The 47,517-nt window shown below is 34.0% G+C and carries 52 protein-coding genes, 1 tRNA gene and 2 pseudogenes; 20 read left to right on the plus strand and 35 right to left on the minus strand.

The window, feature by feature from the left end:
• Positions 1 to 474, plus strand: a 474-nt coding sequence (locus BHU68_RS17325; protein ID WP_216115528.1) for a hypothetical protein, incomplete at its 5' end; no start/stop codon positions are given.
• A gap of 46 nt (positions 475 to 520) precedes the next feature.
• Here BHU68_RS17325 and BHU68_RS11090 read toward each other — a convergent pair.
• The 7 genes from BHU68_RS11090 to thrC form a co-directional block, all read right to left on the minus strand.
• Positions 521 to 1,783: a 6-phosphofructokinase gene (locus BHU68_RS11090; RefSeq protein WP_069470270.1), complete on the minus strand. Its 1,263-nt coding sequence runs from the start codon at positions 1,781 to 1,783 to the stop codon at positions 521 to 523.
• Between the two features lie 82 nt (positions 1,784 to 1,865).
• A complete protein-coding gene (gene infA, locus BHU68_RS11095) occupies positions 1,866 to 2,084 on the minus strand; it encodes a translation initiation factor IF-1 (RefSeq protein ID WP_069470269.1) in 219 nt (72 codons plus the stop codon).
• Between the two features lie 33 nt (positions 2,085 to 2,117).
• Positions 2,118 to 2,888 carry a TatD family hydrolase gene (locus BHU68_RS11100; RefSeq protein WP_069470268.1) on the minus strand — a complete coding sequence of 257 codons (771 nt, stop codon included), beginning with the start codon at positions 2,886 to 2,888 and terminating at the stop codon, positions 2,118 to 2,120.
• A gap of 4 nt (positions 2,889 to 2,892) precedes the next feature.
• Positions 2,893 to 3,273, minus strand: coding sequence for a DUF4189 domain-containing protein (locus BHU68_RS11105; protein ID WP_069470267.1), 381 nt, complete (start codon positions 3,271 to 3,273; stop codon positions 2,893 to 2,895).
• 35 nt (positions 3,274 to 3,308) lie between these two features.
• Positions 3,309 to 5,768 (minus strand): glycogen/starch/alpha-glucan phosphorylase, encoded by a 2,460-nt coding sequence (locus tag BHU68_RS11110; RefSeq protein WP_069470266.1) that lies wholly within the window; start codon positions 5,766 to 5,768, stop codon positions 3,309 to 3,311.
• A 60-nt stretch (positions 5,769 to 5,828) separates the two neighbouring features.
• The gene (locus BHU68_RS11115) at positions 5,829 to 6,809 is read right to left on the minus strand and encodes an SH3 domain-containing protein (protein WP_069470265.1); all 981 of its coding nucleotides are present in this window, start codon (positions 6,807 to 6,809) and stop codon (positions 5,829 to 5,831) included.
• A 26-nt stretch (positions 6,810 to 6,835) separates the two neighbouring features.
• Entirely contained in the window at positions 6,836 to 7,900 is a 1,065-nt protein-coding gene (thrC, locus tag BHU68_RS11120; protein WP_069470264.1) for a threonine synthase, read from the minus strand.
• 109 nt (positions 7,901 to 8,009) lie between these two features.
• Between thrC and BHU68_RS11125 the strand changes: the two genes are divergently transcribed.
• Positions 8,010 to 8,086 (plus strand) — tRNA-Ile (locus BHU68_RS11125).
• Between the two features lie 44 nt (positions 8,087 to 8,130).
• On the opposite strand, the gene glmS is transcribed toward BHU68_RS11125, so the two are convergent.
• The 9 genes from glmS to BHU68_RS11170 form a co-directional block, all read right to left on the minus strand.
• A complete protein-coding gene (glmS, locus tag BHU68_RS11130) occupies positions 8,131 to 9,963 on the minus strand; it encodes a glutamine--fructose-6-phosphate transaminase (isomerizing) (protein ID WP_069470263.1) in 1,833 nt (610 codons plus the stop codon).
• Positions 9,964 to 10,008: 45 nt separating this feature from the next.
• Positions 10,009 to 10,338, minus strand: a complete 330-nt coding sequence (locus BHU68_RS11135) for a hypothetical protein (protein ID WP_069470262.1) — start codon at positions 10,336 to 10,338, stop codon at positions 10,009 to 10,011.
• A complete protein-coding gene (locus tag BHU68_RS11140; RefSeq protein WP_069470261.1) occupies positions 10,328 to 10,837 on the minus strand; it encodes a hypothetical protein in 510 nt (169 codons plus the stop codon). The genes BHU68_RS11135 and BHU68_RS11140 overlap by 11 nt, the downstream gene beginning before the upstream one ends.
• A 294-nt stretch (positions 10,838 to 11,131) precedes the next feature.
• Positions 11,132 to 12,430 carry a formylglycine-generating enzyme family protein gene (locus BHU68_RS11145; RefSeq protein ID WP_069470260.1) on the minus strand — a complete coding sequence of 433 codons (1,299 nt, stop codon included), beginning with the start codon at positions 12,428 to 12,430 and terminating at the stop codon, positions 11,132 to 11,134.
• A gap of 32 nt (positions 12,431 to 12,462) precedes the next feature.
• Entirely contained in the window at positions 12,463 to 12,948 is a 486-nt protein-coding gene (locus BHU68_RS11150) for a DUF3368 domain-containing protein (RefSeq protein ID WP_083234136.1), read from the minus strand.
• Positions 12,945 to 13,217 carry a UPF0175 family protein gene (locus BHU68_RS11155; protein ID WP_069470259.1) on the minus strand — a complete coding sequence of 91 codons (273 nt, stop codon included), beginning with the start codon at positions 13,215 to 13,217 and terminating at the stop codon, positions 12,945 to 12,947. Before BHU68_RS11155 ends, BHU68_RS11150 begins: the two co-directional genes overlap by 4 nt.
• A 33-nt stretch (positions 13,218 to 13,250) precedes the next feature.
• Positions 13,251 to 13,988, minus strand: a complete 738-nt coding sequence (locus BHU68_RS11160; RefSeq protein WP_069470258.1) for a heme ABC transporter permease — start codon at positions 13,986 to 13,988, stop codon at positions 13,251 to 13,253.
• A 67-nt stretch (positions 13,989 to 14,055) separates the two neighbouring features.
• Positions 14,056 to 15,738: a DUF262 domain-containing protein gene (locus tag BHU68_RS11165; RefSeq protein ID WP_216092577.1), complete on the minus strand. Its 1,683-nt coding sequence runs from the start codon at positions 15,736 to 15,738 to the stop codon at positions 14,056 to 14,058.
• Positions 15,739 to 15,753: 15 nt separating this feature from the next.
• Positions 15,754 to 18,387 carry a DEAD/DEAH box helicase gene (locus tag BHU68_RS11170; RefSeq protein WP_069470257.1) on the minus strand — a complete coding sequence of 878 codons (2,634 nt, stop codon included), beginning with the start codon at positions 18,385 to 18,387 and terminating at the stop codon, positions 15,754 to 15,756.
• 105 nt (positions 18,388 to 18,492) lie between these two features.
• Between BHU68_RS11170 and groES the strand changes: the two genes are divergently transcribed.
• The 3 genes from groES (at position 18,493) to BHU68_RS11185 (ending at position 21,466) form a co-directional block, all read left to right on the plus strand.
• Positions 18,493 to 18,783, plus strand: coding sequence for a co-chaperone GroES (gene groES / locus BHU68_RS11175; protein ID WP_069470256.1), 291 nt, complete (start codon positions 18,493 to 18,495; stop codon positions 18,781 to 18,783).
• Between the two features lie 23 nt (positions 18,784 to 18,806).
• Positions 18,807 to 20,465, plus strand: a complete 1,659-nt coding sequence (gene groL / locus BHU68_RS11180) for a chaperonin GroEL (RefSeq protein WP_069470255.1) — start codon at positions 18,807 to 18,809, stop codon at positions 20,463 to 20,465.
• A 77-nt stretch (positions 20,466 to 20,542) separates the two neighbouring features.
• Positions 20,543 to 21,466, plus strand: a complete 924-nt coding sequence (locus BHU68_RS11185) for a LysR substrate-binding domain-containing protein (RefSeq protein ID WP_069470254.1) — start codon at positions 20,543 to 20,545, stop codon at positions 21,464 to 21,466.
• On the opposite strand, the gene BHU68_RS11190 is transcribed toward BHU68_RS11185, so the two are convergent.
• On the minus strand, positions 21,463 to 21,885 hold the full coding sequence (locus BHU68_RS11190) for an HI0074 family nucleotidyltransferase substrate-binding subunit (RefSeq protein ID WP_069470253.1): 423 nt from the start codon (positions 21,883 to 21,885) through the stop codon (positions 21,463 to 21,465). The two genes, BHU68_RS11185 and BHU68_RS11190, sit on opposite strands and share 4 nt — an antisense overlap.
• Positions 21,876 to 22,181 carry a nucleotidyltransferase family protein gene (locus BHU68_RS11195; protein ID WP_069470252.1) on the minus strand — a complete coding sequence of 102 codons (306 nt, stop codon included), beginning with the start codon at positions 22,179 to 22,181 and terminating at the stop codon, positions 21,876 to 21,878. Before BHU68_RS11195 ends, BHU68_RS11190 begins: the two co-directional genes overlap by 10 nt.
• Before the next feature lie 52 nt (positions 22,182 to 22,233).
• On the opposite strand from BHU68_RS11195, the gene BHU68_RS11200 reads away from it, so the two are divergent.
• The gene (locus BHU68_RS11200) at positions 22,234 to 22,833 is read left to right on the plus strand and encodes an aminotransferase class IV (RefSeq protein ID WP_069470354.1); all 600 of its coding nucleotides are present in this window, start codon (positions 22,234 to 22,236) and stop codon (positions 22,831 to 22,833) included.
• Here BHU68_RS11200 and BHU68_RS11205 read toward each other — a convergent pair.
• From BHU68_RS11205 to ruvB, 8 genes are read right to left on the minus strand one after another with little or no spacing between them, the layout of a single operon-like run.
• The gene (locus BHU68_RS11205) at positions 22,794 to 23,348 is read right to left on the minus strand and encodes a hypothetical protein (RefSeq protein WP_141699463.1); all 555 of its coding nucleotides are present in this window, start codon (positions 23,346 to 23,348) and stop codon (positions 22,794 to 22,796) included. The genes BHU68_RS11200 and BHU68_RS11205 overlap by 40 nt on opposite strands.
• A 3-nt stretch (positions 23,349 to 23,351) precedes the next feature.
• Entirely contained in the window at positions 23,352 to 23,942 is a 591-nt protein-coding gene (gene pal, locus BHU68_RS11210) for a peptidoglycan-associated lipoprotein Pal (RefSeq protein ID WP_069470250.1), read from the minus strand.
• A 13-nt stretch (positions 23,943 to 23,955) separates the two neighbouring features.
• Positions 23,956 to 25,260 (minus strand): Tol-Pal system beta propeller repeat protein TolB, encoded by a 1,305-nt coding sequence (tolB, locus tag BHU68_RS11215; RefSeq protein ID WP_069470249.1) that lies wholly within the window; start codon positions 25,258 to 25,260, stop codon positions 23,956 to 23,958.
• A gap of 3 nt (positions 25,261 to 25,263) precedes the next feature.
• A complete protein-coding gene (gene tolA / locus BHU68_RS11220) occupies positions 25,264 to 26,358 on the minus strand; it encodes a cell envelope integrity protein TolA (protein ID WP_069470248.1) in 1,095 nt (364 codons plus the stop codon).
• Positions 26,359 to 26,362: 4 nt separating this feature from the next.
• On the minus strand, positions 26,363 to 26,731 hold the full coding sequence (locus BHU68_RS11225; protein WP_069470247.1) for a cell envelope integrity protein TolA: 369 nt from the start codon (positions 26,729 to 26,731) through the stop codon (positions 26,363 to 26,365).
• Positions 26,732 to 26,735: 4 nt separating this feature from the next.
• Complete coding sequence (gene tolR / locus BHU68_RS11230; RefSeq protein ID WP_069470246.1) at positions 26,736 to 27,155, minus strand: protein TolR; 420 nt, start codon at positions 27,153 to 27,155, stop codon at positions 26,736 to 26,738.
• 2 nt (positions 27,156 to 27,157) lie between these two features.
• Complete coding sequence (gene tolQ, locus BHU68_RS11235; RefSeq protein WP_069470245.1) at positions 27,158 to 27,835, minus strand: protein TolQ; 678 nt, start codon at positions 27,833 to 27,835, stop codon at positions 27,158 to 27,160.
• 10 nt (positions 27,836 to 27,845) lie between these two features.
• Positions 27,846 to 28,856 (minus strand): Holliday junction branch migration DNA helicase RuvB, encoded by a 1,011-nt coding sequence (gene ruvB / locus BHU68_RS11240; protein WP_083234134.1) that lies wholly within the window; start codon positions 28,854 to 28,856, stop codon positions 27,846 to 27,848.
• 245 nt (positions 28,857 to 29,101) lie between these two features.
• On the opposite strand from ruvB, the gene BHU68_RS11245 reads away from it, so the two are divergent.
• The 3 genes from BHU68_RS11245 to BHU68_RS11255 all read left to right on the plus strand — a co-directional run bounded on the left by BHU68_RS11245 (position 29,102) and on the right by BHU68_RS11255 (position 31,545).
• Positions 29,102 to 29,464, plus strand: coding sequence for a hypothetical protein (locus BHU68_RS11245; RefSeq protein WP_069470244.1), 363 nt, complete (start codon positions 29,102 to 29,104; stop codon positions 29,462 to 29,464).
• Between the two features lie 139 nt (positions 29,465 to 29,603).
• A complete protein-coding gene (locus BHU68_RS11250) occupies positions 29,604 to 30,203 on the plus strand; it encodes an ankyrin repeat domain-containing protein (RefSeq protein WP_141699462.1) in 600 nt (199 codons plus the stop codon).
• Between the two features lie 31 nt (positions 30,204 to 30,234).
• A complete protein-coding gene (locus BHU68_RS11255) occupies positions 30,235 to 31,545 on the plus strand; it encodes an Mbeg1-like protein (protein ID WP_069470242.1) in 1,311 nt (436 codons plus the stop codon).
• Between the two features lie 41 nt (positions 31,546 to 31,586).
• On the opposite strand, the pseudogene BHU68_RS11260 reads toward BHU68_RS11255, so the two are convergent.
• Positions 31,587 to 31,781 (minus strand): annotated as a pseudogene (locus BHU68_RS11260) (Holliday junction branch migration DNA helicase RuvB); the annotation flags it as partial.
• 183 nt (positions 31,782 to 31,964) lie between these two features.
• Here BHU68_RS11260 and BHU68_RS11265 point away from each other — a divergent pair.
• Positions 31,965 to 32,687, plus strand: a complete 723-nt coding sequence (locus BHU68_RS11265) for a DUF6588 family protein (protein ID WP_069470240.1) — start codon at positions 31,965 to 31,967, stop codon at positions 32,685 to 32,687.
• A gap of 36 nt (positions 32,688 to 32,723) precedes the next feature.
• Here BHU68_RS11265 and BHU68_RS11270 read toward each other — a convergent pair whose 3' ends face one another.
• The 3 genes from BHU68_RS11270 to BHU68_RS11280 are packed head-to-tail and all read right to left on the minus strand — an operon-like array spanning position 32,724 to position 34,882.
• Positions 32,724 to 33,353 carry a lysophospholipid acyltransferase family protein gene (locus BHU68_RS11270; RefSeq protein WP_171899606.1) on the minus strand — a complete coding sequence of 210 codons (630 nt, stop codon included), beginning with the start codon at positions 33,351 to 33,353 and terminating at the stop codon, positions 32,724 to 32,726.
• A 1-nt stretch (position 33,354) separates the two neighbouring features.
• Entirely contained in the window at positions 33,355 to 34,278 is a 924-nt protein-coding gene (locus tag BHU68_RS11275) for a phosphatidate cytidylyltransferase (protein WP_069470238.1), read from the minus strand.
• The gene (locus tag BHU68_RS11280) at positions 34,271 to 34,882 is read right to left on the minus strand and encodes a CDP-alcohol phosphatidyltransferase family protein (RefSeq protein WP_069470237.1); all 612 of its coding nucleotides are present in this window, start codon (positions 34,880 to 34,882) and stop codon (positions 34,271 to 34,273) included. The genes BHU68_RS11275 and BHU68_RS11280 overlap by 8 nt, the downstream gene beginning before the upstream one ends.
• 225 nt (positions 34,883 to 35,107) lie before the next feature.
• Here BHU68_RS11280 and BHU68_RS11285 point away from each other — a divergent pair, with 225 nt between their 5' ends.
• The 8 genes and pseudogenes from BHU68_RS11285 (at position 35,108) to BHU68_RS11315 (ending at position 42,432) form a co-directional block, all read left to right on the plus strand.
• On the plus strand, positions 35,108 to 35,470 hold the full coding sequence (locus BHU68_RS11285; protein ID WP_069470236.1) for a putative quinol monooxygenase: 363 nt from the start codon (positions 35,108 to 35,110) through the stop codon (positions 35,468 to 35,470).
• A 280-nt stretch (positions 35,471 to 35,750) separates the two neighbouring features.
• Positions 35,751 to 35,834, plus strand: a pseudogene (locus BHU68_RS18095) (hypothetical protein); the annotation flags it as partial.
• The gene (locus BHU68_RS11290; protein ID WP_069470235.1) at positions 35,808 to 36,581 is read left to right on the plus strand and encodes a PKD domain-containing protein; all 774 of its coding nucleotides are present in this window, start codon (positions 35,808 to 35,810) and stop codon (positions 36,579 to 36,581) included. The pseudogene BHU68_RS18095 and the gene BHU68_RS11290, both read left to right, overlap by 27 nt.
• 328 nt (positions 36,582 to 36,909) lie before the next feature.
• Positions 36,910 to 38,439, plus strand: a complete 1,530-nt coding sequence (locus BHU68_RS11295) for a SulP family inorganic anion transporter (protein ID WP_069470352.1) — start codon at positions 36,910 to 36,912, stop codon at positions 38,437 to 38,439.
• 75 nt (positions 38,440 to 38,514) lie between these two features.
• Positions 38,515 to 39,891 (plus strand): YcjX family protein, encoded by a 1,377-nt coding sequence (locus BHU68_RS11300; RefSeq protein ID WP_069470234.1) that lies wholly within the window; start codon positions 38,515 to 38,517, stop codon positions 39,889 to 39,891.
• 202 nt (positions 39,892 to 40,093) lie between these two features.
• Complete coding sequence (locus BHU68_RS11305; RefSeq protein ID WP_069470233.1) at positions 40,094 to 40,465, plus strand: hypothetical protein; 372 nt, start codon at positions 40,094 to 40,096, stop codon at positions 40,463 to 40,465.
• 6 nt (positions 40,466 to 40,471) lie between these two features.
• Positions 40,472 to 40,852: a hypothetical protein gene (locus BHU68_RS11310; RefSeq protein WP_069470232.1), complete on the plus strand. Its 381-nt coding sequence runs from the start codon at positions 40,472 to 40,474 to the stop codon at positions 40,850 to 40,852.
• A complete protein-coding gene (locus BHU68_RS11315) occupies positions 40,831 to 42,432 on the plus strand; it encodes an nSTAND1 domain-containing NTPase (protein ID WP_069470231.1) in 1,602 nt (533 codons plus the stop codon). Before BHU68_RS11310 ends, BHU68_RS11315 begins: the two co-directional genes overlap by 22 nt.
• Positions 42,433 to 42,480: 48 nt before the next feature.
• Here the strand turns inward: BHU68_RS11315 and BHU68_RS11320 are convergent, their stop codons facing one another.
• From BHU68_RS11320 to BHU68_RS17330, 4 genes are read right to left on the minus strand one after another with little or no spacing between them, the layout of a single operon-like run.
• Positions 42,481 to 43,176, minus strand: coding sequence for a hypothetical protein (locus BHU68_RS11320; protein ID WP_069470230.1), 696 nt, complete (start codon positions 43,174 to 43,176; stop codon positions 42,481 to 42,483).
• Entirely contained in the window at positions 43,173 to 44,201 is a 1,029-nt protein-coding gene (locus BHU68_RS11325; protein ID WP_069470229.1) for an AAA family ATPase, read from the minus strand. Before BHU68_RS11325 ends, BHU68_RS11320 begins: the two co-directional genes overlap by 4 nt.
• Entirely contained in the window at positions 44,191 to 45,276 is a 1,086-nt protein-coding gene (locus tag BHU68_RS11330) for a DUF262 domain-containing protein (RefSeq protein WP_069470228.1), read from the minus strand. The genes BHU68_RS11325 and BHU68_RS11330 overlap by 11 nt, the downstream gene beginning before the upstream one ends.
• Before the next feature lie 25 nt (positions 45,277 to 45,301).
• Positions 45,302 to 45,448 (minus strand): hypothetical protein, encoded by a 147-nt coding sequence (locus BHU68_RS17330; protein WP_171899541.1) that lies wholly within the window; start codon positions 45,446 to 45,448, stop codon positions 45,302 to 45,304.
• A gap of 116 nt (positions 45,449 to 45,564) precedes the next feature.
• Here BHU68_RS17330 and BHU68_RS18375 point away from each other — a divergent pair, with 116 nt between their 5' ends.
• Positions 45,565 to 45,675, plus strand: coding sequence for an AAA family ATPase (locus tag BHU68_RS18375; RefSeq protein WP_083234931.1), 111 nt, complete (start codon positions 45,565 to 45,567; stop codon positions 45,673 to 45,675).
• Between the two features lie 175 nt (positions 45,676 to 45,850).
• On the plus strand, positions 45,851 to 47,071 hold the full coding sequence (locus BHU68_RS11335) for a hypothetical protein (RefSeq protein ID WP_069470227.1): 1,221 nt from the start codon (positions 45,851 to 45,853) through the stop codon (positions 47,069 to 47,071).
• 276 nt (positions 47,072 to 47,347) lie between these two features.
• On the opposite strand, the gene BHU68_RS18380 is transcribed toward BHU68_RS11335, so the two are convergent.
• Complete coding sequence (locus tag BHU68_RS18380; protein ID WP_083234930.1) at positions 47,348 to 47,503, minus strand: alpha amylase C-terminal domain-containing protein; 156 nt, start codon at positions 47,501 to 47,503, stop codon at positions 47,348 to 47,350.
• Positions 47,504 to 47,517: the final 14 nt, after the last annotated feature.

Genomic DNA, 47,517 nt, shown 5'->3' on the forward strand with positions numbered 1-47,517 from the left:
GAAGAAGATCTAACAATAAATGTTATTGCACCAATTATAAATAAAGTAGATTTCTTTTTATTTGATGAAGAAATAAGAAACTTTTACGAACAAAGTCTAATTTATAAAACCGAGAAATTTATATTTAATGGGATAACTGACTTTTTAGTATCAAGTGGTCTTAAATATAGTAAAAAACCTTATTTTTTTATTCAAGAATTTAAAAAATCAAAAAAAAATGACGATCCACAACCACAACTTTTAGCAGAACTGATAAGTGCAGTAGAGCTAAATAATTGGAATACTATAAAGGGTGCTTATATTATAGGAGAAAATTGGAATTTTGTTATTTTAGAAAGGTTTGAAAAACATAAATACCAATATTTTGTCAGTAGAACTTTTAATTGTACAAATATAGAAGATTTGAAAGGGATTTATAAGAATTTACTGTTTGTGAAAAATGAAATCATTGAGATGGTTAAAAGTGATGGTTAAATCTGTCAGGTTTTGAAAACCTGACAGGTTTTGCTACGATTTAGACTTATTTCAATTCATAAGTACTAGCTAATTTTTTCGCTATGCCGACATTTTTCAATTCGACATATTGTGGTAAACCATCTTTATATGGAGGATAGTCTTCTCCTAAAATCAATGGTTGTAAATATTCACGGCAAGCTTCAGTAATACCAAAACCATCTTCAGAAATATATTCTGTTGGCATCATTTTTTCAACATTAGCCACATCAGCTAAATCTGCTGAGCCAATTTCCCAAGTATATGGATTATTAGATGTACGTACTACTGTTGGCATTACTGCATTTTTACCAGCTACTGCTAATTCTACAGCGGCTTTACCTAAAGCATATGCTTGTTCAACATCTGTTTTAGATGCAATGTGACGAGCAGCGCGTTGTAAATAATCAGCTACTGCCCAATGATATTTATATCCTAAATTATCTTTAATCATTTGGGCAACTACTGGAGCTACACCGCCTAATTGAGCATGTCCAAACGCATCTTTACCGCCAGCTTCAGCTAAAAATGTACCTTCAGCATTTTTAACACCTTCTGAAACTACAATCGAACAATAACCGTAAGTTTTAACAGCATGATCTACTTTTGCTAAGAATTTTTCTTGATCAAAAGTAATTTCAGGGAATAAAATAATATGTGGTGCATCACCTTCTTTTTCTGCGGCTATACCACCAGCAGCAGCAATCCAACCAGCATGTCTGCCCATTACTTCCATGACAAAAATCTTGGTTGAAGTTTTTGCCATTGAGGCTACATCAAAACTAGCTTCACGAATAGAAACTGCTACATATTTAGCTACTGAACCAAAACCCGGGCAGTTATCAGTAATTGGCAAATCATTATCAACAGTCTTTGGTACACCAACACAAGTGATTGGATAACCCATTTTTTCGCCAATTTGTGATATTTTATGTGAAGTATCTTGAGAATCCCCACCACCATTATAGAAAAAATAACCAATATCATGTGCCTTAAACACTTCAATTAAACGCTCATATTCAGCCTTGCTTTCTTCTAAACCTTTTAATTTAAAACGGCAAGAGCCAAAAGCTCCAGATGGTGTATGACGTAAAGCAGCAATATCAGCATCAGATTCTTGACTAGTATCAATTAAATCTTCTGTTAAAGCTCCAATAATACCATTACGCCCAGCATAGACTTTTCCGATTTTATCTGGATGTTGACGCGCGGTTTCAATAACACCACAAGCACTAGCATTAATAACGGCTGTAACACCACCGGATTGGGCATAAAAAGCATTTTTTGGCATAAGCTTCTCCTTTTTTAGGTTAAAAGCTTATGATTATACTAAATTCTGTAAAGATTATGTGAAAGTGAGGTGAAATAAATAATTAGCGAGCGCGATAAGTTATACGCCCTTTAGTGAGATCATAAGGTGTTAATTGTACTGTGACTTTATCACCTGTTAATATGCGGATATAATGTTTACGCATTCTTCCTGAAATATGCGCAGTAACAATATGGTCATTTTCTAATTTGACACGGAATGTAGTATTAGGCAAAGTTTCTACAACTGTACCATCCATTTCAATGTTATCTTCTTTAGGCATAAATTCTTTATTAGTACTTAATAATATTTAATATTACACTTTAATATATTTGCTATTTAATTGCAAGAAATTATTTGTGGTTGCTTGTGCAATATTATCAAAACTATCTTGCCTTAAATTAGCAATATATTCAGCTACATGTCGTACATAAGCTGGTTGATTGGTTTTGCCACGATATGGCACTGGAGCTAAATAAGGTGAATCTGTTTCTACCAACATACGATCTAAAGGCATTTTTTTGGCGACATCTTGTATCTGTTTGGCACTTTTAAAAGTGACAATGCCGGAAAAAGAAATATAAAATCCCATATCCATAGCTTTTTGAGCCACTTCCCAATTTTCAACAAAACAGTGCATGATGCCACCAACTGCAGCTGCATTTTCCTCACTTAAAATTCGCAAAGTATCTTCTGCTGCATCACGAGTATGAATAATCAAGGGTTTATCAATTTCTTTAGCTGCTTGAATATGTCTGCGAAAACGCTGTTGTTGCCAACTTAAATCACCTTCATTACGAAAATAATCTAAACCAGTTTCGCCTATGGCAATAACCTTGGCATCATCAGCTAAATTGATAAGTGTATCAACATCAACAGTCAAATCTGGATCAGTAGTTGGATGAATACCTACTGATGTATAGACATTATCCATACGTTGGGTAATATCTAATAAAGTAGGAACATGATCCAAATTAATAGCAACAGTTAAAAAATAGCTCACACCTTGAGCTTGAGCATCAGCAACCAGAGTTTCTGGATTACTATTTTTAATTAAATCTAAATGGCAATGTGAATCAACTAACATAAAATTATCTATTAGTACATACTGTACGAATAACACGGCAACGATTCGTATAGCGGCTACATACATTTAAAGCATGACGTTTAGCTGTTGTTCTTTGAACACCCGAACCGAAGCCAAATTTACCATTATAGCCTTTAGCGAGTGCGCCGCAACCATTTTTAAATCCAACGATTACTTTGCAATCTTTTTTGCTTGCGCGTATTCGACATAAACGTATTGCTCGTCTCTTTGCAGAATATTGATTCTTATAATTATAAGAATAACCATGTGCGCCAGTTGAGCTAGAATAAGCAATTGCACCATATTTATTTGCTGCAAAAGCTGATTGATGACTTAAAACTAGTACTATGCTTAATACTAAGTTAATATTAAATGTGCGTGACATAAAGGGTCTCCGATTAATAACCCCTATTGATAATATCACATATTATCAATAGGGGTTGGTTTTAATCCCCAAATTTCATCGGAATATTCTTTAATAGTACGATCAGAGGAGAATTTACCCATATTTGCTACATTTAATATTGTTTTACGTGTCCATTCTTGTTGATTTTTATACAAATCATCAACTCGTTGTTGGCATTTGATATAGTCTTCATAGTCTGCTAATAACATAAAATTATCATTGTCATATGTCAGCGCGTCAACAATTGATTGAAAAATTGACGGTTCACTTGGCAAGAAATATCCTGAACTTATCATATCTAATACTTGTTTCAGTTCTTTATTTGCATGATAATAATCCCAAGAATGATAGCCTTGTTGCCGCAATGATGCTACACCTTCAGTGGTTAAACCAAAAATGAAAAAATTATCTGCACCAACTTCTTCACGAATTTCTATATTAGCACCATCTAATGTACCAATGGTTAAAGCACCATTTAAAGCCAGTTTCATATTGCCAGTGCCTGATGCTTCTAAACCGGCGGTAGAAATTTGTTCTGATAAATCAGCGGCTGGAATAATTTTTAAGGCATTGGAAACATCATAATTAGGAATAAATACTACTTTTAAACGCCCAGCTACGATTAGATCATTATTAACAACATCGGCGACACTATTAATTAATTTAATGATTAATTTTGCCATCATATAACCAGCAGCTGCTTTACCAGCAAAAATCACAGTGCGTGGCACTATATCAATTTCAGGATTTGCACGAATACGATTATACAAAGTAATAACATGCAAGATATTCAGCAATTGCCGCTTATATTCGTGCATACGCTTGATTTGCACATCAAACATGGAATTAGGATTAATTTCAATACCTAATTTTTGTTGAATAAAATCTGCGAGTTTTTGCTTATTGTTGTGCTTAATTTGTTTAAATTCAGCGCAAAAATTCTCATCATTTGCTAATGGTATTAAGTTTTTCAGCTCAGCAAGATCTTTTCTCCAACCACTACCAATGCGATTATTAATTAACTGTGTTAATTCTGTATTCGCCTCTTCAAGCCAGCGACGTGGAGTAATACCGTTAGTCTTGTTGATAATTTTATCGGGATATAAACGGTCAAAGTCATTAAATAATGTAGTTTTCATTAAATGGGTGTGCAATTCTGCTACCCCATTGACTTTATGACTACCAATAATAGCCAAATGACTCATACGAATATGTCTTTCACCATCTTCACCAATAATAGACATACGTCTTAATATATCTATATCATCGGGATAACGCGAACGAACTTGTTGTAAAAACTCATGATTTATTTGATAAATAATTACTAAATGGCGGGGTAATAATTTTTCTAATAAATTAACTGACCATGTTTCTAAGGCTTCAGGTAATAGAGTGTGATTGGTATATCCAAAAATATTGCGACTAATATTCCATGCTTCATTCCAAGAAAGATGATAATTATCTAATAATAAGCGTAATAATTCAGGTATAGCTAATACTGGATGAGTATCATTAAGTTGAATCGCAATATGATCTGCTAAATTGCGAATATCATCATTATTTAATAAATAGCGGCGAATAATGTCTTGTATTGAGGCTGAGATAAAGAAATATTCTTGGCGTAATCGTAATTCACGCCCCATTTGTGTGCTATCATCAGGATATAAGACTTTAGACAAATTCTCAGAATCATTTTTATCTTCAACAGCTTTAACATATTCACCGACATTAAAGCAGTCTAAATCAAATTCGCGTGAAGATTTAGCCGCCCAAAGACGCATATAATTAACATTAGAAGTGCCATAACCTTGCATTGGCGTATCATAAGCCATAGCCATTACGTCATCAGTATTTTTCCAATGATAACTTTTATATCCTTGATCATTATCATACTCAACAATATTGCCACCAAAACGAATATGATATAATAATTCAGGGCGTGGAAATTCCCAAGGATTGTTATAGCGCAACCAATTATCAGGTTGTTCTAATTGAAATCCATCATGAATACGTTGATAAAACATACCATACTCATAACGAATACCATAACCATATCCGGGTAAATTTAAACTCGCCATTGAATCTAGGAAACAAGCGGCTAAACGTCCTAAACCACCATTACCAAGAGCTGGATCAGGTTCTAAATCAGACAATTTTTCTAATGAAAGCCCTAATTCCTTTAAGACTTGATCACACTGATCATAAATACCTAAATTTAATAAATTTTTTACTAAAAATCGTCCAGTTAAAAATTCTAATGACAAATAATATACTCTTTTAGCATTTTGCTTACGATATTCATCAATAGTAGTCATCCAATGTTCAGTTAGATAATCATTTAGAGTATAAGCAAGAGCATTAAACCAATCTAATTCAGTTGCCGTTTGCGATGGTTTGGCAACTGTATGACGTAAATGCTTTAAAATATCTTCCTTAATATGAGCTGCATTTAGTTTATTTATATTGTTATTCATTGTGAAATGTGGTTTTAAATATGTTTTAGATGAGCAAAAAATATGCTCATCTATATATTTTTATTCTGGCTTAATTAAAGCTGCTATTTGACTGATTTGATTTAACAGTTTCTGTTTTTGTTGATAATTGGTTTTTTTAATTACCTGCTGTAACATTGAAATTTGCATTTGCAAATATTCAAAATCTTCTTGTGGTAATCGTACAGGAGTTTTAGATGAACCAATAAACTTAGTGATATTGTCTAATGCTTGATTAGCATATTTACCAGTAGGATGAAATTTCAAATATTTACCGCTAGTATCATAAACTCGTTGAAATTCACATTCAAAAAAACCTTCACATTCTCCACCAAAACCATTTTCTATAGCAGCCCATGCAATTTCATCTGAAATTGGTAATTGATAATATTTATCATGCAAATCCCAATATGTCTGAGAATTAATAAGCCATGTATCTTGAACTTCATCAAAATAAATCAAGTATCTTTGTTGCTGTCTTTCTACCCAACGGCGATAAGGAGCTAAATAGGATTTATTAACATCAAGTTTATGAATTGCGGTTTGTAGAGATGATAAATGTAATAATGCTAATTCAGCGGCAATATCAGCGGGATATTTGATCTGATTCTGAGCTGTAAACAGAAAATCTGTCAATTCCATCTGTTTAGAGACAGTTAAATTAGCTTGTAATTGTTTTTGTACTAGTTCAAGGTATGCTTGAGCGCGTTGTGAAGTATCAAAATTACTAAATTTTTTACCAAAAATCCAGCCTTTTTTACCATCTGAAGTTTTAATTTTATACCAATAATCTAAAACTGAACGAATCTTTGCAGGTGCTGCGGAACGTTTAATTTCTTTAATAATAGTACCAATTCGCAACTTTTTAGTCAAACGAGCATAACGATATGGGCTAATACGTACATGTACCCTATAATCGCTAATGATTCTATAATCGCTTGCCGCCACAGCGGTATTGAGAAATGGAACAGATAAAAATAACAATAAGAAACTGCTGATGAAACTCTTACTAAAATAATTCATTGTTAATGCCTTATATTGAGTTGAAATTAATCCATATTCTGCAAAATCGCCGCTTTAACTTCTTCAAGTTGAGCTTTGATCTTAATTAAAGGAGCTGTGCTTTGACTAATTGCAGTGTCAGGATCTTTTAAACCATGCCCAGTCAGTGTACAAGTTATAACACTTCCTTCTGGAATTCTACCACTTTTTATATCTTTTATCGCACCTGCGATTGAAATTGCTGATGCAGGTTCACAAAAAATACCTTCTTTTTCTGCTAATAATTTTTGTGCTGCTAAAATTTCTTCATCAGAAAATTCATCAAACCAACCACCAGAATCTTGTTGAGCGGTTACTGCTTTATCCCAACTTTGTGGATTACCAATACGAATAGCAGTTGCGATAGTTTCAGGATTTTCTACTGGTTTACCACGTAAAAATGGCGCGGCACCACTGGCTTGATAACCACACATTTTCGGCTGTTTATTTGAAAATTCACTAAATCCCATCCAATAAGCACTGATATTACCAGCATTACCCACAGGCAGGCAATGGTAATCAGGTGCTCTACCAAGTGCTTCAATAATTTCAAAAGCGGCGGTTTTTTGACCTTGTAAACGATATGGGTTAATAGAATTAACAATAGTAATAGGTGCATGATCTGCAACTTCTTTTACTAATCGCATACCATCATCAAAATTACCTTTAATTTGAAGTATAATGGCACCGTGCATCATAGCCTGCGCCAATTTACCTTGAGCAATTTTACCTTCAGGAATAAGTACAAATGAAGTAATACCGGCTCTAGCACTATAAGCAGCGGCACTAGCAGAGGTATTACCAGTAGAGGCGCAAACGGTAGCTTTACTACCTGCTTCAACAGCCTTAGTAATAGCCATAGTCATACCACGGTCTTTAAAGGAACCGGTAGGATTTAAGCCTTCATATTTTACGTAAATATCAACATCTATCCCTAAAATTTTAGGGATATTATGAAGACGTATAAGGGGCGTATTACCTTCGGTTAAACTAATAATACGAGTATCGTCTTTTATGGGTAAATAATCACGATATTTATCAATAAGTCCAATATAACGAGAAGCTTTTAACATAAAAATCTTAAAATTTGTAAATAAAAAAGAATTATATTAACAAATTTTGAAATTAAGACTTGTATTATTTTAAACGACGTGATAGAATGCGTTCGATTTTTAAAATTTAGGGCCTGTAGCTCAGTTGGTTAGAGCAATCGACTCATAATCGATTGGTCGTAGGTTCGAGTCCTACCAGGCCCACCATCTTTTTTAAGACCTGACAGGTTTTTAAAACCTGTCAGGTCTTTTTATTCCACAGTAACAGACTTAGCTAAATTGCGAGGCTGATCAACATCTGTACCTTTAATTAAAGCTACATGATATGATAATAATTGTAAAGGAATTGTGTAAATTATTGGTGAAATAATTTCTTCAATTTCTCCTAGTTGAAGTACTTGAATATATTCTGAATTTTTCATGATTGCTTGATGGTTGGCAAAAATTAATAATTGCCCTCCTCTAGCTTCCACTTCTTGTAAGTTTGATTTCAGTTTTTCTTGTAAGGAATTATTTGGTGCCACTGCTATTACTGGCATGTCTGCATCTACTAATGCTAAAGGTCCATGTTTTAGTTCACCTGCTGGATAGGCTTCGGCATGAATGTAAGAAATTTCTTTGAGTTTTAAAGCTCCTTCCATTGCTATTGGGTATTGAATCCCTCTACCTAAAAATAGACTATGTCGTTTATCTGCGAATTGTTCTGCTATTTCTTCTATTGGATCATTTAGTTCTAAGACTTTTTCAATCTGTTTTGGTATAGATAGCATCGCTTTAACAATTTCTTGTTCTTGTTCACTACTTATACTGCCGCGACGACGACCTAATATAACTGTCAACATTAACAATGCAACTAATTGAGTTGTAAAAGCTTTTGTTGAAGCAACACCAATTTCTGGACCAGCATAAGTCATTAACACCATATCAGATGCTCGTACTAATGAACTTTCTGCGACATTACAAATACTCAGACTTGGACCAAAACCTAAACGTTTAGTTTCTTCTAAAGCGGCTAAAGTGTCAGCAGTTTCACCAGATTGAGATAAAGTAACTACTAAAGTATTAGGTGTTGGTAAAGGTTGACGATAGCGGAATTCACTTGCAATTTCAACTGTACATTGTATTTTAGCTACACTTTCCAACCAATAACTAGCTACTAATCCAGCATGATAACTAGTACCACAAGCAATAATTCTAACAGAATCAATATTTTCTAATAAAGTCTCAGCATTGGGTCCCAAAGCGGCTTCTGCAACATGTCCATTATGAATACGACCTTCTAATGTATCAATAATAGCTTGAGGTTGTTCAAACATTTCCTTTTGCATGTAGTGGCGATATTCACCACGATCTGTCGAACCACCTCGTAATTGACTTAATTGTTCTGCACGTGTTACAGGATTACCAGAGGCATCAGTAATATTGATCTTATCGCGCTGTAATTCAACTAAATCACCATCTTCTAAGTAAATAATTCGCTGTGTTACAGAAGTTAAAGCTTGTACATCAGATGCAACAAAGCATTCACCGATTCCAAGTCCAATAATTAATGGGCTACCATGTCGTGCCGCTATCAGATGATCTGGTTCATCAGAACTAATTACTGCAATACCATAACTACCTTCCAATATTTTTAAAGTATCAGAAACAGCGGCATACAAATTTTTACCTTGATCAATATAATAATGAATTTGATGAGCTATAACCTCAGTATCAGTATCTGATTCAAATTCATAACCTTTTTCTTCTAATTGCTTACGTAATTCGGCATGATTTTCAATAATACCATTATGAACAACCGCTATTTTATCCTTAGAAGTATGTGGATGCGAATTGATTTCACTAGGCTTGCCATGAGTTGCCCAGCGAGTATGAGCTATACCTATAGGTGAAGATAAATTAGTATTATTAACTTTTGTTTCTAATTCATTTACTTTGCCTAAAACTTTTAGAGTTTCAAGCTGTTGCTCATTAATTGTAGCGAAGCCGGCAGAATCGTAACCACGATATTCTAAACGCTTTAAGCCTTCAATCAGAATTGGAACAACATTACGTTGTGCTATTGCAGCAATAATACCGCACATATTAACTCCTTTATGTTTTTTTAATGATTTTTATTTTAATACAATTTAAATGCCAGTGCCATTAAAATTTATTATGGCTGCTTTGTCAGTACCTAAAAAGGAGCCACTGTAACAACTATCTAGGATTAAAATTTGTTGTATATCAGTTGGTAACATGTCTAGCAATTGTTTTAGGTATGTGGCTGATAGTTGAGAATTGTTCATTATCAAGAAGTTGTTGGGGCTTGCATGTCCATGTAGAAAAAAGATAAATTGTTGTCCAGTTGTTAATTTAGTTGCCGCTTGCTCAAAAGCAGCTTTTAATTCTGTTTCAGGATCAAAAAAATTATAGTCTAGTAATTCATCTTCTTGATAAAGATCAAGATTAATATCCATTGCTTAATTTATATAAACTATTATTGTCAGAACCTCCAGCGGCTATTATTATGGCTTGTCCAACACTATCTAATCGTTCTGCTGGTAAGACCATTTGAACTTTATAAGATTCGCCATTGAATCTGATCCAACCAGTTAATTCTGACCATGCTTCACCAGAAAATTCACCAGTTTCTAAGTTAATTTTAACTTGAGAATGATCGGATTTAAACATTACCCAACCAAAATTTTGATTCCACGCATAACCAGACAAATTACCTTGCCCATCATGACTTACTTTCCAAGTGTCACCGTTTAATTGTAACCAACCAATATTTTCAGCCCAAGCATAACCTTCTAAGTGATCAGGAAATACCTGAACTTTAGCATGATTTGAATTAAAATCAATCCAACCACTATTAGTTGACCAAGCATATTTATTGTTGCTATCAATGTTATTTGCTGCTGATAATATGGTGGGTGATATTAATAATATTAGGTATATTATGTATATTTTCATTTTTTGAATCCTGTTTGGGTTTATTGGCTATTATATATCTTCATCACTCTGTAATTTAGCTGCTTCAAATAATTCATCAACACTTTTATTTAAAATTGTCTGAATCAGGATTTACAGGATTTTAGAATTTTCAGAATATCACGAGTTCAAAGCTTTGCTTTGAACTCCAGTAATCAAGCTAATCAAGAAAATCAAAAAAATCAAGGTACAGACAATTAGTACCTTGATTTTCTTGATTATTGCCTTATTATTAAAAATAATTTAAAAAGGGTAAAAGGGATAAAGTAAAAAGGGTTATAGCCTGGAGACCCGGAAGCCCACGTCGTTGCCGCGGTTCGCCGGCTTGCCCCCGTTGCGGAAAGCCGAGCGCACGTTCCTCGCGCCGTCGTTCCACGAGCCGCCGCGAAGGGACAAACTGCTATCATTATTGGCATTATTTTTGCTTAAATAAACAGCTTCTTTACCATTATATGGATTTGCCCATTCTGAGCAAGTCCACTCCCATAAATTACCTACAGTATCATATAAACCAAATTGATTAGCTGCAAAAGACCCTACTGGTGATGTATAATCAAAACTATCTCCACAATTAGAATTACACACGCCGTTATTTGTACCAATCTCATTACCCCACCAATATTTAGTCTCCGTACCTGCTCTAGCTGCATATTCCCACTCAGCCTCAGTAGGCAAACGATATTGTTTACCGGTTTGATTAGTTAGCCATTCTACATAAGCAGTTCCATCATTCCAACTTACACATGTGACTGGATGATTATCATTTTGAGAAAAATTAAGATTCTGCCAATTAGCACCTTCTTGAGAACTCCATGAACCATCCTTATATACATAACAACTATTTTGCTTTTCTCCATCAGTCTTATAGCCAGTTGCATTAACAAATTTTCTAAATTCACCAACAGTAACTTCAAATTTCCCCATAGCAAACTGCCCCACAGAAACAGAATGCACTGGTTGTTCATTACTCTCACCACCACCTTGAATGTCACCCATTCTAAAAGTACCAGCAGGGATCATAACCATATCTGGACCAGAACTACCATCTTTCAAAGTATCACGAAAAGTAGAACCAGCAGTTGGAGTTTGAGGTTTTGGAGTATAAGTACCAACCACACCAAAAATACTAACACCAGCGCGAATATTTTCAGGCTTTAAATTAGCATCACCTTTCACAACACCCGCCTGATAATAACCAGCGGCAATAGCCTGATCAGCCGCTTGAGGAACATAAGTCTTAGCACCATGAACAGGCATAGTACCAGTTTGTAAACCCCAACTATCAGTTAAGCCCCAATACTTTTTACCAGCAGGAACTTCATTTGGATTAACCCCATCTGCAACTTTAGCAGGGGCTTTATCCATTAACTCATTCAAATTACAACCACTTTTCGTACCCGGAGCAGAACTTGGACCACGAAAAACCCGCTTCTCACCAGCCACCCCAGACTCCAAACGCTGACAAACATCAGGAATACTATACATAGCAGTAGAAGGATCACCCGGTGGTCCTGATGGACCAAAAGCATATGCTGCTAATGGTAATATAGTTAGTGTTAATATTGTTGATTTCATTTTGGTTTTTTCCTTATGATCTTAATCATAGATTATTGCATTTGTTCTACTATTTTGGCATATATTGTTTTACTTAAGCGAAACCCTTGAGCTAGCAATTCATCTAAGGCTTTTTTGCCATTTTGAGGATGCCCTTGATAGTAACGAAGAAGTAATCCAACTGTACCAGTCAATCCTATATTTACTGATTCAGCTATATAACGACCATCACCATCATCAATTAATAACAGATCAGCATCAATTTCTTTCGCAAGAGCAATAGCCTCAGCTTCACCATCATCCAGTGAAATCTTTAAAAAAGTTACAAGATCACTATTGCTGACTTGACAGCAATGAATCCAATCAGCATTTTTTAGCTCTTCACTGCCAGCTCGTCCCTTACTGGCGGTGACTACTTCAGCGTAAACAGCAGGTGGAATCGCAATCTCTCCAAATAATTCTTGGAGTAAATCAAAACGATTTATTCGTGCTAAAGCAATCAACGGCGTTGAATCAGAAACTACTTTAATAGTAGTCATGATAATAATTTATTTAAGGTTTCTAAATCGTTTATGCTATCATCTGCGGAATAATGAATATCGACACCACGTTCATTTAATAATTGAATCATTTCCCATTTATTAGATAGCCCAGCAAATTCTTTCGCTTTTCCAAGAGAAAGTTTGCCTTCTCGATAAAGTTCAACCGCAAGGCTTTTACGTAAGTATTCTACCCATTGTGTTTTAGGTATTTTAAGTGTCACCAAAATGGAATGGGGTATTTCCAAATTTAATTTTGTTTGTTGCATATCATTTAGTTTTCAGTTCACAAAGTAAGAATATTATGTATTTTTAACTAATGCCTGCACCCAACTACTATTACGTTCTCTTTCTAAAACTTCGCAACGCGCACGCATTAATACTGTTAAAAGATAATACAGTTTAAATGCCACTGCCATTAATAATAATGGTATCAACATAGAAATATGAATAGAAGGGGCATCAAATTTCGTAATAGTTGCGCCTTGATGTAAAGTATTCCACCATTCTACAGAATAATGGATTATAGGAATATTGACCACACCTACTAAAGCTAATACCGCAGTAGCACGCGCCGCTATACGTTTATCTTCAATTGCAGAATGTAGCGCAATCACTCCTAAATATAAAAACAACAAAATTAACTCAGAAGTTAAACGAGCATCCCATACCCACCAAGCACCCCACATAGGCTTACCCCATAAAGAACCAGTGACTAAAGCTAAAAAAGTAAATGAGGCACCAATAGGTGCAGAACTTGCCGCAATGACTTCAGCTAATTTAATACGCCAAACTAATCCAATACCACCAGCAATTGCCATGATCATATAAATCATCATAGACATCCATGCTGCTGGTACGTGTATAAAAATAATACGATAACTATCTTTTTGTTGATAATCCATTGGAGCTAAGACTAAGCCACCAATCAAACCTGCCAGCATAAAAGCTAGACAAAACCAACCAACCCACGGTATTAAACGTCCAGAAAAAGAATAAAAATATTTAGGTGATGAGAATTTATGTAAGAATTTCCACATAATTGTTATTTATAAAAGATATTGTTATGAATGATGAATAGTATTTTATAATATCATAATTTCTGAATTAATCCACTCGCCAAGTTTTAACCGCTTGTTTTGCCAGCCAAGTTTGGTAATGGTATAGCGTGCCTAAATCCCAACTATCATATTCAGCTACTTTTTTTGCCAAATTAAAATTCGTCTCTAAGTAAGCTGATTTTTTAGTGGCAAAATCAGCTCGTTTTAATTCATCTTTTTCCAGTAACACCATATTACCAAGGCGATCTGAAATATCAAAAATACCTTCGCCAAAGTGTTTATGCCATTCTTGTTCTGGATTGTATGGACAAATATGTTCTAATCTGACATCTAAATAATTTAATGATCTGCCAAAATTGTTCTCTATTTCTACCAATAAAAATCGCAGTTTTTTCGATGATTGCCTGCTTGGTAATTTAAAATATTCAAAGGCACTTTTAAATGTATTGTCATCAGGATACAAACTTTTAAATTCATCACAATTTTTTATGTGACTTGCCCTAGTATAAGTACGGTCAAATACTTTCATTGCAATTTTATTGTAAGCATTATCCTGTTCATTCGGTGAAAACCGGCAAACCACATTATAGCGAATAGATAAAATATAAAGATACTTCAATAGCTTAATGAGTTCTTGGTCTGCAAACTTACGATAAATTGCTGCCATTAACATAGAAAAGGGTTGTTTTATCTTAAATAATTTAAAGCCTTCCAAATAATGTATGATCTTCTCTTTTTCATTACTATAAGTGTTCCACCACTCATCATGTGGCTTCAAAAGTGCAGCATAAACTGGCGCATAATCTCCCAGAGATTTTAAATAATGACTAGCATCTATTGGTTTTGTGACAATTTGTTGTATTGACTTAAAAAGTCCTCTTTTTGATACCAGTGGCTTTTGTATATTATGATGGTAACTTATGAAATCCGTAAAATTATTTTCACCTAGTTGGCTAATGATTACAGACCAGTCTTCATCCAGCTTATTTAAATGATTATCTGTTACATCATCATTCTGGGTTAATGTTGAAAAAATATGATTTTTTAATAAATCTGGAGTTGATAGTTGAATGCCTCTTGCATTCAGAGTTTCAAATATTTTATAGGCGTTAATACTGTCTTGAGTGATTATTTTTGTGAAAAATATTTTATCTGCTAATTTTTCTATGAATATAGCCAATTCTGTCGCATTTTTGCTTGTAAATTTACTCACAAAAAAATCAAAAGCAGTATTCAGCAGTACATTGGTTTTACTTAATCCTATCTCTTTTAAGGTTTCTAAATTCGATGCTATCTTACTAAAATGTCGATGATTATTTCTATTCAGTGATAGTTTGTTTTCTACTATTAAGGTAATTGCACTTTTTGTTCCTAAGAAACGGTCACTCCATACTGCTAACCTCTGCCTATTTTTTTCTTTATCAATACCATCATTTATGAAATATTGTATTATTCTCATTACAGCAATAACAATTAAAGACAATGTTATCAGTCGTTGCTGCCCATCAATAATCTCAAATTCGTGTTCACCTGTCTTTAGCAACACGATATAGCCCATATAGTGAGAATCTTCTTTATCAAGTGCTTGGATATCAATCCATAAATCTTCCCACTGTTCCTGATCCCATGCATAATCACGCTGAAAACGAGGAACTTTGTATTTAGTGCCGTTACTAAAAAGTTCAGCAAATGTCTGGTTGGATGGTGGCATTAACATAAAATTGCTCATGATATGGTTTCCTTTTTAATTAACAAACACATCCACCACTTTTTCATCTAAGCTAATTATATATTTAGTTGTAGATTTAGTATAAATATTGATACTTTGATGGCGTAAAATCTCTGTATTTTGTTCAATATAATTTGCTTGCTTAAATAAAATTTGTTCTATTTCCGCCGCTTTAAATTTTTGAGTATTAGCTTTAATTTGTTTATCTTCTAATGTTGTCTCTAGTCGTTTTATCTGTTCTATTCCCTCAATATCTGGTATCAACAAAATTAGATAATCCTTAGCGCGGCTAATAGCAACATTTAAAATATGTTGCTTATTCAAAATTATGTTTTTGCTTATGGTTTTTGGAGGATTAAATACGCTTAAAATAATATCAAATTCATCTCCTTGAAATTTATGGATAGTTCCTATCAATATCGTTATATTTTCATTAATATCATATTGCGCATTAATCATCTTTTCTATTAAATTTGCTTGGGCTAAATATGGACAAATTATTCCAATTTTCCATTTCGCTTTTTGCTTTTTACATTCTGCAACTAGAGACAAAGTTAATTCTAAACACAGTAAAGCGGAATAAATATGATAAGTACTATTTTTATTTAAACTATGCGGCTTATATAACTGATGTTTCTTTTTGATTGGAAATTTTATGACGCTGATTTCAGTTAAATTCACGCCATTAAACTTTAATGGTTTTTGAGACGCTGCTTGTCGATGATGGCTGATTAATCCATTATAACTAAATTTACTAAACAAGCTACCAATAGCAGGAAGGCTGCGATATTGTCGCATTAATGAAGTTTTGTTAGATTTAAATTTTTTTAATTTTAAAAAGCTATAAATATTTTCATCCTGCCACTCCTTGGCTAAAACTACAGGCGGAATTTGAAATGGATCACCAGCAATTATAAATTTACTAGGTTTATATAACACATAAATAATTTGCGCTAACATTATCATTGAAGCCTCATCAAATATAACAATATCCCAATGATAATCCAAGCTATGATCATATAAAAATTTAGCAATTGTAGTAACAACAATAGATGATTTACTAGAATCATACTTCTTAGCTTTAACTGCCTCAATTTCTGTATCTGAACTTATACCAATACGAATTAGCTTTTTACTTATTTTATTACTAGCAAACTCTATAGTTTTTTTAACTAACAAATCTGCCGCTTTATTGGTAGGAGTCAAAACTAAAATTTTTTTATTCTGCTCAGCTAAAGGAATGATTTTTTCTTTAACTAAAAACGTTGTTTTACCAGTTCCCGGTGGACCATAAATAAACTCAATATCAGAATAAAAAGTTTCTTGTAAGTTATCTTGACTATTTAATTGTTGAAAAGCAATTTTTAATGATTCCCAGATAAAACTTTTATCAAGTAAATTTTCCAAATTCAATAAATCATTAAACCATGCAACACTATATTTCTCAGTTACAGCAATACGAGATTGAAGTGTTTCAATTTGAGATTGTTTTGCTATTCTTTCTGTAAATTGCTTTTCTAAAAGTACTAGTTTACTACTTTTAGCACTAGCAATTTTTAACTTCTCAATTAAAATTTTGGCAGCATAACTATTTGTGTTATAACTAGAATTTAAGTCTGCTAATTTAATATCATTAGCTTTCAAACACTGCAAATCTTGATTATAAAGCCATTCCGTATCGCGTAAACTGATTAAAAATTTAGCATCAAAATAATAATATTTGTTATCGCGATAAAACCAATTATATTGCCCTTTAAAAATTTCCTTACCTTTTGCTGCTACAATTTTATTTAATAATAATTGCCATAATAATTTAGACTTATCAAAATTCATTGTCGCTAAAAAATTATTTAATCCTTCTAAATCATAATCATAACTATATTCAATCAAATGAGAATAATCATTGCTGCAATATCCTTGATGAATATCATGTCTTTCCAGTGCTGATAATTCTGTTTTTATTTTAATCCGTCGAGGTAAGTCAGAAATGCCTAAACCCTTGAAAAAGTTCTTTAAAATATTTTTACCATATAAATTGAAAAAGGCAGAATAAAACTTATCGTTTAAAAAATAAACACTTGGATAATCCTGAAAATAATGAGTTAAACTATTGCAATAAATCTCGCTTGCTAACAATAATTTATCTGCATAACAAAAAGGATATTTTTGTAATTGTTGTAGATAACTAAATTTTTGTTGCGGTGATGAAAGACTTAAAAAAGATTGCAAAATTTTTTCAAAATCATTAAAAATAACAGCCTCTGATATATCCTGTTCTGTTTTATATTTAGGCAATATATAATATTGAATTTCATCATGTTCTTGTGGAGTAGTCAAACCTAAGTCCTTTAAAAAGTGTAAAGTTTTTTTATCTTGTATAAAACAATCTTTAATTGTCGGATATTCTAAATCATTGTTATTAGGTAAATATGCTTGTATATGACCAAGGCGATTATAAAAAGAGACTATTTCATTAGTAGTTAAACGTAAAATTGGTTTAGTTTTCAATAAAAAAACAATTTTAGTATTAGATAAATAATTCTCATTTAATATATAAATATAAAATCTTATTAACCAGTCATCAGTCTGATCCTCAATCCAAGTCCTATTAATACCGCGCAAAAAATTCTCAAAACTTCTATTAATCATTTAAAAAATAAAATTTATTACAAATAAACCTTGAGATTATAAATGATGTCCTTATACATAGCACCAATTAAAGCTCAGTAAAAAATTTTTAACATAGGAACATATATGCAAATTCGTCCTTTACACGACCGTGTGATTGTGAAACGTCTCGATGAAGAAAAAGTCAGTGCTGGTGGAATCGTAATTCCTGATTCAGCTACCGAAAAACCTGTACGCGGTAAAATATTAGCCGTTGGTAAAGGTAAAATTATGGATAATGGCGATGTACGCCCTCTTGATGTTCAAGTAGGTGATACCGTGTTATTTGGTAAATATGCCGGCACTGAAGTCAAAGTTGATGGTGAAGAATTACTAGTTATGCGTGAAGAAGACATCACGGGTATCATTGAAGCTTAATAATAATAAAAGGATAAAATCAAATGGCCGCTAAAGAAGTACGTTTTGCTGATGATGCTCGTCAAAGAATGCTCCAAGGTGTTAATATTCTTGCTGATGCAGTTAAAATAACCCTAGGTCCTAAAGGACGTAATGTAGTATTAGATAAATCTTTTGGTGCTCCTACCATTACTAAAGATGGTGTTTCAGTAGCTAAAGAAATTGAATTAGAAAATAAATTTGAGAACATGGGCGCACAGATGGTTAAGGAAGTAGCTTCCCAAACCTCTGATAAAGCTGGTGATGGTACTACTACTGCTACCGTATTAGCTCAAGCTATTGTAAAAGAAGGTTTAAAATCAGTTGCCGCTGGCATGAATCCTATGGATTTAAAACGTGGGATTGATAAAGCTCTTATTGCTGCAACTGAAGAACTTAAAAAATTATCTAAACCTTGTACTGATGAGAAAGCAATTGCTCAAGTAGGTACTATTTCTGCTAACTCTGATAAAGTTATCGGTGATATCATAGCTCAAGCTATGGAAAAAGTAGGTAAAGAAGGTGTTATTACCGTTGAAGAAGGTTCTGCCTTAGATAACGAACTTGATGTTGTTGAAGGTATGCAGTTTGATCGTGGTTACTTATCACCATATTTTGTTAACGATCAACAAGCTATGACAGCAGAATTAGAAGCTCCTTTTGTTCTGTTACATGACAAAAAAATCTCTAACATTCGTGAATTATTACCTATGTTAGAAGCTGCCGCTAAAGGTAGCAGATCTTTATTGATTATCGCTGAAGATATTGAAGGTGAAGCTCTTGCAACTTTAGTACTTAACAATATTCGTGGTATTGTTAAAGTAGCTGCTGTTAAAGCTCCGGGATTTGGTGATCGTCGTAAAGCAATGTTACAAGATATTGCTATCTTAACTGGTGGGCAAGTAATTTCTGAAGAAGTTGGTTTAAGTTTAGAAACTGCAACTGTTGAATCTTTAGGTAGTGCTAAACGTATTACTATTTCTAAAGATACTACAATTATTATTGATGGTGCTGGTGAAGCTCAACAAATCAGTGATCGTGTAAATCAAATTCGCAGTCAAATTGAAAGCGCAACTTCTGATTATGATAAAGAAAAATTACAAGAGCGCGTTGCTAAATTAGCTGGTGGTGTTGCAGTAATTAAAGTTGGTGCTGCTACTGAAGTTGAAATGAAAGAAAAGAAAGCTCGTGTTGAAGATGCTTTACATGCAACTCGCGCTGCTGTAGAAGAAGGCGTTGTACCCGGTGGTGGTGTTGCTTTAGTACGTGCTTTAAATGGATTTACTGATCTTAAAGGCGAGAACCATGATCAAGACATGGGTATCAAAATAGCTCGTCGCGCAATGGAAGAACCATTACGTCAAATCGTGAAAAACGCCGGCGAAGAAAGTTCAGTTGTTTTAAACCAAGTTGCACAAGGTGAAGGCAATTACGGTTATAATGCTGCAACTGGAGAATATGGTGATATGGTAGAAATGGGTATTTTAGATCCAACTAAAGTTACTCGTTCAGCCTTACAAAACGCTGCATCTATAGCAAGTTTAATGATTACTACAGGAGCTATGATTGCCGATTTACCTAAAGACGAACCAGCAGCAATGCCGGGCGGAATGGGTGACATGGGCGGCATGGGCGGTATGGGCGGTATGGGCGGCATGATGTAAATCACATCTTCCCCTTTTTTCTCCCTCCTCCAATAAACCTGACAGGTTTTTAAAACCTGTCAGGTTTTTTTTACTTCATGAATATTACCCTTAAACAATTACGTTATTTAATCGCTGTTGCAGATACATTACATTTTGGTAAAGCGGCAGAAAATTGTTGTATTAGTCAACCAGCATTAAGCTTACAAATTCAATCACTGGAAGAAAATTTAGGAATCTCATTAATAGAACGCAATAAGCAGCGAGTGTTAATAACGCCTTTAGGCAATGAAATTATTCAACGAGCGCGATTTATTTTAGGTGATGTGAATGAATTAATTGAAACTGCACAATCCAATTGTGAGCCGCTTACAAATCCTCTATCTTTAGGCGTTATTCCAACGATTGGTCCATACTTGTTACCAAAGATATTACCTAAATTACGCCAAGCCTATCCAGATTTATCCTTAATCTTACAAGAAGAAAAAACCTATTTATTATTACAGCGGCTACGTGAAGGGCAATTAGATTTAGCCTTATTAGCTTTACCAATTGAGATTGGCGATTTAATGAGCCAAGACATTGCAGAAGAACCATTTGTAGTAGCAATGCCAAGCAAACATCCGCTCTGCAAACAAAAGGTAATTACTGAAAGTACATTAGCAGAACAACAAGTATTGCTATTAGAGGATGGGCATTGTTTACGACAACATGCACTATCAGTATGCAAACAAATGGGAGCTAAAGAACAAACTCAAGTACAAGCAAGTAGCTTAGGAACACTAACTCAAATGGTAGCCAATGGTTTTGGCATCACCTTATTACCAGTAACTAGTTTAACTAGAGAAGCATATCAACAAAATGACTTAGAAATACGCCATTTTAAACCACCAATACCAAGCCGGCGTTTAGGCTTTGTCTGGCGACGCACATCAGGCAGATTAAAAGAATTTCAGATATTGATCAATTTTTTTAAGCCATTGGTAGAGCGAATAATTGAGGAAAATAATCGGGATTATTAAACATCAGTTAATCGCTGTTCTACTAATTTTTCCAGTCTTTTGAAAAAACTTGCATACTCAGACATTTTAACTAAAGTTTGTTGATAAGCTGCTTCATCATAACGATGACTTAGTGTGTTTCTGTCATTCAGTGCTTGTATCCAAAGTAAATAATCATCTTCATTGATATAGCCAGCAGTATAATAAGCTTTGATGGCTTGCTTTGGTGTTTTAGTATCTACCGCTTCGTGTTTGAGAAGCAATGTTTTAATTAATTTCCAGCTTTGTTCTGTGACAATTTCAAATTTTTGCACCAAACCATTTTCCAAGCCATCAATAAGACGTGGATCCAGCACTCCTTCTAAGAGTTTATAATCCACATTTGCTAGATAGTCAAAACCTTCTAAACTTTGTTTAAAAACTTTTAGTTTTAATTCCATGGAATAATTTTCTTCAGGGCTTGCTGTTTAAACTGTTCGGAAACTTTTGAAAAGTCAACCAAATCAACATCATAAGGAATAAAAGACTCTTCTATTATTTCCTGTAGTTTTGCAATGGTTGTATGATCCAACGGTTTTTGAGGCAAAATACCAATATCAATATCTGACGCAAAACCGGCTGAACCATTTGCCCTAGAACCAAACAGAAAAAATTTACTAGCAGTTGGCAATTGGTTTTTGAGTAATTGTTTTAAATAAGTTTCACTGTTTTGATAAAGTATTGTAGCATTATTCATAATGCTATTATTATATCATATATTGACTCTTTTTATAACTAGTACAACCAATATGTCAAATCAACAATTTTTATTAGAAACCATCAAAATTATCAATGGAATTCCACAACATTTAGAATTTCATAACCAGCGTCTAAATTATACCAGACAACATTTTAACAGCCAATCGAATACCATTGATCTAAAACAATTTATTGTTGCTCCATCAACAAATGGTATTTATAAATGTCGTGTTATTTATTCAAATACAATTGAAGATATTCAATATAGTAGCTACACAGATAGACAATTTAAAACCTTTCAAACTGTTATAGCTAATGATATTAATTATCAATTTAAATACTTAAATAGAGACGCTTTAAATCAATTACAGGCAGGAGCAAGAGGAGCAGATGATATATTAATCATCAAAAATGGATTTATAACAGATACATCAATTGCCAATCTTGCATTTTATGATGACAAGAAATGGATTACACCAACAACACCCTTACTAGAAGGTACAACGCGAGCGCGACTGTTAAAACAAAAAAAAATAATAGCAGCACCGATAAGACTAGAAAATATAAAGAAGTATTCTAAAATGGCACTAATGAATGCCTTACTGGGATTTTATATAATCAAACAACCAATCATCAATAAAACTGGATAAATCCATTGCCATACAGGCGGTGATTTCGTTTCTGCTATTTCTAAACTAACTAATGGAGTGGTTTCAGCATGATCCAATATTTGTATAAATAAATTGCTGACAGTTTCAGTTATGTTTTTGATAGGGTTGACTTGAAGTTTTTGCACAGATTCTACAGTTTCAAAAATTAGACTCAGTCTAACTGCGAATCTTTCAGTCTCAAAACCTAGTTTTTTAACTGGATATAACCACCACAATAAAGCAGCAACCAGTTGTTGAATTGAAGTGGTAAACATTAATAAATGAGACGCTAAAACAATAATTATTAAAACAGCAAGATTATGGAAAGCGTGTAGAACTAATAAAGATAAAAAAAACCAGCGTAAACGCATTAACAATGGCAAAACTGAAGAGAAACTACAATAACACCTAAATATTACCAAAAACAATGGTACTACAACAATAAAAAACCAATTGCTTATTGTTAAACCAATAAGCAATAAAATAAAACAAGCAAGTCGTATAATTGGATCCAAGATTTAAGGATAAACCAACTCAACTCTACGATTTTTCCGCCATGCTTTTGCTGTATGCTCTAAAGCAATTGCTTGTTCTTCACCATAACTTAAAATAGAAATTTGATTTTCTATAACGCCTAATTTCAATAATAACTCTTGTGTAGTCTTCGCACGCCGCTCACCTAATGCTAAATTATATTCGCGTGAACCACGTTCATCAGTATGCCCTTCTAAACGCACGAAACTATTAGGATTTTTTTTCAAAAAACTTGCATGAGATTGTAGAATCTTACGATCCTTTTCTGTTAAAGTACTTTTATTGAAATCAAAATAAATTATTCGTTGACTAGGAATGCCGCTAAGACGCTGATTTGAACCTTCATTTGTGAAATTTGGAAAATTACCAGCTGCCAAACTAGTACCATTTCCAGTATGCACTGTTGCTACTGGAAAATTAGGTTGCATTGAAGGGCGTTGTGGTTTAAATAGCGGTGGCGGTATCCGTGATGCCTGTTGAGCTTTATTGCTTTTTTTCACTAGCGGTTTTTTAGCACAAGCTGTTGATATAACAACAGTTAAAAATATTAATAATACCGTATGCCATATTTTCATTGAAAATCTCCTATTATTGTGTAAAAGGTGACCATGTTGGTTCACGCACTTCACTTATTGGTATAGTTAAACGCTTTTGTATTTTACCATCAACTGACACTGTAGCAAGTTCATTGCCAGTTGAATATATTATAACTTCTCCATTAGGTGCAAAACTAGGTGAATCATTGAATTTAGTGTTACTAACAATTCTTAACTTTTTAGTTTTTAAGCTTAAAACAGCAATTTGATATTGACCTTTTTTTTGATGTAAAAAAGTTAATTTACTACCATCCGGGGAAAACCTAGCGCGTGCATTATAACCTCCTTTAAAAGTTAAGCGTCGTACTTTGCCACCATTCACTCCAACACGATAAATCTGAGGTTTTTTCTTATAACGATCAGATGTAAATACAATTGATTTACCATTTGGTGCCCATTCAGCTTCAGTATCAATAGCTTTATTTTTAGTTAAACGTTTGAATTTGCGTTTTTTTATGGTATATATATATATTTCTGGGTTATTATCTTTTGATAAAGTTAAGGCTAAATATTGACTATCAGGAGACCATGCAGGAGCGGCATTCAAACCACGATATGCTGAAACTAAGATCTGTTTACCAGTACTAATTTCCTGTATATAAACCGCCATACGTTTACGTTGAGCGATATTGCTATAAGTGACATAGGCAATACTTTTTCCATCTGGAGACCAACGGGGTGAAAAAATCGGTTCATTTGACCTTAACATTAATTGGGGATTTTGCCCGTCTACATCTGAAATTGATAGATGATATTGTGGTTTTTGACCATTTTGTCGATGTACACTCACATAAGCAATACGTGTACTAAAAATACCACGTTTTCCTATAATTGCATAATAAATATCATCAGTTATCTTATTTGATACTTGTTTTAAAGTTTGAGTAGTTGCTTGATAGGCTAATCCGATTAGACGCTTCTGATCATAAACATCAAATAATTCAAATTCTATTTTATAATTTCCAGTCGTATTGCTAATCGCTCGTCCAATAACTAAATAAGGAATATTCATAGCCTGCCAACGGGCAAAATTAACTTGACGAGCATAAAAAGGTTGCTCTGGTAATTTTTTTCTAGCTAAAGGATTAAACAGCCCACTACTTGTTAAATTTTTAGAAATAATACCAACAATATTTTGAGGTAATGATTGCATTCCAGTTTGTTGAGCAAAAGGTACAATGGCAATAGCTTTTTTTCCGTTATCTTCTTTGCCACCTACAATGTCTATATTTAAAATAGCATAGCTATTGCTTATGAATATAAAATAACTTATAAATAAAAATATTATTTTTAGCATGGTTTATTTGGGTCTAAAAGTAAATTTAAAATGTTTAAAAGTATCACTTAATTCAGCAGGAATAGGTAATGGTGATGAACGGCGTATAGCTACGACTGCTGATTGATCAAAAACTTTATCGCCGCTACTTTCACTGACAATAACAGAGCTAATAACCCCGTTACTCTTGACACGCAATTCTATAACACAAGAAGTATTATTATTAGCACCCCTAGGGCGTATCCATTTACTCAAAACTTGAGTTTGAATGTTTTTTACTGTCGTTTTAATCAGTGTTTTACGATTTTTAGCCTTATCTTCATCCAATTTTTTACGTTCAACAAGTTTCTTTTTTTCATCTTCTTCCGCTTGTAATTTTTTCTCTTCAGCGATACGACGAGCGCGTTCTTTAGCAAGTTGAGTCTGTCTTTTTTGAGCTAAACTACGAGCGCGTTCAGCTCGCTTAGCTGCTTGTTTACGTTCTCGTATTAAACGAGCACGTCTAGCAGCACGACGTTGTTTTTCTCTAGCTAAACGAGCGCGTTCAGCCGCATCACGCCTTTGTTTTCTAGCTAATAAAGCCAGTTTTACCGCTTCACGTTTTTTCTCTTTAGCTATACGAGCTTGTTCAGTTGCCTCATATGCACGTCGCAGTTTTTCTCGACGCTTTAAACGTGCCATTTCTGCTATTTGACGACGTTTTTCTTCGGCAATTTTAGCTAAACGAGCTTGTTTTTCTAACTTACGTCTTTCAATTTGTTCGCGTTTAAACTTTTCCAATGCAGCCGCTTCAGTTACTTGACGTTGCTTAATTAAGGCTAAACGCTGTACTTCTAATTGCTTTTGTTGACGTAATTCATTTAAAGCTTGTCTTTTATCAATTAAGCTCTGTTCCAATTTTGTTATAGGTACAGAAGTTTTTTCATTATTTTTAATCGTAGCTAACCATTGCTCCTCATTCATTGCAACTGCTTGCATAACCGGTTGTTCTGGTTCAGGAGATGAAGGTGATATTTTTATTTCTGGTATCTTTTGCCATGTTATACTTATAACTAAGATAGCGAATAATAAACCATGAATAACTATCGAATTAAAAAATGAAATAAATTTATCCCACATTTTTTTAATTATCTTTCGCTAATTGTGCTTCCAGCCTAAGTGCTTCTAAAGCTTCCATTTCTACTAATCTACGTTGTTTTAATGCTTCTATTTCTTGTCTTGCTTGTTGTTCTTGCTGACTTAATTGTTCTAAATATGATTCTGTAATTATATGATCATATTTATTTTTTTGCTGTTCAGCTTGTTTTACTTGTGTTAAACGCTCAATTTCAGCATCTACAGCATTTTCATCTACAATAACTTCATTAATAATAGTTGTAGATTTAGATTTAGATTTAGATGTATTAAGCCAGTTAAAACTATATATTAATATAGCGAACAGAATGACATTAATAATAAGAGCATAAATAAATGAAACTATTTTATCCCACATATCACTATTTTAATGGTTTTGTCATTAATCCAACTTTAGCAACTCCAATACCTTGTAATAATGACATTACTTTTACAATCTCACCATAAGCTAAACTACTATCTCCTCTTACTAACACAGATGAATTTGAAGATAAACGTCTTAATGCAGTAATACGAGTCATAAGTTGTTCTGTTGAAAGTGGTTTTGTATCTGAATTAATAAATAATTGTCCTTGTGCATTAATAGAAACAATAATAATCTCTGTCTTTGAAGAAGATACTGTTGTTGCTTTTTTAACATTTGGCAATTCCACATCAACACTTTTACTTAATAAAGGTGAAGTGATCATAAAAATAATTAACAATACTAACATCACATCAATATAAGGCACTACATTCATATCAGTGATGCGACGACGGCGACGACGATAATGTTGCGACATAGTTATGAATTTAAGTGTGCTTGACGTTGTAATATACCGGTAAATTCGTCTAAAAATGTATCATAACGAGTAGTTAAACGATCTGCATCATTAACATACTGATTATAAGCCATTACCGCTGGAATTGCTGCAAATAAACCCATTGCTGTAGCAATTAATGCTTCAGAAATACCGGGTGCTACCATTGCTAATGTAACTTGCTGCATACTACCTAAAGCATGAAAAGAATTCATAATACCCCAGACAGTTCCAAACAAACCTATATATGGGCTTACAGAACCGACTGTAGCTAATGCAGGTAAATTAGCATCTAACTGATCTAGTTCTCGATGTAAAGCCACACGCATAGCGCGTTGTGATCCATCTAATAAAGCATCTGCTGACATATTAGCTTGTTTACTTAACCTGATAAATTCCATATATCCAGATGTAAAAATATTTTCCATACCTGTTGGTTCTTCATCATAACTACAGATACGATTATATAATCCATTTAAATCTTTAAACTTCCAAAAACTATCTTCAAACTCTTTCGCTGCTTTACGAGCCTTCTTTAAAAAACGACTTTTGCGAAAAATTAGCGTCCATGAATAGATGGAAATTGTTAATAAAAATAGCATTACCAGTTGTACTAATATACTGGCATTTTGCACTAATTGTACCAATGATAATTCATTCATTTTTTTATATTTATAGTTTTTTCTTATTTAAATCAAAATGTTGCCATGTTAAGGCGGTGACGACTCGGCCTCTTGGAGTGCGTATTAATAAACCCTGTTGTAATAAAAATGGTTCAATAACATCTTCGATTGTACCGCGTTCTTCACCTATAATAGCGGCTAAATTTTCTATACCTACTGGTCCACCATTAAATTTCTCCATCATTGCCATTAGCAATTTTCGGTCCATCATATCCAAACCATATGTATCAACATTGAGTAAATCTAATGCTTGTTGTGTAACTTTATGATTAATAATACCATTTGCACGTACTTGAGCATAATCACGTACTCGTCTTAATAAGCGATTACTAATACGTGGAGTACCTCGTGATCGACGCGCTAATTCATTTGCAGCATCATCATCCATTTCTAAATTCAATATACCAGCAGAACGACTAATAATACTAGCTAAATCATTATGAGAATAAAATTCAAGACGCTGAGTAATACCAAAACGATCACGTAAAGGTGATGTTAATAAACCAGCGCGAGTAGTAGCACCTATGAGGGTGAAAGGGGGTAAATCAATTTTAATCGAACGAGCTGAAGGCCCTTCACCAATCATAATATCTAATTGAAAATCTTCCATTGCTGGATATAAAATTTCCTCAACCATAGGGCTGAGACGATGAATTTCATCTATAAATAAAACATCATTAGGCTCTAAATTAGTTAATAAAGCGGCTAAATCACCCGGACGTTCTAAAATCGGACCTGATGTTTGACGTAAATTTGCCTCCATTTCATTAGCAATGATATGTGATAAAGTAGTTTTACCGGTACCCGGTGGACCAAAGATAAGTACATGATCAAGAGCCTCTTTGCGTGATTTAGCAGCAGGAATAAAGATTTCCATTTGCTCACTAACATGCGCTTGCCCAACATAATCACTTAGCTTTGTTGGGCGAATAGCCTTATCAATAACCTTATCATCAGAACTTTCTATGGGACTGATTAAACGATCAGTTTCAATACTCACAATTATGGTAGCACAATATTTTTAAAAATATAATTATATCTGATTTTTAACTAGCTTTCTATTATTAATAAATCTATAATGTAAAAAATTTGAAAAGTACAACGAATTAAGAAATAAACTAATTAGTTTATTTCTTAATTCAGCTACTATCGGGGAAACATATAATCCTATTTTAACAGACGGGGTATGATGAAGCCGACTGAAAATAGCTTGATTTTATTTTTGAAAATGATGGACTTTACAGAATGATAACAATTAGAGAAGAACAAATGGATGCACTTAATTTAGCCTACTATCGAAGGCAATGCGTCAAATTTGTAAAAGAAGAACTACAATTATTTGATTATATTATTCCAGAACAAGAAATACAGTCACTATTTGAGCAATTTTATCCATTGATTGATATTAAAAACCGCGATGATCGTCTTACTTTGATTTTACTTATGCTTGCAAGTTTGGCATTCCATGAAATATATACGCAACAGGCAATTATGGGTTTTATGGATAAATCAATGACATCAGGAGATCGTAGAAATAGTTTACAGCACATGCTCTTAGAAGATGTAGGATACAATTCTGAATTCTTATATCGTAAGAGTTGGATTTAAAATGGCTTCCTCATTAATTGCAAAGTCACAACACGCCATGTATTTGGTAGTAATAGTCATTTTAATGAGTTGTTCTTTCTTTATTTCAAATTATACAGGAGTTATTATGGATCAGAATCATCTTTTTTCAAATCCAACAATGAAGTTATTAGACAGCCTGATACGAGATGACAAGGCTGGTGTGTCTGAGACATTAAATTATGGTGCAGATATTAATGAATCGGGTGTGAATGGAATTACACCGTTAATTTATTCAGTCATTCAACTAAATCAACCCGCAGTTGCTGCCTTATTGAAGTTAGGAGCTAATCCCAATATCAAGCAAGACGATGGATATAACGCTTTAACCGCTGCTTACGAACTTTCACGGACAGCCCCTTTAATCATGGAGACGCTCATTAACAGCGGACAATGTGATTTAAATGTACTTATGCCTGATGATGAGCCAATGCTGTATTACCTTGTAGCAAGCGGTAAACTTAATTTTCTGGAAATGGCATTAAAAAAAGGGGCTAACCCATCTTTGCATACCCGTGGTAAACGCCAACTTGTAATTGCAGCTGCGATAATAGAAGAATATGATGCTGTGCAGTTATTACTAGATGCAGGTGCGTCGCCAATAGCGACTGACGCAGCAGGTACTCCTTTACTTGAATTTGTTCAAACAGGTGCGGTACAAGCAATTGATCCTAATGGTAGTAAAAATAAGAGTCGATTACGTCTTCTGAAACGTCTTTAAAAAATTATAGCTAACTGAGAAAATATCTTAAATGAGCCCTGCTATTCAATCATGTTCACATCATAAAAGTCCTGAGTGCCAAAAACAGCAACAGGCGGAAGACTGTTTTTCACGGATTGCTGAAAATGCCATCAAAGAGGATAAAACTGGCGATAGTTCAACAAAAAAGATGTTGAAGGTGAAACTGGATCAACATAAAAAAGATCAAAAAGCCGCACGTCGAGCAAAAGCTGCGACTGCAATCTATGACATCGACATAAACGGAAAGCTTGCTAAATCACCCTCTTGCCTTAAATTGATTGATACTAATTCAGAAGAATCATTAAGGCAGCTAGAATCTGCATTAAAACTTCCTGTTAATTCCCTAGAACAAAGTTATTTTTCCAATGAAAAAAATGGTTATCGGGCTAGCGTTTTTTATGATCAGCGTGATGAAAAATATGTTGTAACTTTTCGGGGGACGAATAAGAATAATCTAATTGATTGGAAAAATAATATCAATAATCAATTACCTGATGCAAAGAAGGAGGATGCTCCATCATATTTTGCCGCAAAAAAATTGGGTGGGCTCCTTAAAACAAGCAACCCTCAAGTTGAGTATACTGGACATTCAAAAGGTGGAGGCGAAGTATATGAAGCTCTTTCCAATTCGCCCAATAGTGTAGCAACCGTATTTAATGCTGCTGGACCTAGTCCACGTATAAATAGTGTCACTAAAAATCATATAGCAGCTCGGACACAAAACTACCAAGTGGGTGGCGAAATGCTAAACCTAATGCAGGATGAAACAGATCCTGAAAAGACAATAGAAAATATGAAATGGTTAAAAAAACAAGTTAATGATGGTTTACTTGGAACCGCACTGGCTGTGAAAATTACTGAACTTGACAATACTACTATTGCTAAAAAAGAAGTTCAGGAAAAAAGAACTGCTCTTTTTTTTAACACTACTGATGATGAAAAAAAGGCTCAAACCAAACTGAATTGTATTGAGAAAAAGTATAAAGATGAACGTAAAGAATTCATGAACAAGCTTGACAAGAATATAGAATCTAGAGAAGAATGGTTGAAAGATAAAAAAGCAGGAAAAAAAGTAGAGGATTGGGTTCCTCCATTTTCTGCAACACTTGGTGAGCGACGTGTAGTAGGTGGTGACTCTACTCGTGAATCGGTTAGTAGTGGTTTTACAGGAACAGCTGCATTATCAGATCACAAAATGGAAAATATGAATGAGGCCCTAGAAGATCAAATTGAAACTGACCACAAGGATATTGAAGAAGCAGTTCGTCAGTATGACCCTAATTTCGATAAAAAATTAAAAAAATGTTCTTCTGGTATCTAAAAAACTTTGGCTGCCAAACCACATCAGATTTAACACCCCACCGGTGGACCAAAGATAAGTACATGATCAAGAGCCTCTTTGCGTGATTTAGCAGCAGGAATAAAGATTTCCATTTGCTCACTAACATGCGCTTGCCCAACATAATCACTTAGCTTTGTTGGGCGAATAGCCTTATCAATAACCTTATCATCAGAACTTTCTATGGGACTGATTAAACGATCAGTTTCAATACTCACAATTATGGTAGCACAATATTTTTAAAAATATAATTATATCTGATTTTTAACTAGCTTTCTATTATGAATAAATCTATTATTTAAGATATGTTCAAGATTCAGAATTCAAATTTCCATCTGGATATTCAATGATGATAAAAATTTGTTAGAATAAGTATCCATGAAAACTTATAGAGAACAAACATGAAAATATATACATTAATGCTAGTGTTATTATCGCTAACTAGTTTAGCTACGGCAAAAGATATTGAATTCACAGATCAAATTACGCAGGGTGATTTTAAGAACTTTGTCAAGGAATTTGGAACCAGTCTATTGTTTAATCCAATGGCTCCCGCTGAACCTTTGGGTATCACAGGGTTTGATGCTTCTGTCGAAATGGTGGTAACTGATATTAATGATCAAGAACAATATTGGCAAAAATTGGTTGATGATAATGATCCATATCCTTTTCTAGCTGTACCAAGGTTGCATGTTCAAAAAGGTTTACCTTTTAACATAGATGTAGGCGCGATGTATATGGCTGTGCCTAATTCCAATATAAAATTGTGGGGAATTGAGGCTAAATATGCCATTCTCGAAGGCTCAATCGTAACACCGGCTGTTAGTGTCAGAGCTAGTTATAGTCAACTTCTAGGTGTTGATGATGTTGATTTAAATACTCAGTCACTCGATTTGCTTGTCAGTAAAGGTTTTCTTATGTTGACTCCGTATGGTGGCGTGTCTATGATTCGGGTGAATGGCAGTGAAAATTCAGAAATAGTGACTTTGGGTGATGTCAATGAAACTAGTTATCGAGCATTAGCTGGTATTCAATTTTCGCCGCTGCCGTTGTTGATTATTAACGGTGAAGTTTCATTTGGTGATATTCAACAGTATGGGTTAAAAGTAGGTTTTAGGTTTTAGGTTTTAAATTAAATACCCCAAAATTTGGGGTATTTATTACTCCCAAGGCGCAAACATTCCCTCTTTTGCTAATTGCTGCATAGCAGAATCCAATTGTTCCATATATTGTTTTTTATTCTCACAAAATGGCAAGGCTTCTCCTACAAAAATATCACAAAAAAATGGCACAAACACTGTTTCTCCTTTAGGAAGTGCTTTGCCTAAGCCGTGTAGAAATATTGGTATCACTGGTATTTGAGGATTATGTTTTGCTAAATGAGCAATGCCGCTTTTGAATTTATCCATTTGTTCTGGTTTTCCGCGTGTTCCTTCCGGAAATAATATCAGAATTTTTCCTTCTGATAGAGCATTAGTAGCGGCTTCAAAAGGATCAGAATGTGCTTTTATAGTTCGTTGTATAGGAATTATGCCAATTATTTTTAGAGCAAACCAAGCCAATATAGGATTACGTAAAAAATAATCTGCTGCCGCTATTGGGTGTGGCAAAGTCGGAAATAAACTCATTAACACTAATGTATCCAAATGACTATTATGATTCGCAATTATAATCGCTGGACCTTTTTTAGGTAAACGTTCACGGTGGCGCAGATTTAAACCAAGGATAATTAATACTAATGGACGTACAAATATAGCAAAAAATAAGTAACGTAAGATTCGATTAAACATATTAATAATGTAAATAAATCAAGCCATGAAAAAATAAAGGTGCTGTATAAGTCAAACTATCAACTCGATCTAAAATTCCGCCATGCCCGGGTAATATATTGCCACTATCTTTAATTCCTAAATCGCGTTTTAATGCTGAAAGAGTCACATCTCCAAAAAAACCCGCAGTAGCTATTAATGCACCAAAAAATATTGATTGCCCAAAAGTCAAAGGAGTTAGCCAAGGCGCAAGTAAAGTAGCTAATAAAGTTGTAGTAACTAAACCTCCTAAAAATCCTTCCCATGTTTTATTCGGGCTGACTTTTGGTATGATTTTATGCTTGCCTAACAATTTGCCCCATACATATTGCAACACATCATTAAATTCAGTTAAAAAGATTAAAAATAATAATAATCCAGCACTGCCAGCAATCGGATTCACTGCATCCGGTAAGACTAATAAATAAGCAGCATGACTAAGACAAAATACTGTAATCATCAAACCCCAATGCAAGGTGCCGGCAGCTTTTAAAAAGCCTTGGGTTTCTCCAATTAGCAACATTCTAATCGGTAAAAACAAAAACATATAAACGGGAATAAAGATAATAAATACGCCATACCAAGCAATGCTAATCCAATAATATTGCAGCGGAATTGCCAAATAAGCCCAAAGTAAAACGCGCCTATCAGCACGACGAGTAGGAATTAAAGATAAATACTCTTTAAAAGCTAGAAAACTCAAAAAGCCAATCATGATTAATGAAATTATAGGATCCATCAACATAGCCAGAATAAAAATCCCCGCCATCCACCACCATGAACGCAAACGCGCGTTTAATTCTTCTTTGTAGGGCAAGAGTTTAATTATTATTGTTGCGCATATTAATAATATTATTATGCCTGCACTTGCCCATAATAATGCTGGTTTGACATGCCATTCAAACATTTTGAACCTCTTTTATCGCCTGAAAAGCGCGATTAAAAATCGTAACAATTAACAATCCAATCATCAAAATAAAAATCAGATTAATCCACATTCCCAGCGAAATTCCTAAACCTAATAACAAAGCAATCAATCCAAATATAAAAGCTCTATCACTTTTACCCATTGGACCATCGTAGCGGCGACTAGCACCTATTTGCACTGCAATCACTCCAGTCATTTCACTGATAATTGCCAATAATACCACTAACACCACTAAAATAGGCATAACATTTACTAATAAAGCAAATGGTAAATATAAGCCAGCATCAGCTACCACATCACCTAACTCATTTAATATTGCTCCAAGTGGAGTTTTCATATCATGTTCACGAGCTAGCATACCATCAATAGCATTTAAAGCCATACGCACAAATAATACAATAGGCAATAACAATAATAAAGATTGTACATGTGGCTGCCATGCAATTGCTGCACCCATGCCTAAAGATAACAAAACCGCTGCAATAGTAACTTGATTAGCAGTAATACCCCAATTGACTAGACGCTGACATAAAGGGCGCAATAGCTTTTGAAAAGCTGGTTTTAAATCATATATCGTTATCATAACTTAGTTCTCACTAAAATAAGATAGTTTATCCACTCCTACTAAAGAAATCTTATCTTTTTATGACAAAATTACAAGACTTACCTTGGATTGTATAATTTATACACTTATAATTGTAGGTTGGGCTGACGATAGGAAGCCCAACCTACGAGTGCTTTATTGAAGATAAGCGAGTTTAAATTGTGGAATGTATATTGCGTATAATTTTTTCAAAAGGATAAAAAAATGGCTACCAAAGATACATGTTGTACAATCGTACCTTATTTTAAAATCGCTAGTGGCAAGATAGAAGATTTTAAAACTTTATGTGAACGCTTTGTTGAAAAAACTAATAATGAAGCTAAATGTATCTATTATGGCTTTAGTTTTAATGGTGAACAAGCTCATTGTCGAGAAGGTTATGAAGATGCAGAGGGTGTATTAACACATCTGGAAAATGTGGGTTCTTTATTAGAAGAAGCATTAACAATTTCTGAACTTACTTGTTTGGAAATTCATGGTTCTGAAGCAGAGTTGGCAAAACTTCGAGAACCATTGGCTCATTTAAAACCTAAGTTTTTTGTTCTTGAATATGGTTTTCGTCGTTAATTCTCCCTGTTTTGCTAATTGCTGCATATAACTTTTCAGAAAGATAAAAACTCTCAGACCTGACAGGTTTTAAAAACCTGTCAGGTCTTGCACCTTACAAATGTAATGTCAAGTTATGAGTAACTTTCTCATCGGACGGCCGCTACGCAGTATATAGTTTCTATTATAATAGTATAATTAATCTGTTGGAGGTGTCAAGTTGGGAGAAAATACACACATTAGAAGGGCATAATAATCGTGTTCAATCAGTAGTATTATCCCCTGATGGCCGTTACGCACATTCAAAGGACATGAAGGTAGCATTAATTCAGTAGCCTTCTCCCCGGATGGCAATTATGTGTATTCTGGTAGTGATGATGGAACTGTAAAAATATGGGAATCTGGTCTTGGTGTCATCAATCCACCACCTCAAGCAGCTTTTACTATGAATCCTAATACTGGCGTTGCGCCCTTGACTGTGCAATTGGATGCTAGTACATCTACTGATGATGGTAATATAGCTAAATATCAATGGGCATCATCTGACGGGCAAAATGCTGAAGGTGTCAAAACTAGTCTGAAATTTTCAGCAGCTGGGAATTATGATATAACTTTGACTGTTACTGATAATAAAGGTGCAACAGCAACTAAAACACAGACTATTACTGTAAATGCAGCAACAACAGAAGAGCCTAATAAACCAACAACAGAAGAGCCTAATCAACCAACAACAGAAGAATCTGATACAACAGCTCAAATTGAATTTGAAAATTTAAAAACATTCTATAAAGTAGGAGAAACCTTATCAGTAAATTTAGTACAAAAAGTACAAACAAATCGTTTTCAACGAGTTGATCTATGGGCAATGATTGAAATGCCCTCTGGTAAAATGATATATAACACACCACTTCCATTCGCGCCATTTAGCTTTAAACCACAAGCCTTTCAAAAATCTTTGGAAACCTCAAGCAAAAAACAAAAAATATTAGATTTTGAAATACCCCCCGGTATAGGTGGTAGCTATGTATTCTATGGAATATATCTAAAAGAAGGAAGTAGTTTAGAAAAAGATGGAATTATGGCATTGAGATCAAATGTAGCTCAGAAAAAACTTACCCTTGCTGACAAATAAAATTCAGACCTGACAGGTTTTAAAAACCTGTCAGGTCTTTCACCTTCTTTTATACTCTAAATAAAATTCAGACCTGACAGGTTTTTAAAACCTGTCAGGTCTTTCACCTTCTTTTATACTCTAAATAAAATTCAGACCTGACAGGTTTTAAAAACCTGTCAGGTCTTTAACCTTCTTTTATACTCTAAATAAAATTCAGACCTGACAGGTTTTTAAAACCTGTCAGGTCTTGCACCTTGTTTTAGTAACATTCGTAAATAAATAAGTATATTATGATATTCTCATGTATAATAATACACTATCATTAACCTTTAAATTTGAGGATATCATGTTTCAACTTACTTGTCCCGGTAAAATGTGTGTCAAAAATGACATACTTTCTGGTCTTACTGTATCACTTGCGCTGGTGCCAGAGGCAATCGCCTTTGCCTTTGTTGCTGGCGTAGAACCCCTTGTAGGCTTATATGCAGCTTTTATGATGGGTTTGATTGCTGCTGTAATTGGTGGTCGCCCCGGGATGATATCTGGCGCAACTGGCGCAATGGCTGTGGTGATGGTTGCCTTAGTTTCACAACATGGTGTTGAATATTTATTTGCAGCAGTGCTGCTCGCTGGTATATTTCAAATTGTTGCTGGTATTTTACATTTAGGTAAATTTATTCGCATGGTTCCACATCCTGTCATGCTTGGTTTTGTTAATGGTCTTGCGATTGTGATTTTCTTAGCTCAATTACAGCAATTTAAAGGGGTTACTGGCTCAAGTTTATGGATTATGCTTAGTTTGATAGCCTTGACCATGTTGATTATTCACTTTTTACCACGTTTAACAACTGCAATTCCCGCCTCTTTAGTTGCCATTCTTGTAGTTACTGCTATGGTTTTTGGTTTTGATTTAGATTCGCGTACTGTGCAAGATGTATTAGCTGATATGACTGGTGATCCTAATGCTAGTATCGCCGGTGGTTTACCAACTTTTCATCTGCCTGAAGTTCCCTTGACTTTAGAAATGCTTTATATAATTTTGCCATATTCTTTAATTCTTGCCGCTGTGGGATTAATCGAATCCTTGTTGACGCTGACACTGATTGATGAATTGACCGAAACTCGCGGGCGTGGGAATCAGGAATGTATTGGTCAAGGTGTTGGTAATACAGTAAATGGCTTTTTTGGTGGTATGGGAGGTTGTGCCATGATTGGACAAAGCATGATTAACATCAATTCTGGTGGTAAAGGGCGTTTATCTGGTATTGCTGCCGCTTTGTTTTTATTAGCGTTTATTCTTGTAGGTTCAGGTTTAATTGAAATGATTCCTGTTGCTGCTTTAGTAGGTGTGATGTTTATTGTGGTTTTAGGCACATTTGAATGGGCAAGTTTCCGTTTATTAGGCAAAATTCCTGTGGCTGATACCTTTGTTGGTATTCTGGTTGCGGTTGTGACGGTATTAACTGATTTAGCGGTTGCTGTTATTGTTGGTGTGATTGTTTCTGCTTTAGTATTTGCATGGGAACATGCTAAACAAATGCAGGCTAAGGCTTTTGTGAATGAAGATGGTGTAAAAATATATGAATTACAAGGACCATTATTTTTTGGTTCAGTACATGCTTTTAACAATATTTTTGATCCTCATAAAGATCCTGATCATGTAATTGTTGATTTTTATGATTCTCGTGTTGCGGATCATTCTGGTATAGAAGCAATTGATGCTTTGGCTGAACGCTATCAACGTTTAGGTAAAAAATTACAACTTAAATCTTTAAGTGAAGAATGCCGTATATTGTTGAATAAAGCTGGTGATTTAGTGGAAGTTAATTTGCTCGCTGATCCAAAATATCATGTTGCTGATGATAGATTAGCTTAGGAATGTGCAACTAAACCTGACAGGTTTTAAAAACCTGTCAGGTTTGCATCTTCCTTAATATGATATTATATCGAGATGAATGAATGGCTATCTCGAATTAATCGCACACTTGATAAAGAAGTAAAATTAGCTGTTACCGGTTTAAGTCGCAGCGGTAAAACGGTTTTTATTACTTCTTTAGTACATCAGTTATTACATGGTACAGAGTCTTCACACTTACCATTTTTTACAATTGCAAATAGTGGCCGCTTACGCGGTACGAAAGCTATGCCACAACCAGATTTGCATATTCCCTCATTTCGCTATGATCAAGCTATTGAACAGTTATGTGGAGAAGTTCCCACATGGCCCAAACCCACTAGCGGCATCAGTGAACTCAGATTAGCAATTCGCTATATTTCTAATAATCCTTTGACCAAACATATTTCACCTATAAATACTTTATATGTGGATATAATTGATTATCCGGGTGAGTGGTTATTAGATTTACCCTTGTTAGAATTAAGTTACGAACAATGGTGTCAACAAATAGTTGAACAGTGTAAAGAGCAACCGCGTTTATCTTTATCAGAACAATGGCGAACATTTCTCGATACTTTTAATCCTAGCGATGAAGTAAATGCAACCATCATACGAGAAGCTAGTGTTTTATATACAGATTTTTTATATAAATGTAAAAAACAATATGGTTTAAATCTATTACAACCCGGACGTTTTACCATGCCCGGAGATGATTTAAAAGGGGCACCAGTATTAGAATTTTGTCCATTATTTAATATTCCTGAAACTGATAATGGAAATACTATTTATACTGAAATGAAAAAAAGGTATGAATATTACAAAGAATACATAGTAAAAAAATTTTACCGAGAACATTTTTCTAGCTTTGATCGTCAAATCATACTAGCAGATGTATTAAAAGCCTTTAATCAGGGTTATGCAACTTTTACAGATATGCGTGATTCGCTGAATATGGTATTAAAAAGCTTTCACTATGGAAAATCAGGATTTTTAAACAAGCTATTTGGTTTAAAAATTGACAAAATCTTATTTGCCGCCACTAAGGCAGATCATGTAACACCAGAACAACTGCCAAATTTGGAAGCATTTTTACAAAACATGCTAGCAAACACTCATAACAACGCCAATTTTGAAGGAGTAGATACAAAAACCTTAGCACTAGCATCAGTAAAATGCACACAAGCGGCTCACGCTACCTATAAGGGTCAAAGAATTTCTTGCATAAAAGGCGTACCGATAGAATCAAATAAACCAATAGCCTTATTTCCCGGCGAAGTACCAGTAAAAACCCCATTACCAGAAGAATGGGTAAAAGATAGATTTCACTTTTTGGATTTCAAACCTCCACGTTTAGCGAATATACATGGCAATGGGCTGCCACATATTCGGATAGATCGCGCATTGGAATTTTTGTTGGGGGATAAGTTTTAAACTAAGCCCTGAAGGGGCGTAATAATATAGCCTAGGGCAACGCCCTAGGTGAATTAGGATTGATTTAATTTAGCCCTGAAGGGGCGAAATAATGATGTTTTTTAATACGCCCCTTCAGGGCTAAATTTAAATAACATTCGCACCTAGGGCGTTGCCATAGGCTATATTATTTCGCCCTTTCAGGGATTATAAGCAATTTTTATTGCATTTATGGCAGCAGTTTCATCAGAAACCCTTAAATGAATGCCCTGATTTATTTGATATTTTATCGGATTTGGAGCAAACTGAACAGCAGTTTATCATTGTATTAAATCACTTGGATGTTATGGGTAACGCTGATGTGGATGCTCGATTTAATCAAGGTTTTTATGAACGGCTCAATAGTTTGAAAAATTACCGCCATGTTGCCTTGTTGATAATGACACAAGTCCGTTATGATAAGATGTTGTTTAATATTGAAGGAGAGTTTAAAACGTCGAAATTGGATATTCGTTTGTTAAATATAGTCTTTTCAGACTGGCCGATTGTTTTAATAGAAAAAATCAGCGAACTGTTTAAAAAACGTAAGGATTAAGTCGTTATGTCTAAGTTATTTGATAAACCAAGCACTCCAAAAAATAACTTGCAAGTTTTGCAATGGCTGATTTTTGAACCAATTTTATTACGGCGATATGAAGAATCTTTGAATGAAGCTCAAATACATAACATACTTTTAAAAAGTCTTAGCATCAATTTCTTTATCCTCATTGTCCCATTGACTTTAGTGATTTATTTCATTAGCGTTGTTATTATTGCTGGTTTTGATTTACTGCTAGTTTTTCATCCCGATATGCCAAAATATATACTTCAGCAATGGCAAACCTATACCACATTGTGGGAGAAAGCTTACTTTTTTATTAATTTTGATGATTATAGAAGTTTGAAAGATTTAGCATTTGGTTGTATCCTTGGCATTTTCTAAAATCACAACGTTCTGTCAATTTGACCAACAATTCATATATTAATGATGGTGTGATTTGGCTACATATTTGGGTTCTAACCCGTAAATTCACCACTCTAGCCCAACAAGACTCTGAAACAGGCTTGGCTTTTGTCAACTTTCTCCAAGAATACCGTCCATTACAAAAACAACTGGCTATGCACATTGCTCACGCAGCCACTGCGGGCAACTGGTTACACCATCCTTTACAAAAACAATACCTATTGCCTCCGCCCCTAATTCAGGAAACTCCAAAGCTGACACCTTCTGAAGGCTGGCTTAATAAGTTTGAAAAACTCCAAAACCAATTTATAGCTTATGACAAAGAACATCAAATTAGTCTACAAAAAGAACAAATTATAAATTTTAATGAACAATTGCAAAAGTTTAGAGACTTAACCATACTCGAACCCTATCGCTGGCATCAGTACTATCTACCAGCACTTGATCAATGGCTAATGGCAACTAAAGAACGTCTAGCGCAATTGACTCTAAAGGCAGAAAGACAAGAACCGATTACTCTCAATATTTACCGTTATGGTGACATTTTAGATCCCGACGGAGACAAAAATATTTTCTTTGGTAGAGATGATCTAAAAGAAGAATTGCAACACCAAATTCTCACAGCACGCACAATGCCAATGTTTCTATGTTACGGACAACGTAGAGTTGGCAAAAGCAGTCTATTAAAATTTTTACCACTACTCTTAGGCAGCCGTTTCCAAGTTATTTATCAAGACTGTCAAAACCACAAAGTAAATAATTTACAAACTTGGTTAAAAAACTTGCATCAACGCCTAAATAAAATTTTCAAATCCACAACAATTGACTGGCAACAAACTGATAATTGGCTACAAGCTTGGGGGAAAATGCAAACTTACCTAGAAACCCTAAGTCAACAACATGAAGAGAAAATAATCCTAGCTTTTGACGAATACGAAGCCCTACATGAACGCATTTTTAGCAAGGATCCTGAACAAGGCAAAATGCTATTAGGCGCGATGCGAAGTTTCTCACAACAACAAAATCAAATAGTATTCCTATTCGTAGGAGCTGCTCAATTCGCCGATCTAAAAAATCCCAATTGGGATAACTACTTCATTCAGGCCATGCCACTGCGAGTCGATTACCTAAAACCGCAAGATGCAACGCGCCTAATTACAGAACCGGTAGATTTAAATTATCCAGACACAGTAATTAAACGCATGTTAGAACTAACTCAAGGACATCCAGCACTACTACAAATGCTATGTCGCCACATAGTAATAATAGCAAATAAAGAAAGCCGCAAAAACATGACACTAGAAGATTTACAACAAGTAATCACCGACAAAATTGTGCAACCTGACACTTATGCCCTAAAGACATTCTGGACAGAATTTTGCGACAATCACCAATGCCAACCAACAGTAGAACAAATACTAAATAAACAACCAATAACCGACAAACGGAGCTTATCAAAACTCAAAAACTACGGCTACATAATCCCCGACGGAGATAGCTGGAAATTTAGAGTGCCATTATTAGAAATGTGGTTACGGGAATATCGGGAAGGGTTTTAAATTTTTTGGAATTCAAAGCAAAGCTTTGTACTCCAATCAATTAAACAGTTATTTACATCTAACCAAACAAGTCAAGTCTTTATCCGTTGCGAATAAATATTGAAAGCCACTACTTAAAATAATCTCAATTTGATTGTCTATCAACAAATAGCGATCATGCGATTTGGTAAACATATGACGGCTATCTGGTTTTATTTTCCAGCCAGCATAAATTTTTTTAATCTCTGAGACTTTGGAATTTAAATGATCTTCATGCAATAATGTCAAGCTTTTCTTAGGTATAATCTGCTTAAAAAAATTCTGTGTATCTTGCCAGTTATCACAAAAATAACTATCAAAAATCAAAATAAACTTTGCATTAGCACATAGAGCTGTTATTAGTTGAATTGCTTTGTCACGGTTTTCACCGACACGAAATGTCAAACTAAAATTTTTTTCTATGGAATCCTTTAAAATATGAACGTAAGGAAAATAAGATATTTCTGTATTTAAAATAATTTTATAGCGCGTTTGTTCTGCTAACTCTTCTAAAGGTTGCGAAATAAAACCTTGTGCTGATAATTGTTGTAAGAGTTCGGTATCTTCATATTCAATACCTTTTAATTGTTCAACATTTGTTAGGTGAGGAGCATGATAATAGCTCAGAAAAGGCTCAAGCAACTTACAATCATCAACTTTGCCATCTTTAAAATCCAAATAGAGAGCTAACAATTCATCACTTAAAACCAGAGAATATTTACTCATCCTATTTCCAATAACTCTTGCAAAGTTGAATCAAAAAAACCTGATGGAAACATAACTCTATTCCCCTCCTTATCAATAAATTTTCCTCTTTGATTAACAGCTAACTGAATAAAGTCTTCTTGTATAGATGGTTTATAATAAATAATCGCATCATCTGCTGATAATTCTTCTTGATAAATTTGATACTTTACTTTATTAATTAAATGCTCACAATGCGTCTCAACAATTATCTGAACACCTGCTTGAGCTACCCAAGCAAAAAATTCACCTAGTCGTGCTTGTGCTTTAGGGTGTAAATGAATCTCTGGATTTTCAATTAGCAATAGATCTTTTTGACGACACATTAAAGTCACAATCAGTACTTTGACTAAATAACTATTTCCAGCACCTAAATTAAACGGATTAATCGCGTCAATTCCATCACTACTAAAAGATACCTTAACATTAGTTGAGGTTATTTTTTCTGTCTGTAAGGAAATTGGCAGTTCGATAATATATTGTAACCATTCATTAACTTGTGCTTTTAATGTACGCCCTGATGTTTTAAATTTTACTAATGAGTTTTCAAGTAAGGCATCTTTATTATGTTCAAAATAACCAAAAATATATTCGCCATTTCGTCCAATTTTTTGTTCTTTACTTAAAAGAGCTAATTGTTCTTGCCCTATTCTGTTAGCAGAAAGATAATAAAGTTTATCTTCATAATTTAAGGCTGCCCCATCTAAGACAGTTGAATGCTCAACATTATCATAATCCATCAATAATGAATAATGATCGGCACTAATTTTTAAGAATTTAGCATTTTTGTATTTATTACGAATCTCACTAAAATCAGAAAAGTGAGCAACCAATGTGCTTACAATATCTTGTTTACTATATGAATAAAATCGACTTAACAATAAAATTGCTTGAATAAGCGAGGATTTGCCGGTGGAGTTTAAGCCTGTTAATATTGTTAGAGGTTTTATTGTAAAAACTTGAGAATCAATACTTTTAAAATTCTCAATTTCTAATTTACTGAGCATTTATTAATTCCTTTCTTATTTGATCTGCTTTATCAAAACGATAACCAAATCTTCCAAAGTTATTACTTTGATTCATTTCCTGTTTTAAGTCTTCAATTTTTTGTTTTAATTTTTTTCTATTGAGATTTTTAGGCAATGCAATGCTTAACATATAACTTAAAGATTCAAACAATCCCATGTTAATTGGTATTTTTTTACCAGAATTACTAAAACGAAAAGCATTTTCGCCTAAGACATTATAACAATTCTGCATAGCTAAATGAAATACAGATTCTAATTGTTCTATCTGCTCATCAGTAAAGCTATTATTTATGTACTGCATGACTTTTGCTAAAAACTCATCTATATCACTTTTATATTCAATACCCTTTAGCTGTTCTGTACGCAATAAAAAGAACCCTAAAAAACGTAAGATAATATATTTATCTTTCATTCTTTTTGGAGAAATTGTCTTACCTGTAGCTAATAAAAAATATTCTGACTTAGATAAGCTATTTAAAAGTTTAGTTACTTTACCTAAATATAAAGCATTACGCATTTCCTGATTATTTAATTGTGTACCACCCCTATTTACACGATCAAAAATATCAAATTTAATTTTTTCAGGTGTTGGATATTCTATAGTGTAGGCGAATAATTGATAATCCTCTATTTTTGCTTGAAATTGTGGTGTTATTTGTTCAAATACCTTACCATTCAGATCCTTTAAAAGATTAAGATTGTTTAATGTAAATTCATTATTGATAAAATCAAAAATACAGCTTAAACGCTGCCGCCCATCAACAACTTGTTTAAATCCCTGTTCATCTTCAAATAAATAAATAATCGGAATAGGTATTCCCATTAATATAGACTCAATCAATTCAGATTTTTGTTTGTCTGTCCATAAATTACCTTCTCGTTGAAAATCAGGATTCATTATAATTGTTTTATTTTTTTCATAACGACGTTTTAGTTCAAAGATACTGAACTGTTCCTTAGTCATTTTAATACTAATATCAGGGTAATCAGACACATGATTATTTAAAGAATTTTCTTCTTCCAACTCATTATTTTCTGGTGTTATTTGACTCATGATTAAGTACACTTATTCTAAATATTTATATTATAACATCAAATTTAATACTAACCTTAGCACCAAGATTTTCTTGACTCTCAACAATCATCTTAACAAGATATAAACCTAAACCATAACCACCAGTTTCTCGTTGGCGAGATGGATCTACACGATAAAAGGGTTCTGTCAAATAATGATTTTTTTAACTTTATTCATCTGAATAACTCCGAAAATTGATATTGAGAGGTTGTATCTTACAGAAAATGCTTGTAACAAGCTTATCAGATTTGTAACAAATTGTAATTAATGATTATCAAAAAATTATATTTTAGCAATTTTCGACGCTTTGATAAACTGGAAATAAATTTCGACAACAAGCTGACTGTCATTGTAGCTCGCAACGGACATGGGCAGTAACAATTGCACTGGGTACATTTGTTGGTGTATTTGCCTCCTTACAACCATGCAGATGTAATCAAAATGGATGTAGAAGATCCTAGTTCAGAAATATTTTACCTTTCTCTTGAATCTTAATCTATTATTGCTAATAATTAATATATTAGATATATTGAAGTCAAAAGAGAGTCATAAAATGAAATTTAGAAAAAAAACTATATTAACATTAAGTTATTTATTCACTGCTAATTTAGCTTATGCTGCACCTAGTGAAGAATGGACATATCACAAAACTGCTGATGGGCAACATCCTAATGATTCAGAACAAATGATTGTTTGGCTTATGAATAGAGCGCGACAAGATCCTGCTGCTGAGGGTGCTTGGTTAGCTAGTTCTAGTGAAAATGATGTTGCTGGTGGGCGTGATTATTTTAAAGTTGATACTACACAATTACAAAATGAATTTAATGGATATACAGCAAAACCACCGGCAGCATTTGATGTACGTTTATATAATGCAGCTTATGAACATTCTGTAGATTTAATTGCTAGAAATGCTCAAGATCATAATGGACAATTTGAACGAGTTGAAAATGCTGGCTTTCAGTATAGTAATATTCGTGGTAATGTATTTGCTTACTCAGATAATGCTCTTAATGCTCACGCAGCTTGGAATATTGATTGGGGTGGTAATGATGGTGGTATGCAAACAACACGAGGGCATCGTAAAGCTGTTATGGCTTTAGATGGTAATTATACTAATGTTGGTATTGCCGCTGTAGCTAATAATAGCCAGTTAGTGACAACCGGTAATTATGCTATAGCTCAAACTTCCAGTTCAAATCACTTTAATCGCTTTATTGTTGGAACTGTTTGGAAAGATAGTAATAATAATGCGCGTTATGATGTTGGTGAAGCTTATGCAAATGTAACTGTTATGCCAAATAAAGGTAAGTATTATGCTATCACTTCTGCTGGAGGTGGATATGCAATTCCCGTCACAGAAGAAGGTGAATATCAAGTTAGCTTTTCTGGTGGCAATTTACAAGCAGAAGTAGTTAAAACCATTACGGTGAGTTCAGATAGCGTTTTGTTGGATTATAAGGAAGGTGATAGTAGTAGCAACAACAATAATTCTAATGAAACTACTGTTTCTGAATTGACATTTGAAGATAAATCAAATGCTATTTTTGATAGACTTGAACAAGATTATTCAGACTTATTTTCTCCACATTCCACAACGCAAACTCAAGGTTCAGGAAATGAACTAATTTATTATCGTATTTATAATAATCAATCTCAAACAGGGCTAGCTACGCAAAATGGTCAACTTTTTTATGCTATAAATTCTAAGTGGAATCACTTTGGTACGCTTGATCAAGGAAATCAGGCTCTTTGTAATAGTCAATGCTGGTAAAATTTAATAAAGATTTGCATATTCCATTGCTAGAATTAAGTTATGAATAATGGTGCGTAACATCAGTTACTAAACAAACTCTTTGGCTTAAAAATTGACAAAATCTTATTTGCCGCCACTAAGGCAGCAACGCCCTAGGTGCGGATGTTATTTGAATTTAGCCCTGAAAGGGCGTAATAAAACATAAACATCATTATTTCGCCCTTTCAGGGCTAAATGAAATCAATCCTAATTTACCTAGGGCGTTGCCCTCCCGACATTAGGAGGGACCTTGTATTATTTCGCCCCTTCAGGGCTTAATATCAAAGCCCCCAAAGGTGGCAAAGTAACTGAAATAGAATATTGTTGATTCATGCAGGCTATTTTTTCTGCCTTTAAATCATTGTTATGAACATTACTGCCACCATAAATTGCTGCATCTGAATTCAACACTTCTTTATAAGTCG

The sequence above is a fragment of the Candidatus Marithrix sp. Canyon 246 genome, assembly GCF_001723685.1.
Classification (GTDB): Bacteria; Pseudomonadota; Gammaproteobacteria; order Beggiatoales; family Beggiatoaceae; genus Marithrix.

Excerpts from the sequence above, each read along its gene's own strand:
- BHU68_RS11265 (WP_069470240.1), top strand. The coding sequence starts at position 31,965 with ATGAAAATATATACATTAATGCTAGTGTTATTATCGCTAACTAGTTTA.
- BHU68_RS11280 (WP_069470237.1), bottom strand. The coding sequence starts at position 34,882 with ATGATAACGATATATGATTTAAAACCAGCTTTTCAAAAGCTATTGCGC.
- infA (WP_069470269.1), bottom strand. The coding sequence starts at position 2,084 with ATGCCTAAAGAAGATAACATTGAAATGGATGGTACAGTTGTAGAAACT.
- BHU68_RS11270 (WP_171899606.1), bottom strand. The coding sequence starts at position 33,353 with ATGTTTAATCGAATCTTACGTTACTTATTTTTTGCTATATTTGTACGT.
- BHU68_RS11330 (WP_069470228.1), bottom strand. The coding sequence starts at position 45,276 with ATGAGTCAAATAACACCAGAAAATAATGAGTTGGAAGAAGAAAATTCT.
- tolR (WP_069470246.1), bottom strand. The coding sequence starts at position 27,155 with ATGTCGCAACATTATCGTCGTCGCCGTCGTCGCATCACTGATATGAAT.
- BHU68_RS11135 (WP_069470262.1), bottom strand. The coding sequence starts at position 10,338 with ATGGATATTAATCTTGATCTTTATCAAGAAGATGAATTACTAGACTAT.
- BHU68_RS11110 (WP_069470266.1), bottom strand. The coding sequence starts at position 5,768 with ATGAATAACAATATAAATAAACTAAATGCAGCTCATATTAAGGAAGAT.
- groES (WP_069470256.1), top strand. The coding sequence starts at position 18,493 with ATGCAAATTCGTCCTTTACACGACCGTGTGATTGTGAAACGTCTCGAT.
- BHU68_RS11170 (WP_069470257.1), bottom strand. The coding sequence starts at position 18,387 with ATGATTAATAGAAGTTTTGAGAATTTTTTGCGCGGTATTAATAGGACT.
- BHU68_RS18375 (WP_083234931.1), top strand. The coding sequence starts at position 45,565 with ATGATTATCAAAAAATTATATTTTAGCAATTTTCGACGCTTTGATAAA.
- BHU68_RS11100 (WP_069470268.1), bottom strand. The coding sequence starts at position 2,888 with ATGTTAGTTGATTCACATTGCCATTTAGATTTAATTAAAAATAGTAAT.
- BHU68_RS11255 (WP_069470242.1), top strand. The coding sequence starts at position 30,235 with ATGAGCCCTGCTATTCAATCATGTTCACATCATAAAAGTCCTGAGTGC.
- BHU68_RS11225 (WP_069470247.1), bottom strand. The coding sequence starts at position 26,731 with ATGTGGGATAAAATAGTTTCATTTATTTATGCTCTTATTATTAATGTC.
- BHU68_RS11325 (WP_069470229.1), bottom strand. The coding sequence starts at position 44,201 with ATGCTCAGTAAATTAGAAATTGAGAATTTTAAAAGTATTGATTCTCAA.
- pal (WP_069470250.1), bottom strand. The coding sequence starts at position 23,942 with ATGAAAATATGGCATACGGTATTATTAATATTTTTAACTGTTGTTATA.
- BHU68_RS11155 (WP_069470259.1), bottom strand. The coding sequence starts at position 13,217 with ATGCAACAAACAAAATTAAATTTGGAAATACCCCATTCCATTTTGGTG.
- BHU68_RS11295 (WP_069470352.1), top strand. The coding sequence starts at position 36,910 with ATGTTTCAACTTACTTGTCCCGGTAAAATGTGTGTCAAAAATGACATA.
- thrC (WP_069470264.1), bottom strand. The coding sequence starts at position 7,900 with ATGTTAAAAGCTTCTCGTTATATTGGACTTATTGATAAATATCGTGAT.
- tolB (WP_069470249.1), bottom strand. The coding sequence starts at position 25,260 with ATGCTAAAAATAATATTTTTATTTATAAGTTATTTTATATTCATAAGC.
- groL (WP_069470255.1), top strand. The coding sequence starts at position 18,807 with ATGGCCGCTAAAGAAGTACGTTTTGCTGATGATGCTCGTCAAAGAATG.
- BHU68_RS11250 (WP_141699462.1), top strand. The coding sequence starts at position 29,604 with ATGAAGTTATTAGACAGCCTGATACGAGATGACAAGGCTGGTGTGTCT.
- BHU68_RS11245 (WP_069470244.1), top strand. The coding sequence starts at position 29,102 with ATGATAACAATTAGAGAAGAACAAATGGATGCACTTAATTTAGCCTAC.
- BHU68_RS11185 (WP_069470254.1), top strand. The coding sequence starts at position 20,543 with ATGAATATTACCCTTAAACAATTACGTTATTTAATCGCTGTTGCAGAT.
- BHU68_RS11335 (WP_069470227.1), top strand. The coding sequence starts at position 45,851 with ATGAAATTTAGAAAAAAAACTATATTAACATTAAGTTATTTATTCACT.
- BHU68_RS11285 (WP_069470236.1), top strand. The coding sequence starts at position 35,108 with ATGGCTACCAAAGATACATGTTGTACAATCGTACCTTATTTTAAAATC.
- BHU68_RS11300 (WP_069470234.1), top strand. The coding sequence starts at position 38,515 with ATGAATGAATGGCTATCTCGAATTAATCGCACACTTGATAAAGAAGTA.
- BHU68_RS11200 (WP_069470354.1), top strand. The coding sequence starts at position 22,234 with ATGTCAAATCAACAATTTTTATTAGAAACCATCAAAATTATCAATGGA.
- BHU68_RS11115 (WP_069470265.1), bottom strand. The coding sequence starts at position 6,809 with ATGAATTATTTTAGTAAGAGTTTCATCAGCAGTTTCTTATTGTTATTT.
- BHU68_RS11195 (WP_069470252.1), bottom strand. The coding sequence starts at position 22,181 with ATGAATAATGCTACAATACTTTATCAAAACAGTGAAACTTATTTAAAA.
- glmS (WP_069470263.1), bottom strand. The coding sequence starts at position 9,963 with ATGTGCGGTATTATTGCTGCAATAGCACAACGTAATGTTGTTCCAATT.
- BHU68_RS11310 (WP_069470232.1), top strand. The coding sequence starts at position 40,472 with ATGTCTAAGTTATTTGATAAACCAAGCACTCCAAAAAATAACTTGCAA.
- BHU68_RS11160 (WP_069470258.1), bottom strand. The coding sequence starts at position 13,988 with ATGTGGAAATTCTTACATAAATTCTCATCACCTAAATATTTTTATTCT.
- tolA (WP_069470248.1), bottom strand. The coding sequence starts at position 26,358 with ATGTGGGATAAATTTATTTCATTTTTTAATTCGATAGTTATTCATGGT.
- BHU68_RS11105 (WP_069470267.1), bottom strand. The coding sequence starts at position 3,273 with ATGTCACGCACATTTAATATTAACTTAGTATTAAGCATAGTACTAGTT.
- BHU68_RS11145 (WP_069470260.1), bottom strand. The coding sequence starts at position 12,430 with ATGAAATCAACAATATTAACACTAACTATATTACCATTAGCAGCATAT.
- BHU68_RS11150 (WP_083234136.1), bottom strand. The coding sequence starts at position 12,948 with ATGACTACTATTAAAGTAGTTTCTGATTCAACGCCGTTGATTGCTTTA.
- tolQ (WP_069470245.1), bottom strand. The coding sequence starts at position 27,835 with ATGAATGAATTATCATTGGTACAATTAGTGCAAAATGCCAGTATATTA.
- BHU68_RS11190 (WP_069470253.1), bottom strand. The coding sequence starts at position 21,885 with ATGGAATTAAAACTAAAAGTTTTTAAACAAAGTTTAGAAGGTTTTGAC.
- BHU68_RS11165 (WP_216092577.1), bottom strand. The coding sequence starts at position 15,738 with ATGAGCAATTTTATGTTAATGCCACCATCCAACCAGACATTTGCTGAA.
- BHU68_RS11320 (WP_069470230.1), bottom strand. The coding sequence starts at position 43,176 with ATGAGTAAATATTCTCTGGTTTTAAGTGATGAATTGTTAGCTCTCTAT.
- BHU68_RS11275 (WP_069470238.1), bottom strand. The coding sequence starts at position 34,278 with ATGTTTGAATGGCATGTCAAACCAGCATTATTATGGGCAAGTGCAGGC.
- BHU68_RS11090 (WP_069470270.1), bottom strand. The coding sequence starts at position 1,783 with ATGCCAAAAAATGCTTTTTATGCCCAATCCGGTGGTGTTACAGCCGTT.
- BHU68_RS11140 (WP_069470261.1), bottom strand. The coding sequence starts at position 10,837 with ATGAAAATATACATAATATACCTAATATTATTAATATCACCCACCATA.